The sequence below is a fragment of the Gordonia zhenghanii genome, from assembly GCF_021738965.1.
Classification (GTDB): Bacteria; Actinomycetota; Actinomycetes; order Mycobacteriales; family Mycobacteriaceae; genus Gordonia; species Gordonia zhenghanii.
In genome coordinates this window covers 1-55,916 of sequence record NZ_JAKKOQ010000017.1, presented here as the reverse complement: position 1 = coordinate 55,916, position 55,916 = coordinate 1, and the positions used below count along the sequence as shown (strand labels likewise).

Annotated in this window: 57 protein-coding genes and 1 pseudogene (1 of these 58 running past the window's edge); 29 read left to right on the top strand and 29 right to left on the bottom strand. The window is 67.3% G+C overall.

Going from position 1 to position 55,916, the window contains the following annotated elements:
* From L5G32_RS17160 to folE, 3 genes are all read right to left on the bottom strand, one after another.
* Positions 1-273: the 5' portion of a hypothetical protein gene (locus L5G32_RS17160; RefSeq protein ID WP_237012301.1), read on the bottom strand. Its footprint begins 132 nt before the window's first position; only the first 273 of its 405 coding nucleotides appear in the window; it begins with the start codon at positions 271-273; its stop codon lies off the left edge, out of view.
* 108 nt (positions 274-381) lie between these two features.
* A complete protein-coding gene (locus tag L5G32_RS17155; RefSeq protein WP_237012300.1) occupies positions 382-897 on the bottom strand; it encodes a DUF2231 domain-containing protein in 516 nt (171 codons plus the stop codon).
* Positions 898-962: 65 nt separating this feature from the next.
* Positions 963-1,586: a GTP cyclohydrolase I FolE gene (folE, locus tag L5G32_RS17150; RefSeq protein WP_237012299.1), complete on the bottom strand. Its 624-nt coding sequence runs from the start codon at positions 1,584-1,586 to the stop codon at positions 963-965.
* An 84-nt stretch (positions 1,587-1,670) separates the two neighbouring features.
* On the opposite strand from folE, the gene L5G32_RS17145 reads away from it, so the two are divergent.
* A complete protein-coding gene (locus tag L5G32_RS17145; RefSeq protein ID WP_237012298.1) occupies positions 1,671-2,360 on the top strand; it encodes a helix-turn-helix transcriptional regulator in 690 nt (229 codons plus the stop codon).
* 119 nt (positions 2,361-2,479) lie between these two features.
* Here L5G32_RS17145 and argG read toward each other — a convergent pair whose 3' ends face one another.
* The gene (gene argG / locus L5G32_RS17140; protein ID WP_237012297.1) at positions 2,480-3,895 is read right to left on the bottom strand and encodes an argininosuccinate synthase; all 1,416 of its coding nucleotides are present in this window, start codon (positions 3,893-3,895) and stop codon (positions 2,480-2,482) included.
* Positions 3,896-4,012: 117 nt separating this feature from the next.
* On the opposite strand from argG, the gene L5G32_RS17135 reads away from it, so the two are divergent.
* Positions 4,013-4,879 carry a type IV toxin-antitoxin system AbiEi family antitoxin domain-containing protein gene (locus L5G32_RS17135; protein WP_237012296.1) on the top strand — a complete coding sequence of 289 codons (867 nt, stop codon included), beginning with the start codon at positions 4,013-4,015 and terminating at the stop codon, positions 4,877-4,879.
* A 58-nt stretch (positions 4,880-4,937) separates the two neighbouring features.
* On the opposite strand, the gene L5G32_RS17130 is transcribed toward L5G32_RS17135, so the two are convergent.
* Positions 4,938-6,239 carry a TrpB-like pyridoxal phosphate-dependent enzyme gene (locus L5G32_RS17130; protein WP_237012295.1) on the bottom strand — a complete coding sequence of 434 codons (1,302 nt, stop codon included), beginning with the start codon at positions 6,237-6,239 and terminating at the stop codon, positions 4,938-4,940.
* A gap of 78 nt (positions 6,240-6,317) precedes the next feature.
* On the opposite strand from L5G32_RS17130, the gene L5G32_RS17125 reads away from it, so the two are divergent.
* A complete protein-coding gene (locus L5G32_RS17125; protein WP_237012294.1) occupies positions 6,318-7,250 on the top strand; it encodes a quinone oxidoreductase family protein in 933 nt (310 codons plus the stop codon).
* Positions 7,251-7,262: 12 nt separating this feature from the next.
* Here the strand turns inward: L5G32_RS17125 and L5G32_RS17120 are convergent, their stop codons facing one another.
* Both L5G32_RS17120 and L5G32_RS17115 read right to left on the bottom strand, forming a co-directional pair.
* On the bottom strand, positions 7,263-8,138 hold the full coding sequence (locus L5G32_RS17120; protein ID WP_237012293.1) for a diacylglycerol/lipid kinase family protein: 876 nt from the start codon (positions 8,136-8,138) through the stop codon (positions 7,263-7,265).
* Between the two features lie 29 nt (positions 8,139-8,167).
* Positions 8,168-9,769, bottom strand: a complete 1,602-nt coding sequence (locus tag L5G32_RS17115; RefSeq protein ID WP_237012292.1) for an FAD-binding oxidoreductase — start codon at positions 9,767-9,769, stop codon at positions 8,168-8,170.
* Between the two features lie 43 nt (positions 9,770-9,812).
* On the opposite strand from L5G32_RS17115, the gene L5G32_RS17110 reads away from it, so the two are divergent.
* Together L5G32_RS17110 and L5G32_RS17105 are read left to right on the top strand one after the other, a co-directional pair.
* Complete coding sequence (locus L5G32_RS17110; RefSeq protein ID WP_237012291.1) at positions 9,813-10,427, top strand: TetR/AcrR family transcriptional regulator; 615 nt, start codon at positions 9,813-9,815, stop codon at positions 10,425-10,427.
* Entirely contained in the window at positions 10,424-12,013 is a 1,590-nt protein-coding gene (locus L5G32_RS17105) for a glycerol-3-phosphate dehydrogenase/oxidase (protein ID WP_237012290.1), read from the top strand. The genes L5G32_RS17110 and L5G32_RS17105 overlap by 4 nt, the downstream gene beginning before the upstream one ends.
* A gap of 8 nt (positions 12,014-12,021) precedes the next feature.
* Here the strand turns inward: L5G32_RS17105 and dinB are convergent, their stop codons facing one another.
* Positions 12,022-13,224, bottom strand: a complete 1,203-nt coding sequence (dinB, locus tag L5G32_RS17100) for a DNA polymerase IV (protein WP_237012289.1) — start codon at positions 13,222-13,224, stop codon at positions 12,022-12,024.
* Positions 13,225-13,375: 151 nt separating this feature from the next.
* Here dinB and L5G32_RS17095 point away from each other — a divergent pair, with 151 nt between their 5' ends.
* The 5 genes from L5G32_RS17095 to L5G32_RS17075 are packed head-to-tail and all read left to right on the top strand — an operon-like array spanning position 13,376 to position 17,181.
* Entirely contained in the window at positions 13,376-13,654 is a 279-nt protein-coding gene (locus L5G32_RS17095) for a hypothetical protein (RefSeq protein WP_237012288.1), read from the top strand.
* Positions 13,651-14,589, top strand: a complete 939-nt coding sequence (locus tag L5G32_RS17090) for an ABC transporter ATP-binding protein (protein ID WP_237012287.1) — start codon at positions 13,651-13,653, stop codon at positions 14,587-14,589. The genes L5G32_RS17095 and L5G32_RS17090 overlap by 4 nt, the downstream gene beginning before the upstream one ends.
* Positions 14,586-15,398: an ABC transporter permease gene (locus tag L5G32_RS17085; RefSeq protein WP_237012286.1), complete on the top strand. Its 813-nt coding sequence runs from the start codon at positions 14,586-14,588 to the stop codon at positions 15,396-15,398. The genes L5G32_RS17090 and L5G32_RS17085 overlap by 4 nt, the downstream gene beginning before the upstream one ends.
* On the top strand, positions 15,395-16,564 hold the full coding sequence (locus L5G32_RS17080) for a sensor histidine kinase (protein ID WP_237012285.1): 1,170 nt from the start codon (positions 15,395-15,397) through the stop codon (positions 16,562-16,564). The genes L5G32_RS17085 and L5G32_RS17080 overlap by 4 nt, the downstream gene beginning before the upstream one ends.
* The gene (locus L5G32_RS17075; RefSeq protein ID WP_237012284.1) at positions 16,561-17,181 is read left to right on the top strand and encodes a response regulator transcription factor; all 621 of its coding nucleotides are present in this window, start codon (positions 16,561-16,563) and stop codon (positions 17,179-17,181) included. Before L5G32_RS17080 ends, L5G32_RS17075 begins: the two co-directional genes overlap by 4 nt.
* Position 17,182: 1 nt before the next feature.
* Here the strand turns inward: L5G32_RS17075 and L5G32_RS17070 are convergent, their stop codons facing one another.
* Positions 17,183-17,812: a class I SAM-dependent methyltransferase gene (locus L5G32_RS17070; RefSeq protein ID WP_237012283.1), complete on the bottom strand. Its 630-nt coding sequence runs from the start codon at positions 17,810-17,812 to the stop codon at positions 17,183-17,185.
* Positions 17,813-17,908: 96 nt separating this feature from the next.
* On the opposite strand from L5G32_RS17070, the gene L5G32_RS17065 reads away from it, so the two are divergent.
* On the top strand, positions 17,909-18,703 hold the full coding sequence (locus tag L5G32_RS17065) for an LLM class F420-dependent oxidoreductase (RefSeq protein WP_237012282.1): 795 nt from the start codon (positions 17,909-17,911) through the stop codon (positions 18,701-18,703).
* A gap of 21 nt (positions 18,704-18,724) precedes the next feature.
* Here L5G32_RS17065 and L5G32_RS17060 read toward each other — a convergent pair whose 3' ends face one another.
* Positions 18,725-19,192 carry a hypothetical protein gene (locus tag L5G32_RS17060; RefSeq protein WP_237012281.1) on the bottom strand — a complete coding sequence of 156 codons (468 nt, stop codon included), beginning with the start codon at positions 19,190-19,192 and terminating at the stop codon, positions 18,725-18,727.
* On the bottom strand, positions 19,189-19,824 hold the full coding sequence (locus tag L5G32_RS17055) for an RNA polymerase sigma factor (protein ID WP_237012280.1): 636 nt from the start codon (positions 19,822-19,824) through the stop codon (positions 19,189-19,191). The genes L5G32_RS17060 and L5G32_RS17055 overlap by 4 nt, the downstream gene beginning before the upstream one ends.
* A gap of 117 nt (positions 19,825-19,941) precedes the next feature.
* Here L5G32_RS17055 and L5G32_RS17050 point away from each other — a divergent pair, with 117 nt between their 5' ends.
* From L5G32_RS17050 to L5G32_RS17025, 6 genes are read left to right on the top strand one after another with little or no spacing between them, the layout of a single operon-like run.
* A complete protein-coding gene (locus L5G32_RS17050) occupies positions 19,942-20,472 on the top strand; it encodes an Asp23/Gls24 family envelope stress response protein (protein ID WP_237012279.1) in 531 nt (176 codons plus the stop codon).
* Positions 20,472-20,789, top strand: coding sequence for a hypothetical protein (locus L5G32_RS17045; RefSeq protein ID WP_237012278.1), 318 nt, complete (start codon positions 20,472-20,474; stop codon positions 20,787-20,789). Before L5G32_RS17050 ends, L5G32_RS17045 begins: the two co-directional genes overlap by 1 nt.
* The gene (locus tag L5G32_RS17040) at positions 20,789-20,968 is read left to right on the top strand and encodes a DUF2273 domain-containing protein (RefSeq protein ID WP_237012277.1); all 180 of its coding nucleotides are present in this window, start codon (positions 20,789-20,791) and stop codon (positions 20,966-20,968) included. Before L5G32_RS17045 ends, L5G32_RS17040 begins: the two co-directional genes overlap by 1 nt.
* Positions 20,961-21,470, top strand: a complete 510-nt coding sequence (locus L5G32_RS17035) for an Asp23/Gls24 family envelope stress response protein (RefSeq protein WP_237012276.1) — start codon at positions 20,961-20,963, stop codon at positions 21,468-21,470. The genes L5G32_RS17040 and L5G32_RS17035 overlap by 8 nt, the downstream gene beginning before the upstream one ends.
* A gap of 4 nt (positions 21,471-21,474) precedes the next feature.
* On the top strand, positions 21,475-22,056 hold the full coding sequence (locus L5G32_RS17030) for an Asp23/Gls24 family envelope stress response protein (RefSeq protein ID WP_237012275.1): 582 nt from the start codon (positions 21,475-21,477) through the stop codon (positions 22,054-22,056).
* Positions 22,053-22,610: an Asp23/Gls24 family envelope stress response protein gene (locus tag L5G32_RS17025; RefSeq protein ID WP_237012274.1), complete on the top strand. Its 558-nt coding sequence runs from the start codon at positions 22,053-22,055 to the stop codon at positions 22,608-22,610. Before L5G32_RS17030 ends, L5G32_RS17025 begins: the two co-directional genes overlap by 4 nt.
* A 30-nt stretch (positions 22,611-22,640) precedes the next feature.
* Here the strand turns inward: L5G32_RS17025 and L5G32_RS17020 are convergent, their stop codons facing one another.
* The gene (locus L5G32_RS17020; protein WP_237012273.1) at positions 22,641-24,053 is read right to left on the bottom strand and encodes a phytoene desaturase family protein; all 1,413 of its coding nucleotides are present in this window, start codon (positions 24,051-24,053) and stop codon (positions 22,641-22,643) included.
* A gap of 58 nt (positions 24,054-24,111) precedes the next feature.
* On the opposite strand from L5G32_RS17020, the gene L5G32_RS17015 reads away from it, so the two are divergent.
* The 4 genes from L5G32_RS17015 to L5G32_RS17000 all read left to right on the top strand — a co-directional run bounded on the left by L5G32_RS17015 (position 24,112) and on the right by L5G32_RS17000 (position 28,320).
* Positions 24,112-25,782 (top strand): TPM domain-containing protein, encoded by a 1,671-nt coding sequence (locus tag L5G32_RS17015; protein ID WP_237012272.1) that lies wholly within the window; start codon positions 24,112-24,114, stop codon positions 25,780-25,782.
* Positions 25,783-25,874: 92 nt separating this feature from the next.
* Positions 25,875-26,327 (top strand): MarR family winged helix-turn-helix transcriptional regulator, encoded by a 453-nt coding sequence (locus L5G32_RS17010; RefSeq protein WP_237012271.1) that lies wholly within the window; start codon positions 25,875-25,877, stop codon positions 26,325-26,327.
* Complete coding sequence (locus L5G32_RS17005) at positions 26,327-27,595, top strand: MFS transporter (RefSeq protein ID WP_237012270.1); 1,269 nt, start codon at positions 26,327-26,329, stop codon at positions 27,593-27,595. Before L5G32_RS17010 ends, L5G32_RS17005 begins: the two co-directional genes overlap by 1 nt.
* Positions 27,596-27,642: 47 nt before the next feature.
* A complete protein-coding gene (locus L5G32_RS17000) occupies positions 27,643-28,320 on the top strand; it encodes an SDR family oxidoreductase (RefSeq protein ID WP_237012269.1) in 678 nt (225 codons plus the stop codon).
* 70 nt (positions 28,321-28,390) lie between these two features.
* Here the strand turns inward: L5G32_RS17000 and L5G32_RS16995 are convergent, their stop codons facing one another.
* Genes L5G32_RS16995 through L5G32_RS16985 form a run of 3 tightly spaced genes read right to left on the bottom strand, consistent with a single transcriptional unit; the run spans position 28,391 to position 34,460 of the window.
* Positions 28,391-32,698 (bottom strand): non-ribosomal peptide synthetase, encoded by a 4,308-nt coding sequence (locus L5G32_RS16995; RefSeq protein ID WP_237012268.1) that lies wholly within the window; start codon positions 32,696-32,698, stop codon positions 28,391-28,393.
* Entirely contained in the window at positions 32,695-33,417 is a 723-nt protein-coding gene (locus tag L5G32_RS16990) for a HemK2/MTQ2 family protein methyltransferase (protein WP_237012267.1), read from the bottom strand. The genes L5G32_RS16995 and L5G32_RS16990 overlap by 4 nt, the downstream gene beginning before the upstream one ends.
* Entirely contained in the window at positions 33,414-34,460 is a 1,047-nt protein-coding gene (locus L5G32_RS16985; RefSeq protein WP_237012266.1) for an iron-containing redox enzyme family protein, read from the bottom strand. Before L5G32_RS16985 ends, L5G32_RS16990 begins: the two co-directional genes overlap by 4 nt.
* A gap of 34 nt (positions 34,461-34,494) precedes the next feature.
* Here L5G32_RS16985 and L5G32_RS16980 point away from each other — a divergent pair, with 34 nt between their 5' ends.
* Entirely contained in the window at positions 34,495-34,719 is a 225-nt protein-coding gene (locus L5G32_RS16980) for a CDGSH iron-sulfur domain-containing protein (RefSeq protein WP_237012265.1), read from the top strand.
* 7 nt (positions 34,720-34,726) lie between these two features.
* Complete coding sequence (locus L5G32_RS16975; RefSeq protein ID WP_237012264.1) at positions 34,727-35,899, top strand: MFS transporter; 1,173 nt, start codon at positions 34,727-34,729, stop codon at positions 35,897-35,899.
* 22 nt (positions 35,900-35,921) lie between these two features.
* Here L5G32_RS16975 and L5G32_RS16970 read toward each other — a convergent pair whose 3' ends face one another.
* The gene (locus L5G32_RS16970) at positions 35,922-36,314 is read right to left on the bottom strand and encodes a nuclear transport factor 2 family protein (RefSeq protein WP_237012263.1); all 393 of its coding nucleotides are present in this window, start codon (positions 36,312-36,314) and stop codon (positions 35,922-35,924) included.
* Positions 36,315-36,394: 80 nt separating this feature from the next.
* Positions 36,395-37,582 carry an acyl-CoA dehydrogenase family protein gene (locus L5G32_RS16965; protein WP_237012262.1) on the bottom strand — a complete coding sequence of 396 codons (1,188 nt, stop codon included), beginning with the start codon at positions 37,580-37,582 and terminating at the stop codon, positions 36,395-36,397.
* 74 nt (positions 37,583-37,656) lie between these two features.
* On the opposite strand from L5G32_RS16965, the gene L5G32_RS16960 reads away from it, so the two are divergent.
* Together L5G32_RS16960 and L5G32_RS16955 are read left to right on the top strand one after the other, a co-directional pair.
* Positions 37,657-39,774: an FUSC family protein gene (locus L5G32_RS16960; RefSeq protein WP_237012261.1), complete on the top strand. Its 2,118-nt coding sequence runs from the start codon at positions 37,657-37,659 to the stop codon at positions 39,772-39,774.
* Positions 39,775-39,795: 21 nt separating this feature from the next.
* Complete coding sequence (locus L5G32_RS16955; protein WP_237012260.1) at positions 39,796-40,857, top strand: DUF2804 family protein; 1,062 nt, start codon at positions 39,796-39,798, stop codon at positions 40,855-40,857.
* Positions 40,858-40,969: 112 nt separating this feature from the next.
* On the opposite strand, the gene L5G32_RS16950 is transcribed toward L5G32_RS16955, so the two are convergent.
* Positions 40,970-43,888: a leucine--tRNA ligase gene (locus tag L5G32_RS16950; RefSeq protein ID WP_237012259.1), complete on the bottom strand. Its 2,919-nt coding sequence runs from the start codon at positions 43,886-43,888 to the stop codon at positions 40,970-40,972.
* 175 nt (positions 43,889-44,063) lie between these two features.
* Here L5G32_RS16950 and L5G32_RS16945 point away from each other — a divergent pair, with 175 nt between their 5' ends.
* Positions 44,064-45,419 carry an LLM class flavin-dependent oxidoreductase gene (locus tag L5G32_RS16945; protein ID WP_237012258.1) on the top strand — a complete coding sequence of 452 codons (1,356 nt, stop codon included), beginning with the start codon at positions 44,064-44,066 and terminating at the stop codon, positions 45,417-45,419.
* Between the two features lie 363 nt (positions 45,420-45,782).
* Here L5G32_RS16945 and L5G32_RS16940 read toward each other — a convergent pair whose 3' ends face one another.
* The 6 genes from L5G32_RS16940 to L5G32_RS16915 all read right to left on the bottom strand — a co-directional run bounded on the left by L5G32_RS16940 (position 45,783) and on the right by L5G32_RS16915 (position 49,632).
* Positions 45,783-46,073 carry a DUF222 domain-containing protein gene (locus L5G32_RS16940; RefSeq protein WP_237012257.1) on the bottom strand — a complete coding sequence of 97 codons (291 nt, stop codon included), beginning with the start codon at positions 46,071-46,073 and terminating at the stop codon, positions 45,783-45,785.
* Positions 46,015-46,245, bottom strand: a complete 231-nt coding sequence (locus tag L5G32_RS16935) for a hypothetical protein (RefSeq protein WP_237012256.1) — start codon at positions 46,243-46,245, stop codon at positions 46,015-46,017. Before L5G32_RS16935 ends, L5G32_RS16940 begins: the two co-directional genes overlap by 59 nt.
* A gap of 10 nt (positions 46,246-46,255) precedes the next feature.
* Positions 46,256-47,095: an ABC transporter permease gene (locus L5G32_RS16930; protein ID WP_237012255.1), complete on the bottom strand. Its 840-nt coding sequence runs from the start codon at positions 47,093-47,095 to the stop codon at positions 46,256-46,258.
* Between the two features lies 1 nt (position 47,096).
* On the bottom strand, positions 47,097-47,921 hold the full coding sequence (locus tag L5G32_RS16925; protein ID WP_237012254.1) for an ABC transporter ATP-binding protein: 825 nt from the start codon (positions 47,919-47,921) through the stop codon (positions 47,097-47,099).
* The gene (locus L5G32_RS16920; protein WP_237012253.1) at positions 47,918-48,976 is read right to left on the bottom strand and encodes an ABC transporter substrate-binding protein; all 1,059 of its coding nucleotides are present in this window, start codon (positions 48,974-48,976) and stop codon (positions 47,918-47,920) included. Before L5G32_RS16920 ends, L5G32_RS16925 begins: the two co-directional genes overlap by 4 nt.
* 299 nt (positions 48,977-49,275) lie before the next feature.
* On the bottom strand, positions 49,276-49,632 hold the full coding sequence (locus L5G32_RS16915; protein WP_372491715.1) for a PLD nuclease N-terminal domain-containing protein: 357 nt from the start codon (positions 49,630-49,632) through the stop codon (positions 49,276-49,278).
* Between the two features lie 203 nt (positions 49,633-49,835).
* Between L5G32_RS16915 and L5G32_RS16910 the strand changes: the two genes are divergently transcribed.
* Both L5G32_RS16910 and L5G32_RS16905 read left to right on the top strand, forming a co-directional pair.
* Positions 49,836-50,372: an SdpI family protein gene (locus tag L5G32_RS16910; RefSeq protein WP_237012251.1), complete on the top strand. Its 537-nt coding sequence runs from the start codon at positions 49,836-49,838 to the stop codon at positions 50,370-50,372.
* A 3-nt stretch (positions 50,373-50,375) separates the two neighbouring features.
* Positions 50,376-51,371, top strand: a complete 996-nt coding sequence (locus L5G32_RS16905) for a bile acid:sodium symporter family protein (RefSeq protein ID WP_237012250.1) — start codon at positions 50,376-50,378, stop codon at positions 51,369-51,371.
* On the opposite strand, the gene L5G32_RS16900 is transcribed toward L5G32_RS16905, so the two are convergent.
* Entirely contained in the window at positions 51,347-51,976 is a 630-nt protein-coding gene (locus L5G32_RS16900) for a DedA family protein (RefSeq protein WP_237012249.1), read from the bottom strand. The two genes, L5G32_RS16905 and L5G32_RS16900, sit on opposite strands and share 25 nt — an antisense overlap.
* 22 nt (positions 51,977-51,998) lie before the next feature.
* On the bottom strand, positions 51,999-52,592 hold the full coding sequence (locus L5G32_RS16895; RefSeq protein ID WP_372491714.1) for a YqgE/AlgH family protein: 594 nt from the start codon (positions 52,590-52,592) through the stop codon (positions 51,999-52,001).
* Positions 52,593-52,710: 118 nt separating this feature from the next.
* Between L5G32_RS16895 and L5G32_RS16890 the strand changes: the two genes are divergently transcribed.
* On the top strand, positions 52,711-54,009 hold the full coding sequence (locus L5G32_RS16890) for an MFS transporter (RefSeq protein WP_237012247.1): 1,299 nt from the start codon (positions 52,711-52,713) through the stop codon (positions 54,007-54,009).
* 11 nt (positions 54,010-54,020) lie between these two features.
* Here the strand turns inward: L5G32_RS16890 and L5G32_RS16885 are convergent, their stop codons facing one another.
* The 3 genes and pseudogenes from L5G32_RS16885 to L5G32_RS16875 all read right to left on the bottom strand — a co-directional run.
* Positions 54,021-54,443 carry a hypothetical protein gene (locus L5G32_RS16885; RefSeq protein WP_237012246.1) on the bottom strand — a complete coding sequence of 141 codons (423 nt, stop codon included), beginning with the start codon at positions 54,441-54,443 and terminating at the stop codon, positions 54,021-54,023.
* Between the two features lie 69 nt (positions 54,444-54,512).
* Entirely contained in the window at positions 54,513-55,604 is a 1,092-nt protein-coding gene (locus L5G32_RS16880; protein ID WP_237012245.1) for an aminotransferase class V-fold PLP-dependent enzyme, read from the bottom strand.
* Between the two features lie 106 nt (positions 55,605-55,710).
* Positions 55,711-55,916 (bottom strand): annotated as a pseudogene (locus L5G32_RS16875) (IS110 family transposase); the annotation flags it as partial.

Below are 55,916 nucleotides of genomic sequence, written 5' to 3'. Positions count from 1 at the left end.
GGGAAGCCACCGTGCGAACATCGCGAAACCGGCGAGGGCGATCACGACGAGCAGCGCGAACGCTATCCACGCGAGGACATCGACCTCGACCGCCACGTAGACGATCCACAGCACGAGCCCGGCCGCGGCAAGCAGGAAGTGCGCAAACACGATGGGTGGGGACAGCCGACTGGTGGTGCCCGCCGTCGTACCACCTCCGGCAATCCATTTGCCGAGCAGGACGAATCCGCCGAGGGCGGTAATGATCCAGCAGACGAGTGCGACGATGGCCATGGTGGTATCTCCTCATTGGTACGGGGTTGGCTCAGTACAGGGTTGGCTCAGTACAGGGCTGACTGAGTACAGGGTTGATGCGAACCGGCGAGACGAACAGAGGATCTGTCAGTCGTGACGATCGAAACCGTCCGCTTGAGTCGCCTCGTCGACGACTCGCACGCCGTACCGATACGCGAGCTTGCCGCCGAGCGCCCCGGCGACCGTCAGCACGATGAGGCTGATCGCGGTGAGCGAGATCTGTCCGGTGTCGACGGCGCCGTCGACACCGGAGGCTGCACGCCACCAGAAGTTTCCGGCAAAAGCGAGCGTGACCACGAGCATCAGCGACATATGGGTCAACGCCGTGCGCTGAGCCGCAGTGCCGACGGGGATCGACAGCAGATCGAGGAAGCCGACGGTGGCTGCCGCCAACGCTCCGAGAACCCCCACCGCGATCAGCCACATGCCGCCACGAGCGAGCGACGCCGGATCGTCGACGACGTGCGAGCCGACGTCGAAGACGAAGGAGGTAACCCATGCGCCGATCGGCACCGTCACCAGCATCGGATGGAACGGGTGCCCGTACGGGCCCGCAAGCATCGCGCTGACCGGCTGTTTCGCCTGACTCATATCGGGTGGCATGGTGACTCCTCGGTGTGAAGGGGAATGGTGAGTGACGAATCCTCCGGAGACGACGGTCGGAGTAGTCAGCCGGGCCGATTACCGCTGCGCGTCAGCTCGAGGAACTCTCCCCGGGCCGGACCACTGTCCCGCAGCAGGCCGCGCAACGCGGACGTGGTGGTCCAGGTCCCCGGCGCTCGCACACCACGGATCGACATGCACATGTGCTCCGCTTCGACGAGCACTCCCACGCCCCGCGGACGCAGGCTCTCCTCCAGCCAGTCCGCGACCTGCATCGTCAGTCGCTCCTGCACCTGCAAGTCACGCGCGAACAGTTCAACCACGCGAGCGAGCTTTGACAGTCCGAGAATCCGCTGGCCCGGCAGATAACCGACATGCGCGACACCGCGGAACGGCAGCAAGTGATGTTCGCAGAGCGAGCTGAAATGGATGTCACGTACCAGAACCAACTCGTCGTATCCGGATTCGTTTGGGAACGTCGTCAGATCGAACTCGCGGGGCGTGAGCATCTCCTCGAAGGCTCCCGCGACCCGCCGCGGAGTCTCGCTCAGATGCGACCGGGCCGGATCACGGCCGAGTGCCTCCAGGAGTAGGTGAATCGCTTGTTCGGCCGCATCGACATCGATGGCCGGGCGTCGTGCGTCAGCGCGAACATCCGCTGCGGTTGACGGCGCCGTTGTTGTGGTCATCTCCGCGCCTCTCTAAAACTCATGCCCATGGTCATTGATTATAGAATCAATATAACCACATCGGTTGGTTTTACAATGAGAGGTATGAACCCACTCCCCGATCCGGAGCCACAGCGCAACGATGTCGCGGCGGTGTCCGCCCTCGACGAGCCCAATCGGAGACGGCTGTACGACTACGTGTCGAGTCACAGCGGGGCCGCCACACGCGACGAGGCGAGCGATGCGCTCCAGATTCCTCGCCAGACTGCGGCGTTCCACCTGGACAAACTCGTCGAGGTCGGGCTACTCGACGTCGAGTTCGAACGACGAACCGGCCGGACCGGTCCCGGCGCAGGACGTCCTGCGAAGCTGTACCAGCGCGCTGAGCGCGATATCCACGTCAATCTGCCCGAGCGTTCCTACGAATTGGCAGGTCGGCTGCTCGCCCAGGCTATCGACGAAACCGAGTCGACCGGAGAGTCGCCTCGCGCCGTACTCGCGCGCCTCGCCACACAGCTCGGCCACCAACTCGGTGCGCAGACGGGTGGGTCCGACGACCAGTTACAACACACACTCGAACGATGGGGATACGAGCCTCGCGTCGAAGCGGACGACATCGCCCTCGTCAACTGCCCGTTCCACCAGCTCGCTCGCACCCACACCCAATTGGTGTGCGGCATGAATCTCCACCTCGTGAAAGGCCTCGTCACTGCCACAGAGTGCCCGCAGCGTCGAGCACGACTCGACCCCCGCGAGGGCTACTGCTGCGTGCGGATCGGCACCACCACCGACTGACACTCGAGATCCTGATCCACAAGGCTGCCGATACGCAATGCAAAGTAGCGCACCGCCCGGAGGCGATGCGCTACTTTGCGACGAGTCGATCATCGTCTGACTCAAGTGACCATGCGGACCTAGTCGACGCCGGAGTCGATCGCCGCACGGTCGAGCGACTCGGACGCCGGATCTTCGGGCTGGCCGCCTGCGATCGCCTGCGCGCCGCCGACCGACAGCTCGCCGACCAGGTCAGCGGTGGCTCCACCGACGATTCCGAGCTCTGCGTACTGCTCGAGGCGGGCACGCGAGTCGGCGATGTCGAGGTTGCGCATGGTCAGCTGGCCGATACGGTCGGCCGGACCGAACGCCGCGTCGCCGACACGTTCCATCGACAGCTTGTCCGGGTGGTACGAGAGAGCGGGGCCCTCGGTTTTGAGGAAGTGGTAGTCGTCGCCGCGACGGAGTCGGATGGTGACCTCGCCGGTGATCGCCGAACCGACCCAGCGAACCAACGACTCGCGCAGCATCAGTGCCTGCGAGTCCATCCAGCGACCCTCATACATGAGGCGGCCCAGGCGACGACCCTCGTTGTGGTAGTTGGCGACGGTGTCCTCGTTGTGGATCGCGTTCACCAGCCGCTCGTAGCCGATGTGCAGCAACGCCATGCCGGGGGCTTCGTAGATGCCGCGCGACTTGGCCTCGATGATGCGGTTCTCGATCTGGTCCGATACGCCGAGGCCGTGGCGGCCGCCGATCTCATTGGCCTTGAGGACCAGCGCGACGGCGTCGTCGAACACCTCGCCGTTGATTGCTACCGGTCGGCCCTGCTCGTAGCGGACCGAGACGTCTTCGGTCGCGACCTCGACGTCGTCGCGCCATGCGGCGACGCCCATGATCGGCTCTACGACGTCGAGACCGTGGTCGAGGTGCTCGAGCGTCTTCGCCTCGTGCGTGGCGCCCCAGATGTTGGCGTCGGTCGAGTACGCCTTCTCCTGCGAGTCGCGGTACGGGAGGTCGCGCTCGGTGAGCCACTGGCTCATCTCGTCGCGGCCACCGAGCTCTTCGACGAAGTCGGTGTCGAGCCACGGCTTGTAGATGCGCAGCTGCGGGTTGGCCATGAGGCCGTAGCGGTAGAACCGCTCGATGTCGTTGCCCTTGTAGGTGGAGCCGTCGCCCCAGATGTCGACACCGTCCTCCTTCATGGCGCGAACCAGCAGCATGCCGGTGACGACGCGGCCGAGCGGAGTGGTGTTGAAATAGGTCTTGCCCGACGAGCGGATGTGGAACGCGCCGCACTGGAGGGCGACCAGGCCCTCCTCGACGAGCGCCGACCGGCAGTCGACGAGACGCGAGATCTCGGCGCCGTACTGACCTGCGCGACCGGGCACGGACGCGATGTCCGGCTCGTCGGCCTGACCGAGGTCAGCGGTGTACGTGCAGGGAATCGCGCCCTTCTCACGCATCCAGGCAACGGCGACGGTCGTATCCAGGCCACCCGAGAACGCGATACCAACGCGCTCCCCAATGGGCAGAGAGCTCAGCACTTTCGACATACGTCCAGCTTAAACAGTGATTCGGCCCACCGGCGAATCCCCACCGACTTTCGCGCCCCAGGACGCCGCTTCGGAGTGTCACGGAACCGGCTGGGCTCTCGCTGCGTCTGACCTGACATGGAGGATTCGGGGATCTACACGCGAAGCCAGTTGCGTGCGCTCGGCTATTCCGATGCCGACATACGTCGCGCGGTCCGGGCAGGCGACCTGCACCGGCTTCGACACGGCTGGATCTCCTCCCGCCTGCACGACCCGACAGTAGCCATGGCCGTGCGCGACGGCGGAGTGCTGGCGTGCGTGTCGGCGCTGACCTTCCATGGGCTGTGGGTACCGCCCGGCCACGACGACCTCCACCTTCGCCGCGGCCCGAACATGACCGGCAGACATCCCGCGTGCGCTCCGCTGCAAGGCCCGGTCCGCGGCACGGACAACGCCGTCGACTCCGTTCCGGTCGCCCTCAAGTACGCGGCGCGGTGCCTCCGCCCAGATGAGTGGATCGCCGTCTGCGACTCTTACCTGAACCGAAGCGGAACGGCGACCGAGGATCTCGCAGTCCAGATGGGCAGGATCGGACCGACCGTCCGAGATCTCCTGTACCGCACGGACGCAAGGTCGCAGTCGGGAACCGAGAGCATCCCGCGGGTACGTTTGCGGGGCCTCGGCTACGAGGTGGTCGTCCAACCGCACATCGCGGGCGTGCAGTGGTCGGACCTGCGCATCGGAATGCTCATCCTCGAATGCGACTCAGTGCTCCACCACTCCAGTCGGGAGGATTACCAGCGCGACCACGACCGCGACCGACGAGCGCTCGTCGACGGGTGGATGACGATGCGACTCACTTACGGCGACATCCTGTACGGCTGGGATGAGGTCCTCGAAGACGTCCGAGCGATCACTCGGGCCCGCCGCCACCGCGCCCGAAGTGTCAGGGACCGGGACATGGTGCAGAAATCAGTACGCTCATCGACCTCCGAGGACTATTAGTCCACCAAGTCCGATGAGCGTACTGCTTTCAGGCGCACCCGTTCAGAAGCCCTGCCGTTCAGAAGCCCCCGTCGAGGAAGCTCGCGTACGACGGCAGATCGAGTTGGCCGTGGCCGGACAACCCGATGACGACCACTTCTTGTTTGTCGCTGTTCGCGACGTGGGCGGCGCACGCGGCGATCGCGTGTGTCGACTCCGGCGCGGGCACGATGCCCTGGGTACGCGCGAACTGCACGCCCGCGTTGAACGCATCGTGCTGTTCAATCGCGATGCCCTCCACCAGTCCGAGTTCGACGGTGTGGCTCAGCGCCGGTGCCATGCCGTGGTACCGCAGGCCGCCCGCGTGGATCGGGTCCGGGACGAAGTCCATGCCGAGCGTGTGCATCTTGAGCAACGGAGTGAGGCCTGCGACGTCGCCGTGGTCGTAGCGGTACTCGCCCTGCGTGATCGACGGGCAGGCGGAGGGCTCCGCCGCGACGATGCGCGGGCTGCTGCGCCCGTCGAGCCTCTCCCGGATGAACGGGAACGACAGTCCGGCGAGGTTCGATCCGCCTCCGGCACAACCGAAGACGACGTCGGCGCCGCCCGGTTCGACGGCGTACAACTGGTCGACCGCCTCCTGACCGATGACACTCTGGTGCAGCACGACGTGGTTGAGGACGCTGCCGAGCGCGTATCGGGTGTCGTCGTTCTTCGCTGCGACCTCGACTGCCTCCGACACCGCCATGCCGAGGCTTCCTGTGGTGTTCGGATCCTTCGCGAGCATCGCGCGACCGGCTTCGGTCAGATCAGACGGGCTCGGATGCAGGGTGCCGCCGTAGGTGCGGATCAGGAAGCCGCGGTACGGCTTCGAGTCGTACGAGGCCCGCACCTGCCAGACCTCGACGTCGATCCCGAACTGCGCGCCCGCAAAGGCGAGGGCGCTGCCCCACTGTCCGGCTCCGGTCTCGGTCGTCAGCTTCTTCACACCGTCGACGCTGTTGTAATAGGCCTGTGCGACAGCCGAATTCGTCTTGTGGCTGCCGACCGGGCTGACGCCCTCGTACTTGACGTAGATGCGGGCTTTGGTGTTCAGCGCCTCCTCGAGCCGGCGGGCCCGGATCAGCGGCGACGGCCGCCACATCTTGTAGATCTCGCGGACCGGTTCCGGGATCTCGATGTAAGGCTCGGTCGACACCTCCTGGGCGATGAGGCCCGAGGGGAACAGAGCGGCGAGGTCGTCCGGGCCTACCGGCTCCTTGGTGCCCGGATGCAGGTGCGGCGGAATCGGATCGTCCAGCTCAGCGGCCAAGTTGTACCAGTGGGTCGGAACGTCCACCGTCACCAGATCGGGATTCGACGCATCAACATTGCTTGTCATGCAGGTCACATTAATGGCCGTGCGTGCTCCGCGGAATCATCGGTCCGGACGTAGCACTGCGTGACCTACTCTCGGGACATGCGCAACCAGCGGTGGCAGGCGATCGGCACGAGTGGCCTCAGCGATTTTCGGCTCGTCGACTACGACGCCCCAGTTCCCGGGCCGGATCAGATCCGAGTCACAGTCACGGCGGCAGGCGTCAACCCGGCCGACCTCAAGCACGTGGCGCGAGCGACGTCGTTTCCGCTGCCGATCGGCTACGAGATCGCAGGCGTCGTCGATGCCGTCGGACCAGGCGCGATCGGCGGTTCGGGGCCACTCGCAGTCGGTGACCGCGTAGTGGCGTTCCGCATCCACGGCGGGTATGCGACGACGGCGACTATTCCCGCCGACACGGCGTTCGTGCTCCCCGATTCGGTCGACGACGTGACCGCGGCCGGCTTGCTGTTGGCAGGAACGACCGCCGCCGACATGCTGAATCGGACGCGGGTCGCCGCCGGCGACACGATCGTCGTGCACGGCGCGTCCGGGGCGGTCGGCGTCACCCTGCTGCAGTTGGCGGCCCGCGACGAGGTGCGCGTGGTGGGGACGTCCAGCCCCGAGCGATTGGGCGCGGTGACTCGGTTCGGTGCGACCGCCGTGCCCTACGGCGACGGTCTCCTGGACCGGCTCCGCGACGTGGCGACCGATCCCGTTGCGGCGCTAGACCTGACCGGAACCGACGAGGCGATCGACGCGTCGGTCGCCCTCGTCGAGGACAGGACCCGCATCATCACCGCAGCGAACAAGGCTGCGGCCTCCGAGCACGGTCTCGTCGCCGTCGCCGGTCTGGACCCAGAGAGCGCGGCGTACCGCGATGCGATGCGCGGCCCGCTGCTCGGCCTCGTCGCCGCGGGCGAGCTGACCGTCCCCGTAGCGGGCACGTTTCCGGTGGCCGACGCCGTCGACGCTCTCGGTCTGGTCGCGAGCGGGCGAGCGGGCGGCAAGGTGGTGCTGACCGTCGGCCCGTGACGCGTCCAGCCGTCAGGGGACGAGGATGGGCAGCGCCCCGGGGCGGATCTTCACGGTGACCGGCGGGTCGCACAGATAGTCACCGTCGGCGTGGACCGGCACGGCTCGTCCGAACGCCGCCTCGACGCTCGATGTCGCGGTCAGGATCTCCACTTCGCTCCGACTGACGTGCGCACCGGTCTTCGCCTGTTTCATCAGGCTCGCCAACCGATATTTGGACCGGTTGCCGTGCAACAGCATGATCTGGAGGTCGCCGCTGTCGACCGAGGCGGACGGAACCACCCGGAGGCCGTGTCCGTAATCGCCCGAGTTCGCGATCACCACCATGTGGGCCTGTACGTTCCGTCGTTCGCCGTCGACGGTGAGGGTCACGTCGACCGGCTTCCACCGAAGCGCGGCGAGCACAGGCGCCACCCGGTAAGCGATCGGGCCCATCCACCGGAGGCCGTTGATCAGTTCCGTGGCCACCGAATCGAGACCCGCGTACACGTTCCCGACCGCGATCGACGTTCCGCCGTCGGGGCGAGCGACGTCGAGGACGTCGATGTGCCGGGTCGTTCCGCCCGCGATGACGGCGGCGATCCCCACCGGATCGTGCGGAATCCCCAGGTGCCTGGTGAGGTCGTTTCCTCGGCCCGCAGGAGCGATGCCCAGCGACGCGCCTGGAACGCTCAGCACGCCTTCGGCGACGTCGCGAACGTGCCCGTCTCCGCCCACCGCGACCGTCACCGATCCCCTGCGCGCGGAGTCGGCGCCCGCTCGCGTCGCGTGCTCGGACGACTCCGATTCGACGACCTGCACCTCCGCGTAGCCGAGGCGCGCGAGTTCTTCGGTAACCGCAGACCACTGCCGCTTCGCGGCTCCACCTCCGGAGACGGGGTTCACCACCGCCGTAATCGACGTCCGGGGTCCTGACTTCACGGCAGCAGCACGCCCGGGTTGAGGACGCCGTTCGGGTCCAGGGCGTCCTTCACGGCGCGTAGCGCTCGTACCTGGACGTCGCCGATCTCCTGCAGGTACGTCGACTGGTGGTCGGTCCCGACTGCGTGATGGTGCGTGATCGACGCACCGGCGGCGCGAATCGCCGCGTTCGCCGCCGATTTCGCCGCGGCCCACTGCTTCTGCGGATCATCGAGTGCATTCGCAATGACCGTGAAGTAGAGGGAAGCCCCGGTGGGGTACACGTGCGAGATGTGGCACATGACGACGGCTGGCGTGCCCTGGTCGCCGAGCGCCCCGGTGATCGCCGCGGTGACTGCGACCTTCAGCGCATCGAGGTTCGACCAGAACGTCACCGTCTCCAAGGTCTCCACCAGCGCGCCCGCATCGAGCAGCGGATCCCGCATGTACGGGCCGCGGAAGCGACCGGTCCGCCAGTGCTCGCCTGCCTCGGTGCCCAGCGGTGTGCCATCGAGCTCGGCGAGGCGCGCACTCACGTACGTGTCGCGGCAGTCGACGTCGGCCTCGTCGCCTTCGAATCCGACGATCATGAGGCAACCGCCCGCCGGGGTGGACGCGGACGCACTGCCTGCGGCAGACGGGTTCGCCAGGTTGAGACCCGTCTCCGCCTCGTCGGACAGTCGGAGCACGGTCGGTTTCACCGCGGACTGCGCGAGGGCACGCATGGCGGCCGAACCCGATGCGAAGTCGGAGAAGTGCCAGCCGTAGAACCGTCGCACCGTCGGTACCGGGTGCACGTGCACGCGAACCGTCGTGACGACGCCGAATGCGCCTTCGCTGCCCAGGAACAACTGACGAAGGTCCGGGCCGGCAGCCGACTTGGGCGCCGTGCCGATCTCGGCGATGCCGGTCGGCGTGGCCACCGTCAGTCCGACCACCATGTCATCGAAGCGCCCGTAGCCGATCGACGACTGTCCGGCCGACCTGGTGACCGCGCAGCCGCCGATCGTCGCGCCCTCGTACGACTGCGGAAAGTGACCGAGCTCGAACCCGTGCTCCCCCAGCAGGCGCTCGGCGTCGGGCAACCGGGTACCGGCCGCGAACGTGGCGATCTGTGAGATCTCATCGAGCTCGAGCAGTCCGGTCAACTGGCGTAGATCGAGGCTGATGACCGGTCGTGAACGGTCCGGCGCCAGGCCTCCCGTGACTGCCGTGCCGCCCGCGAACGGACTCAACCCGATGCGACGGTCGTCGCACACGGCGAGCACTGCGGCTACTTGGTCTGTATCGAGCGGTTCGACGACAGCGTCCGGGGCGTCGCCGCCGTCGCCCGCACGGAACTTGAGAAGATCCGGAGTCGAGTAGCCGCGCAGTCGTTTGGTGCGCGCAGCATCGGAAGAGTCGACCCGTGCGCCAGTCGCGGTGAGCGCTCCGTGCGCATCCGAGTCGAGCCTGGTCTGCGGGATCGCCACCTCGACGGGCGTCGGAGCGGGCTCATCGATACCGAGCATCGTCAGCGCCTTGAGCACCGAGTCGGACAGTTCCATCTGGTCATTCGGGTTCCCCCACCGGCCGGGGGTGAAGTCGACGACGTCGACGGTGGTCTCGCGCTGGGTCATGGACGACCTTCCGTTGGGTTTTGCTGATACAGTCTTACATATTATGTCGCAGCAACTCAACGGGTCTGAATCGCCAGTACGACGTCAGGCGTCGAACGCCATCAGCGAAGACACGATTCTCGACGCCGCGACCCGGCTGATGTCCACCATCGGCATCCGCCGAACCACCATGGCCGACGTCGCACGCAGCGCGGACGTATCGCGCGCCACCCTCTACCGTCGCTACCCGAACGTGGAGTCGTTGGCCGCACAGATCACCACGCGCGAGTTCACCCGCATCGCGGCACAGGCTCCGGTAACCGATGAACCCGCGACGCGGCGGACGATGATCATCACGCTGGTGCACCTGGTGCGCGAAGCACGCGCGCATCCTCTGCTGCAACGGATCGTCGAACTCGACCCCGAGTTCCTGATGCCGTACCTGCTGCACCGCACTGGCCGGACGTCCCGCAGTCAGCTCGAGATGATCGAGACGATGATCGGCCGCGGCCAGTCCAGCGGGCAGATCCGTGACGGCGATCCGCACCGCATCGCGACCACCGTTCTCCAGATGGCCTGGTCGTTCGCACTGACCGGTCCGGTGTTCGCCGATCCCGACAACGACCACGAACTCGACGACGAACTCTCCGATCTCCTGGAAAGGTACCTCCGCCCATGACCGTGCACCCCTCCGAGATCCTGGCCTCGCACCCCGCGATCGCCCCCGCGTCGCTGTTGTCGCCCGCCAGGCGTGCCGACGAGCTGACTCGACTCACCGCGGCTCCCAGTGCAGATCTCGTGGTGATCGGCGGCGGCGTCACCGGCGCGGGAGTGGCACTCGACGCCGTGTCACGAGGGCTGTCCACGGTGTTGATCGAGAGCCGGGACCTCGCATTCGGCACCAGCCGATGGTCGTCCAAGCTCGTGCACGGAGGGCTCCGGTATCTGGCGTCCGCAGCCGTCGGGATCGCTTACGAGAGCGCCGTGGAGCGCAACGCGCTGATCCGGAACATCGCGCCGCACCTGGTGCGCCCGTTACCGCAGGTGGTTCCCCTCCTCGAGGACGTGTCGCTGTTCGACGCCGCCATCACGCGTGCCGGTTTCCTGGCCGGTGACGCACTGCGAATCGCTGCGCGCACACCGTCGGCCACGCTCGCCCGGTCCAGCCGGATCCCAGCCGCCGAGGTCGCCGCCCTGGCCCCGACGGTCCGACGAGACGGTCTCCGCGGCGGCCTCCTCAACTGGGACGGTCAGCTCAACGACGACGCGCGCCTGGTCACCGGCCTCGCCCGTACCGCGGCGTCGCTCGGCGCCACCATTCTGACCCACGCTCGCGCCGACCAGGTGACCGGAACATCGGTCGCCGTCACCGACGAACTGACCGGCCACACCTTCGAGATCAGGTCTTCGGCCGTCATCAACGCCACCGGCGTCTGGTCGGCACAGGTGGACTCGTCGATTGCGCTTCGTCCCAGCCGGGGAACCCACCTGGTGATGAGCCAGGACAGCTTCCGCGGTCTGCGCGCAGGCCTCACCGTCGCCGTTCCCGGACACTTCGGTCGTTACGTGTTCGCCCTTCCCCAACCGGACGGTCGCGTCTACGTCGGGCTCACCGACGAGGAGACCTCCGGTGAGATCCCCGATGTACCCCAGGCCGAAGAGTCGGAGATCGACTTCCTGCTGGACACCGTGAATCTCGCGCTCGGCACTCCCCTGACCCGCGACGACATCCTGGCGACATTCTCCGGTCTGCGGCCACTCCTCGACTCCGGTGCGGGCGAGACCTCGGATGTGTCCCGCAAGCACGCCGTCCTCACACGCGCCGACGGCCTGGTCACCGTGGTCGGCGGCAAGCTCACCACCTACCGTCGCATGGCGCAGGACGCGGTCGACGCCGCCGTGGCGACCTCCGGTCTCCAGGCCGGGCCGTGCCGGACCCGAACCCTGGGTCTGGTCGGTGCACCCGCATCCAACGACCCGGCGTCCGAACTTGCGAAAGTATCGGCGCCGCAACGCTTGGTCGCCAAGTACGGAACCGAGGCGCCTGCTGTTCTCGCACTCGGCGACGCGGACGCCGGCCTTGCCGCGCCGGTCGCCGACGGCACGTCCATCACCGGAGCCGAGCTGACGTTCGGCGTCGTCGCGGAAGGCGCCGTCACCGTCGACGACGTTCTCGAACGACGCACTCGACTGTCCTTGACACCCCTCGTCGCCGAAGCCGCCCACGCCGCAGCCAACCGCGCTCTCACGTTCGGCGAGGCGTGACGGCTGAATCAGTCGGGCAGCATCGGCGCGTCCGGTCCGTGATCCCGGTGCAGTAACGCGCCGCGGGTGAGGGCGTCGCGACCGAATTTTCCCCGTAGAGCGTCGACTGCGAGGTCGAGGTCGGCAGAGTGGTCGGGAGCATCGAACGGGATCGCGAGCTGCACCGGCCCGTGATCCTCGAGGTTGGTCAACGACAGTCCGATCAGCGTGCATCCGCGGTCGCGGACGAGCGGCATCGCCTCGTCGAGGAGTCCGCGCGCCACCGCGAGCACCACGGCGGTCGAGTCGGTCGGCTCCCGTAGCGACCTCGACCGCGTGACCTGATCGAAGTCGTGGAAGCGCAGGCGGAGGACGACGGTCCGGGTCATTCGGTCCGCTCCACGCAACCGCGCACCGAGCCGGTCGACGATGGCCAGCAGGGTCGCCTCGATGTCGGACTCCGACTTGATCCGCCTGCCGAGTGCACGTTGTGCGCCGATCGAACCGCGACGTCGACGAGTCTCGACACGACGCGGATCACGCGCCATCGACAGCGCGTACAGGTGGCGGCCGCTGCCATGCCCGAGGAGCGAGCACATCCCTCGCTCGCCGAACTGCGCGATCTGGCCGACCGTGCTGATCCCGGCGTCACGCAGCCGCGCCTCGGTCTTCTCGCCGACACCCCACAGCCGGCGGACCGGCAGCGGATGAAGGAAGGCGAGTTCTCCGCCTGCCGGTACCTCGAGGAGCCCGTCGGGTTTGCCGACCGCACTGGCGACCTTGGCGAGGAACTTGCTGCGCGCGACACCGACGGTGATCGGCAACCCGACGTCGATCCGTACCCGTTCGCGGAGTCGGGCGGCGATCTCCACCGGTGTCCCGCTGATCTTTCGCATCCCGCCGACATCCAGGAACGCCTCGTCCACCGAGATGCCTTCGACGAGCGGCGTCACATCGCCGAAGACATCGAACACGGCGCGCGATGCCTCCAGGTACGCGTCGAACCGCGGCGGCACGGTGATCGCCGTCGGACACAGTGCGCGAGCCTCGTGTCCGGGCATCGGCGACCGGACGCCGACCGCCTTGGCCTCGTAGCTGGCCGCGAGCACCACACCGGATCCGACGAGCACCGGTCGGCCGCGCAGAGCGGGATGGTCGCGCTGCTCCACCGAGGCATAAAACGAATCGAGGTCAGCGTGCAGGATCGACGCGTCCGCCCGCTCAATCCTCATGCGCAGATCATGGCACCGCCCTACGACAGTTCCGCCCCGGTTCTCCGAACACCACCTCATGACATCTGTCATCACCGACCCGTGCGAAACCCACACGGACCGATGACGTGACGCACTACTGGCGCGCGCCTCCTCCGACGACGCTGGAGTCATGAACACGACAGCGAACGCTCCCAGTCCCAACCGCCACGCTCCCGGGTTCCGCGAAGCCTCCATGAACGACCTGTTCATCGACTGCTGCCGCCTCGGGCCCGCCCCGACGCGATCACGTGAACTCTTCGTCATCGCGACGACCGCGGTCCTTCTCGCGATCATCTTCGCCGTCGTCCAGGCATCGTGGATCTTCATCACAACGGCCTCGGCGATCGTCGCCGTCTACCTGGCGGGTCGCTGGGTGTTCGGCGAGCGCAACCGGTGGAACGTCCGATGAGCGCCGCCGTCTCCGCCCGCGACCTGCACCGCTGGTACGGGCACGGCGACGACGCGTACCACGCAGTTCGCGGGGTCGACCTCGACATCGCGCACGGCGAGGTGTTCGCGCTGCTCGGAACCAACGGCGCGGGCAAGACGTCGACCCTCGACCTCCTCGAAGGCCTGGCCGCACCCGACGGCGGGACCGTCGAAGTGTTCGGGCTCGACCCGATGCGGGACCGCAGGCAGGTCCGGCCCGACCTGGGGATCATGCTGCAGTCCGGCGGGCTCCCCGCCGAGCTGACCGTCACCGAGACTCTCGAGATGTGGCGCGGCACGTGCACGCATCCGACGACCGCCGACGACGTGCTGACCAAAGTCCATCTCACCGATCGCGCCGACGTCCGCGTCGGCTCCCTGTCCGGCGGCGAGAAGCGACGCGTCGACCTCGCGTGCGCGCTGCTCGGACAGCCCCGACTGCTGTTCTTGGACGAGCCGACCACCGGCCTCGACCCCGAGAACCGGCGCGCCACCTGGCAGTTGCTCGACGACCTGAAGTCCGCAGGCGTCACCATGGTCCTGACCACGCACTACCTCGACGAGGCCGAAGCGCTCGCCGACCGGATCGCGATCATGCACGCCGGAGCCGTCGCTCGATCCGGAACGCTCCGCGACATCGTCGACGGTCACCCGTCGACCATCGCCTTCGACCGCTCGGCTCTCGACCATCGGGGCGCGCCACTGCCCCCGCTCGCGGACCTGCGCATCGACGGCGAACGCGTCTCGCTGACCACCCACCGTCTCCAAGACGACCTGCTCGCGCTCCTGGCCTGGGCCGACCGCGAACAGATCACCCTCCCCGGGCTCACCGCCCGCGCCGCGTCACTCGAATCGGTGTTCCTCGACCTCGCGGGCGAACCGGCGGACAACGACAAGATCGGAGTCACCGCATGACCACCGCAGCACCCACATTCCGTCGCAGTCCCCTGGCGTCGCTCGCACGCGCCGAGTTCCTGCAGTTCCGTCGCAACAAGACGCTCGTCGTCACCGGCGTGATCTTCCCGGTCCTCCTGCCGGTCGCGACCTACCTCCTCGTCCGCAACGGCAACGACGGTCAGGTCGACCGGGACGCGGTCGCCGCAACCTTCGACATGTTCGCGCTGTTCGCCCTCATGTTCGTGCAGTACTACACGGTGCTCTCGATGGTCACGACCCGCCGCAGCGAAGGCGTGCTGAAACGGCTCCGCACCGGGGAAGCCGCCGACTGGCAGATCCTCGCGGCGCCCAACGTGCCCGGCGTCGCCGTCACCACGATGTCGTCGCTCCTCGTCTGCGCCATCGTGTACGCGACCGGCGCACCGGGACCGGTCAACGTGCTCGCGATGGCGATCGGACTCGTCGGCGGAGCCATCGTGTTCGGCCTCCTCGCCCTCGCCACCAGCGGATTCACCAAGAACGCCGAAGCCGCGCAGATCACGTCGCTCCCCGTGATGGCGCTCGCCATGGTCGGGATGGGGAACATCCGCTCCACGCTCCCCGACCGGGCCGCCGACCTGCTCGGCTGGACGCCGTACGCGGCGGTCTCCGACCTCATGCACCTGGGCACGGCAGGCAAGACCGCCACTGCGGGCGCCGACGCTCCCGTCGCCGATTTCGCCGGTACCTTCGCCGAAGCCGGCCGCCCAGTTGCGACACTGGTCATATGGACCGCAATCGCGATCGCCCTCGTCTACAAAGGATTCCGCTGGGACGACCGCGGATGAAAAACGCTCGAGCTCCGCTCGACCGGCACAAATCCCCCCTCGCTCCGCTCGACCGGTGGCAGCGCCTGTCCGAACCCGCGAAGTATCGCGTCTACACCAGGTGGACATTGGAGGGCACCGCGATCATCGTGGGGCTCACCGCGATGGTCAGCGGGCACAAATACCCCAGCGTCGTCGTCGCGACCGCGCTCGCCACCCTGTCCGCGGTCCTCGCCTTCGAATCGCGGCCGGAACTGACGACGCGAACTGGTTCGGCTGCCAACCGCAGACTCGCGATCGCGGGCGCCGTCGGATTCGCGGCCGCCTGGGGCGGCGGGCTGTACGTTGCGGCCTCCCTCGACGCCGAGACAGGCCTCGGTGTCGGCTGGGTGGTCGTCGGCTTCGCCTCGTTGTCGACGTTCGCGTTCTCGCGGTGGCGTTGGCTCCTCGCGGTCGCAGCCGTCGCCGCGACAATCGCAGCGTTCGGCGCACCAGGCGGCTATGCGGCGGTGAGCGTCACCCTGTTGGCAGTAACCGTCGCCTGCGTGGCCATCACCCGCCTGTCGCTGTGGGCGCTGCACGTCGTCGACGGCCTGGACAAGGCGCGCGAGACGCAGGCACAGCTTCACGTGGCCGAGGAACGCCTCCGCTTCTCTCGCGATCTGCACGACGTGGTGGGACGCGGATTCTCCACGATCGCGGTCAAGAGCGAACTCGCGTCCCGACTGTCTCACGCCGGCGCTGCAGACCGAGCCGCCGACGAGATGGATCAAGTGAAGGCCCTTGCCGTCGCCTCGCTCGAAGAGATGCGCTCGCTGGTCCGCGGCTACCGCGGGATCGATCTGACCGGCGAGATCGCAGGCGCCCAAGCGCTTCTCGACGCCGCCGGATGCCGACTGACGGTCCACGGCGACAGCGGCACCGTCCCCGAAGAACTCCACGAGACCGCGGCGTGGGTCGTGCGCGAAGGCACCACCAACATTGTGCGTCACTCGTCCGCGAGGACCGCCACCCTCACACTGGGGCCGTCGGGTATGAGCCTGACCAACGACGGCGTGACCTCAGCCGAAGGCGAGCACTCCGGTCTCCGCGGCCTCACCGAACGACTCGACAAGGTCCGCGGACGCCTGACCACCGACGCCGACGGCGATCGATTCACTCTTGAGATCCGTTGGGAGACGGCATGATTCCAGTCCTTATGGCCGACGACGAGACCCTGATCCGGTCGGCGATGGCCACCATGCTCGGCCTCGAGGACGATCTGGAAGTCATCGCCCACGTCGGGACCGGTGAAGAACTCGTCGACCTGTGGCGCGCCCGCGCCGACGACGGGCTGCCGACCGCCGTCGCCGTCCTCGATCTGCAACTGCCCGGCATCGACGGTATCGAGACGGCACAGCAGATCCTGAAGCTCACCCCCGGCGCCGGCTGCCTGATCGTCACCAGCCACGGCCGACCCGGATACCTCAAACGTGCGCTGTCGATCGGGGTGCGCGGATTCCTCCCCAAGACGGCGTCCGCTACGACCCTCGCCACCGTGATCCGCTCGGTCCACGACGGCGGACGCTATGTCGACCCGGAACTCGCCGCCGAAGCGATCAGCACCGGCGACTCAGTGCTGACCCCGCGCGAAGCCGACGTCCTCGAGTTCGCGATCGACGGCGCGTCCATCGACGAGATCGCCACCCGCGCCCACCTCTCGGCGGGCACCACCCGCAACTATCTGTCGTCGGCGATGGCCAAGCTCGCCGTCGCCAACCGCTACGAGGCCGCCGTCAAAGCACGAGAGCTGGGCTGGATCTGATTCACCGGATTCGACGGGCCCGCAACACATCGTCGTCGACGTGCGCGCCGTCCCCGGCCGCCACCCCGCGCGGGCGGACCTCGTTCACCACGATCTCCCAATCGTCACCGAGTCGAGCGGCGATGTCGGACGGGAAGAAGTAGTCCGACGGATCGAAGCCGTGCTCCTTCATACCCTGTGCCGCATGGACGACCAGCAGGAACTGTCCGCCGGGCTCGACCGCGCCGAGCAGCGCGTCGAGGAGTCGTTCCTGCGAGCGAGCGATGTGAAAGTAGACGGCCGACACGAGACCGAACGGCGCGTTCGGAATCGGATCGGTCGTCACGTCGAGTCGATGCCAGCCGATCGAACCGTCCGGGTCGGCGGCACGGGCCCGGTCCATCGCGACCTGAGAGATGTCGACGGCGGTGACCTTCCATCCCTTGCCCGCGAGCCACCGCGCGTCGGCGCCTTCGCCGCTGCCGACGTCCAACGCCGTGCCCGGCTCGAGCGACTCGACCTCAGTGACGAGAGCGGGATTGACGTTCGTCGTCCACAGTCGGTCGGACGTCGAGTACTTCTCGTCCCACTCCTGCGCAGTCTCCGGGTGGCGACCGGCGGCTGCCGGTCCGTGCGTGTGTTCTGTCGTCATAGTGACCACAGTGCCAGCGTCATGCTGATTTGTCATTGCATGTTGCTGTATTGGCAAAAATGGAGGGTGCTGGCGCGGGGGTACAGAATGGACGGCATGACTTCACGCGTTCGTATCGGTGTCCAGATCCAGCCGCAGCACTCGCCCGACTACTCGCTCATCAGAGACGCGGTCCGTCGCGCCGAGGACATCGGAGTCGACATCGCCTTCAACTGGGACCACTTCTATCCGCTGTACGGCGATCCCGACGGCGCGCACTTCGAATGCTGGACGATGCTCGGCGCCTGGGCCGAACAGACCGAACGGATCGAGCTCGGACCACTGGTGACCTGCAACAGCTACCGGAATCCGGAGCTGCTGGCCGATATGGCCCGCACCGTCGATCACATCTCCGGCGGCCGCGTCGTCCTCGGCATCGGGAGCGGCTGGTTCGAACGCGACTACACCGAGTACGGCTACGAGTTCGGGACCAAGGGGTCGCGCCTGGACGCACTCGGTGAGGCACTCCCCCGGATCGAGTCCCGGATGGGCCGGCTCAATCCGCAGCCGACACGCAAGATCCCGGTCCTGATCGGCGGCGGCGGCGAACGGAAGACGCTGCGCCACGTCGCAACCCACGCCGACATCTGGCATTCGTTCGTCGACGTCGAGACGTACCGGCACAAGTCGGCCATCCTCGCCGAGCACTGCGCCGCCGTCGGCCGCGACCCGGCGAGCATCGAACGTTCCGCCGAACTGAAGAGTCGCGATGACGTCGACGGTCTGCTCCGGTTCGCCGACGACATCACGGCCGAAGGCGTGACACTCCTGACGTACGCGGTCAACGGACCCGACTACGACCTGTCGACCGTGGAGCGCCTCGTCGCCTGGCGCGACGCGCGCGAGGGCTGACCGCGTCCCAACCCCAGGGGGTCAGTCCAGCCACTCGCGCGTGTACAGGTCCTGCCAGCGCACCGAGATGTTGGTGCGCGCGGCAGCGCTCGCGTGCACTCCGATCGTCGACGTCAAAACATCCTCGACCACGTCCCTGACCTGGTCAGACTGCGCGATCAGACTATCTGTGTACCGCGCGATCAGGCCGATACGGACGCCGTCGACCTCGTCCTCGGGACCGTCGATGGACGCGAACACGACGAGTCGACCCAATGCGCGCCGGATCCGAACCGCGATCAGTTCCTTGACGATTCGATCGCTGACCGACACGCCGCGCTCGTCGGCGGCGAGCATCCGCGCCGGCCGCCGGATGCGACTGAGCCCGGACGAGATCGACGTGATCAGTCGTTCCACATCGCTGTCGGGCTCGCGGTCGTCGCGGATCGCGTCGACCAGCCACGCGTCGGTGGGGTCGTCGGTCGACTCGTCGTAACGTACGTCGTTCATGGTCGACCTCCTTTCCCGGTCGCGGCCGGTCCGTCGTCGTGCCTCGCGCCTGGTTGCCACGGGGCGAGTCGCGTGACCAGGAATTTCCTCGCTCGCTGTAGATGCCCCCGTACCGACCCGGTACTGATGCGCAAGACCTCCGAGATCTCGACGAGGGTCAGCCCTTCGACTTCTTTGAGCCACCACGCGGCCCTCGAAGTGTGCGGCAAGTTTCCCAGTTCTGCACGCAATGCGTCCATCAAAGCCGAATGTTCGGCGGTGTCGGCAGGCAACGGCCCCTGGGCGACGAGTTCCTCGAACCGCTCCCCGTCGGTCGGGAGATCCCGCCGTCGACGGTAGTAGTCGACCGTCTTCCGATGCGCGACCGCGAACATCCAGGTCCGGAACGAGCTTCGAAAGGCGAAGTCGGGAAGCCCCTTCCACGCATCGAGGAGCGTCTCCTGGGCCAGGTCTTCGGCTGTCTGAGGCTCGTTGACCATGCGCCGCATATAGCGCAACAAGACCGGCGACATGCGCCTGACCAGCACCTCGAACGCTTCGGCATCACCCACTGCCGCGGCGCCTGCGAGCTCGTCATCGGACAGGTCATCTAGGTCGAGGCTGTCGTTGTGACCGACATCACGTACATTCATGCGTGCAACTTCTTTGTGTCGATGCGACTGACTTTACACACGGGTCGCGTGATTCGGCTTCGGCCGGACGAGGGGTCGCGATCGGTGTGCAAACGAGAATATGACGAAGGAGCTCGTGTGTCTGACAACGCCACCACCACAGCAACGCAGGAGAAGAAGCCGACTGCAGAGAAGACGGTCTCTGGGGAGAAGACTGTCGCTCCATCGACGCGCGAAGCTGAGCATGCGGCAGGCCGCGAGGTCGTGCGACGCGACACTGCGGCCGACCGCGGCCGCACCTCGATCGCCGACATCGTCGTCGCGAAGATCGCGGGCATCGCTGCTCGCGAGATCGACGGCGTCTACGACGTCGGCGGGACCACCGAGCGCATGGTCGGCAAGGTCCGCGAGGTGATTCCGGGAACGACCGTGAGTGCCACACAGGGCATCAACGTCGAGGTCGGTGAGCGTCAGGCAGCCGTCGACGTGTCGATCGTGGCCGACTACGGCGTCGCGATCCACCAGCTCGCCGCCGCCATCCGTCGCAACGTGATCACCGCGATCGAGCAGATGACCGGCCTGGAGGTCACCGAGGTCAACGTGACCGTGCACGACGTGAGCTTCGGGGAGGAAGAGGAGAAGACAGAAAGTGCGCGGAGGGTCGAGTGATGACTGCCGATAGTGGTCCTGCTGACGCGGTCGAGGTCGGGTCAGTGGCCGAGCAGATCGCAGACGCGGTCCTTGCGCTGCCCGGGGTCATCGACCTGCACAGCGGGCTGTTCGGCGAGGTCGCGACATACATGCCCGGACAACGCGTGTCGGGCATCGCGCTCCGCGACGAGGACGGGGAGGTCCACATCGTCGCCGATCTGACGTACGACTTGCAGGAAGTGGCTGCGGCAGTCCGCGACACCGCGGAGTCGATCACCGGGCTGGAGTTCTCGGTGGTCGTCGAAGACATCGCACAGACGAGGAAGGCTGGCTGATGAACAAAGCCGTCATCGGATTGTTTGCCGGACTGCTCCTTGCGTTGGCGGCTCTCGTCGGCGGGTTCTGGGGACTGGTGCTCGCACTCGTCTTCGGCCTGATCGGTGTGATCGTCGGTTTGCAGCTCGAAGGCACCCTCGACCTCGGCGCAGTGGTTCGGAGCCGCGGCCGTGGTTGATGAGACTCTCGCCGAGGACCGCGTCGTGGAGGGCGACGCGGCCTCGGCGAGTATCCGCCCGGCGGGCACTCTCGTCATCGCCGACCGAGTGATCCAGAGGATCGCCGAACGCGCAGCCCTCAACGTCGACGGCGTCGTCCGTCAGCAGGGCACCGTCGGTTCGGTCCTCGGATCGTCGGCGACGGACTTGCTGGGGATCAGTTCGGATCTCCCGCAAGCCACTGTCGATGCTGCAGGGACTGCTCGTCGCCTGTCGATGACCGTCGCCCTGGTGTGGCCGAGTGCAGTGACTCGCGTCTGCCAGCAGATCCGCGAGTCCGTCGCCGACGAGCTCGAGGCGTTCGTCGGCGATCGTCCGCTCAGAGTGGATGTCACTGTCCGCCAATTCGTTCCGCGCGACGAGGTGAAACGCAGAAAGCAGGGTTACATCGACCTGCCGAGCGTCACCGAATCGCCCGAGCGCGCCACAGCATCGGAGGACGTCCATGACCTCGAGAACTGACAGCTTGAGCACTGAAACCGGCAACCGCCCGGCCGGTACCTCCGACACCGCGAGCCGCAAGGTGTTCGCACCGTCCGGACGGCCGGGTGCAGCAATCCTCGGCGCCGTCATCGGCATCGCGCTCCTCGTGTTGTGCGGGGTCGCGGTTCGCGATCTCGTCCTGGAGGCCGGTTGGATCGACGGCGACCCGTGGCTTGGGCACGCAGCCCACTGGTCCAGCGAGACGGCGTGGACCAGTTGGATGTGGGCTGCGGCGATCGCCTGCATCGTGATCGGCCTCGCGTTGCTCGTGGCGTCGATGAAACCGCGCCGCGCCACCCACCTCCGGCTCACCGACCACGACGTCCTGTGGACGCGCCGCGTCGACGTCGCCCGTCGGTGCAGTGCTGCCGCCCAGGCCGTCGCGGGCGTCGATCACGCCACGACTGTCGTCACCCGTCGCAAAGCGAAGTGCACGGTGATCGCCCGCGACTCGGTCGACCGAGACCGTGTCCACACGGTGGTCGACGAGGTCATCGGCGATGTCGAATCGCCTAACCGAGCCGTCGTCCGCTTCTCCACCCGAAACGCCGGTGATCGTCGATGAACCGTCTACCCGCCGCAGTGCACCGGTCCACGACCGCGGTGATCGGACTCGTTCTACTGGTCATCGGGCTCGCTGCCCTCGCGTGGAATCTCGACGTGCAACCGTTCGTCGACTGGATGAACAACATCGACACGGATGCCGTCGGGCGCTTCGCCGACAGCGGATGGTGGACGCTCGTCCTCGCCGGAATCGTGCTGATCACGCTGTTGTGGGCCATTCCGCTCATCGTCTCGTCGCTCCGCCCGGGAAAGATCGACGACGTCGAGCTCGACGGATCCGGTGAGACGGGAACGATGACCGTCGCGCCGAAGCTGATCGCAGCGGCGGCCGCCGACGAACTGTCCGGCGACACGACGTTCACTTCGGTGTCCGCGCGAGCTCTGAACGATCGAGCGCGCAGCATCATTCGCCTCGAGGTGACGGCCCGTCCAGACCACCCGTATCCGGAGATCGCGGACAAGGTCGGCGTCGTGACCGACCAGATCCGCGAGGCGATCGGCGACTCGGACGTCCACGTCCAGGCCTTTGTCCACTTGGAACCCCGAAAACGCTGAGTACAGCAGCGCTGTTTCAGCAGCGCTGACTCAGCCGCGCGCCAGCACAGCGCGAGCCGCTCGGTAGCCGGACATTCCGTGCACACCGCCGCCCGGGGCCGTCGCCGACGAGCACAGGTAGACGCCGGGGACCCCGGTGATCTGGGGTGTCGGTGACAGCACCGGGCGCGCCACGAGCTGCGACAGACTGGCCGCACCGCAGTTGATGTCGCCGCCGACGTAGTTGGCGTTGTGGCGTTGCAGATCGGTCGCCGTAGTGACTCGGACGCCCGTGATCGTGTCGCGGAAACCCGGTGCGACCCTTTCGATCTCGGACACGATCCGATCAGACACATCGACGCCGCAGTCGGCCGGGACATGGCAGTACGCCCACGCGAGATGAGTGCCGGACGGCGCTCGCGACGGATCGATCCTGGTCGGCTCGCCGCCGAGCACCCATGGCCGCTCCGGTAGCACTCCTGCGGCGACGTCGGCCTCGGTACGCCTGATCTGGGCGATGTCGTCGGCCAGATGGAAGGTGGCGGTCCGGGCCATCAAGTCTGACCGATCGGCCCACGGGATGGGGTCGGTGAGCACGAAGTCGACCTTGCACGTTCCGCCGCCGTAGGCGAATCGGCGCAGAGCGCGGGTGTATCGGCGACCCAGCCGGTCGGCGAACAGCCGAGCGACCAGGTCGGGTGATGTGTCGAACAACAGGTCGCACCCGGTCGGAAGCTGACCGAGATCGGTCACCCCGCACCCGGTCTCGATCCGGCCGCCTGCAGCACGGACCACCGAGGCGAGCGCGTCGACGATAGCGTGGGAACCGCCCTGCGCCACCGGCCACCCGGTGGTCGCCAGCGTTCCGAGCAACAAGCCGGCAGCCGAAGATCCAGGAGCCGTCAGCGGCCGCTCGGCGTGCGCGGCGATCCCGGCGAACACGGTCGCGGCGCGCGCAGTAGTGAACGCCCGCACCAGTAGCTCTGTCGGCAGTGCGGCCGCCGCAGCGAATCCCGCCGTCCGCATCAGTCTACGACGCGGCACCGTCGGCATCGCCAGAATCTGTTCGACGAGGGCTCTCGGATCGTTCGCCTCGACCAGGGTCCGCCATCTTTTCGCATCCGCGCCGAGTTCTGTTGCCGTGCACTCTGGTTCGCGATGAATGCCAGTTGTTCCGGACGCCGCGACATGCGCGAGCGAGACGTCGGGGACCAGCCAGTTCAGCCCGTGGTCGGTCAACCGCAGATCCGTGAACGCCGGTGAGGCATATCCGGTCGGGTGAACGGCGGAGCAGACGTCGGTCCGAATGCCCGGCCCGAACCATTCGTCGGTGCGCGCGCCTCCCCCGATCGTGTCGGCGGCCTCCAGGACGAGCACTCGTCGACCGGCGCACGCCAGCACGGCGGCCGCGGTGAGTCCGTTCGGCCCGGAACCGACGATCACTGCATCGAACTCGTCACGCACTCTTCACTCCTCTCCCAGCCTGCCCGCTTACGTCGTACCCAGACGATAGATTGGTTCCATGTCGTCTGCTTCTGTCCGACGGGTCCTGGCTCTCGCGCCTGCTCTCGCCGCTCTGCTGCTCGCCTCGACGCTGCTGTGCGCACCGGCACACGCGGAGGCGCCGTTCCGCCTCCCCACACAGGTGGTCGATCCGGCGGGCGCCCTCGACGGCACGCAGAGCGCCCGTGTGTGGCAGGCGGTCTACGACGTGGACGGTGCGCACGACATCCAGTACTGGGTGGTGTACGTCAAGAACTTCGGCGGCCTCGCGCCCGAGGACTGGGTGGCCAAGACCGTCCGGCAGAGCGACTTCGGTGCACACGACGTCGTCCTCGCGATCGCCACCGAGCCGCGCGACTACGTTCTGCAGGCGCCAGTCGAGGTGGAAGGCCTCACCGCGGAGGAGACCGACCGGATCATCTCCGACGACCTCGCACCCGCCGTGGACCAGGGCCGATTCGCTGATGCCGCCGTCGTCGTCGGAGAGGACATCGCAGACGTCGGCGGCGAACCGGAGTCGTCCCGGGCCTGGTGGATCGCGCTGGCCGTCGTCGTACTCGTGCTGCTGGCGGTCGGGGCAGCTCTGCTGCTGCTCCTGCGCAGGCGTCGGGCGGCCGCCGAGCACGCGGACGCGTTCACCGCCGACCAACTCGGCCAGAAGCCCGTCGGGGAGCTCGATCCGTGGTCCCGCGAAGTGCTGACGACCACCGACCGGGCTATCCGGAACAGCGGCGACGAAGCAGTTCGTGCGCGCGACGAGCGCGGGACCGCTGCCGATCCCTTCATCTCGGCCGTCGCCGACGCGCGCGCGGCCATCGCGGCGTCGTACATGCTGCGCCAACGACTCGACGACGACCAGGTCTCCGACCCCGCCGACCAGCGCCGCATGCTGGTCGAGATCATCACGACCTGTTCCAATGCCGACGCGATGCTCGACGGGCGGAGTACCGCCCTCGACAGCCTGCGCGATCTCAGCGCCGACGGCGAGCGACGCCTGGACGCACTGTCCACCGCCGTGGTCGAGGCCACCGATCGGATACCGGAGATCGAGTCGGGCCTCGCCGAACTGGCGTCGACACCCCCCGAGGTCGACGGGAACCTCACGCTCGCGCGCCATCTGCTCGACTTCGCTCGCGAGTGCACCGACCAGGGTCGCGACGCAGCGGCCGCCGGGCAACGCGGTTCGGTCATCGGCGCGATTCGTTCCGCCGAGGGCGCGCTCGACCAGGCGACGAGGCTGCTCAACGCGGCCGAAGACGCCGACGACACGCCCCGATCGACCGGCCTGTCGGACGTGGTCGACCTGGTCCGGGCCGCCTCGACGTACGTGCAGACGCGTCGCGGCGTCGTCGGTTCGGTCGCGTTCACGCGGCTGTCCGAGGCACGCCGTCTGGCCGACGTCGCCGCCGATCTCGCCGACACCGACTCGGACGGATCTGCGGGCACAGCGGCCCGAGCAGCCGATCTCGCTAGTCAGGCCCTGGACGCCGCGGCCGCCGATGTCGCGGATTGGTGGGCCGATCAAGTCGGCGCGCCGAGCGATCTCGCCCCCGTGCTCGCAGGAGTACTCGTCGACAGCGTATTGATCGGATCGGTGCACGACGGCGGTTACAGCCACGACGGCCGCAGCCCCGCGTCATTCGGCGGTTCGTCGAGCGCGGGCCGCATCGGCGTGGGCGAACGCGTCTGACCTGCGCTCCTCTGTCGAGCGGGATCGAGTGTCTCGCAACTCATACGCGCTCCGCTTTTACTTAGGCTTACTAAGTATTAGAGTCACTAACTGTGCCTGAGACGAATTCTACTGAGACGAATCCTTCGGAACTGGCGAGCGAACTACGCCATACAGTGACCCGCCTGTACCTCGCGCTGCGGCGCAACAGCCCGGTCGCTGAACTCACCGCGGCCCAGTCATCAGCGCTGGTGACCCTCCTCGATCACGGGCCCATGCGGATGGGCGTCCTCGCCGACCGCGAAGGCGTCCGCGTGCCGACGGCGACGAACCTCGTCGACGTGCTGACGCGTGACGGACTCGTGACCCGCGCACCCGACCCGGACGATCGGCGCGCCGTCGTCATCGCACTCACCGACGAGGGACGCGGCATCGTCGACCGCGTGCGCTCTCGACGTGACGACGTGGTGACCGCCGCGCTCGACGAACTGTCCGACGAACAACGGGCCGTCCTCGCGGCTGCCGCTCCGGCCCTGCGGGACCTGCGCGCACGATTGGAGAAGTGATGGCAGAGCACGACCACTCACTCACCGAAGCTTTCAAAGACCAGCCTCGTACGGTGTGGGTGACAGCGTTCGCCGCGGTGATCGCGTTCATGGGCATCGGCCTGGTGGACCCGATCCTCAACTCGATCGCCGAAGCCCTGAACGCACCGCACGAGAAATTGACCCTCCTGTTCGGCGTCTACATGGGCGTCCAGGTGGTCGCGATGCTGGTGACCGGTTGGGCCGCATACCGATTCGGGCCGAAGCGGACGTTGAGCGCGGGGCTGGCCTGCATCGTGGTCGCGGCGGGCGTCTCGGCGTTCGCCGACAACATCGACCAGTTGATCGCCCTGCGCGTCATCTGGGGTCTCGGCAACGCGCTGTTCATCGCGACGGCGCTCGCATTCATCGTCGGGCAGGCCCGCGGCAACCAACACGGCGCGATCCTCCTGTACGAAGCGGCCCTCGGCGCTGGCCTGGCCGTCGGACCGCTTCTCGGTGCCGTCCTAGGCGAATGGAGCTGGCGCGCACCGTTCGCGGGCACCGCTGTCCTGATGCTGATCGGCGCGGTCCTCTGTGCGATGCTGTTGCCGCCCGACGGTCCCGCATCCGAGCGTCAGCCCGTCAATCTGCTGGACCCGATCAAGGCGCTGCGCAACAAGGCGCTCCTGATCAACTCGATCGGCTCCGCGTTCTATACCGGCGCACTGTTCACGGTCATCGCATGGGCTCCGCTCGCGATGGGGCTTCGTCCGATCTATGCAGGCATGATCTTCTTCGGCTGGGGCCTGTTGACCGCGCTGGCCGGTGTGTTCATCGCCCCCGGCGTCGCGCGCGCCATCGGCGACCGAGCCGGTGTCGTCTCCGCCATCAGCGGGTACGCGGTCGTCATGGCGCTCGCCGCAATCGGCGTCCTGACCGACCAAGTGTGGTTGATCAGCCTCGCCGTCGTCATCTCCGGTATCCCCTCCGGCATCCTGAACACCCTGTTCACCGGGGTCGCGATGTCGGCGACCGACTCCACCACTCCCCGATCTGTGGCATCTGCCGGGTACAGCTTCCTGCGCTGGATGGGCGCAGCCGTGTCCGCGATCCTCGTCGCCTACCTCGCCGAGTGGTTCGGCGGCGCAGCGCCGTTCTGGTTCGCCGCAGGCTACTGCGGCGTCGCCGTCCTCGCGATCGTCGGATCCAACCTCATCGGGTCCAGCCGGTCCGCGCCCGCGGGAGTCAACCAGAACCAGCACACTGTCGACGACGACGCCGCCCTGACCGGCGCCGAAGAGTTCTGAGCCGAGAATCTCCAGCCTTGGGCACTCTGCCCAGTACAGTCGGCGCCATGCCGACCGCACTGATCACCGGAGCCAGCCGTGGGGTGGGCGCGCAGATCGCTCGCGCGCTCACCTCGACCCACGATCTCCTCCTCGGCGGCCGCGGCAGCCCCGAACTCGACTCGCTGGCAACGGAATTGGATGGTGCGGCGACGTTCGACGTCGACCTGACCGATTACGATTCGGTCGAAGCCTCCGTCGAGGCGATCAGTTCCCTGGACCTGCTGGTGCACAGCGCCGGTGTCGCGAGCAGCCTGGAAAGCGTCGCCGACACCCCGGTCGACGAGTGGCGAGACCTCCTCGAGGTGAATCTGATCGCCGCCGCCGAACTGACCCGATTGCTCCTGCCCGCGCTCCGCGAGGCGGGCGGTCACGTCGTCTTCATCAACTCGGGTGCTGGGATGCGCGTCAATCCGGGGTGGACGCCGTACGCCGCGAGCAAGTTCGGGCTGCGCGCCCTCGCCGACGGACTGCGCGCCGAGGAACCGTCGATCCGTGTCACGTCGATCTTCCCCGGCCGCATCGACACCGACATGCAACGCGACATCGTCGCGCGTGAGGGCGACGACTACGACCCCACTCGGTTCCTCCGACCCGAGACGGTCGCCGCAGCGGTCGCGCATGCCGTCGCCACGCCGTCCGATGCGCATCCGACGGACATCGTGCTGCGACCGACGGGTCGCTGAGGCCTTCCCGCGACGGCCGGGCACTCCCGCTATTAGTCAGTCCAGTAGCGGGAACACCGATCCGTCCGACCTAAGCGTTGAGGCAGGCGGTTCCCAGAGCGGCGACCAGTTCGGCCGCGACGTCGCGGACCGTCTGCTCGTCGAACAGCGCGGTCGCATACAGGACTTCGACTGCGCCGTCGACTCCGGCGCGTGGTGGGATGACGGAGAAGTGCAGGTCGCAGTGGGCGACGTCGACCGGAATCGGTGTCAGGCGCAGACCGTTCCAGGCGATCGTCGGGTAGTCGTCCATGGTCAGCATCACCTGAAACAACGGATGCCGATCCGGCGGGAACGGGCCGAGCGCGTCGACGATGTCGGCGAATGCCGTCGTAGCGTGTGCGAACGCCTCGTTCTCGGCGCGGTGGACGCCGGCGATCGTCTCGCTGACGGTGGTCTCCACCCGACACGGCACGCACACTGTGTTGACGAACATGCCGACGACGTTGTCCCAGCGGGCGTCGTCGCGCCCCGACAGCAGCGCGCCGACCGGCACCGTGTCGGCCCCGGTCCGACGCCCGATGACCAGGGCCAACGCGGCGCGCACCACGGTGAGCACCGAGACCCGGGCGTCGCGGGCCGTCGTCTCGACGACCGCCCACTCCGGAGCGCCCAGCGGGATCGGCACTCGCGCGCCGTTGGCCTCCCACACGCGGGGTCGACGAGGCGCGAGGTCGGCCGAGCCTGCCGAACGCACATCGTGCACGACCTCGGCGGCGTGCGCGATGTCGGCGATGCGATTCTCCGCGGCGAGCGCACCCGCGGTCCGCGCGTACTCGCGGTAGTCGGCGTCCGGTGTCGCGCCGACACCGGTGAGCATTCCGGACAGCATGACGCGCAGGGAGACGCCGTCGGCGGCGAGGTGGTGCAGGCACGCAGCGATCACCGTCGACCCGTCCGGCTCCGTTCCGACTCCGACGCGCAGGGGATAGTGCTGAGCGAGGTCGATAGGGCGGAACAGGTATTCACGCAGGCTCGTCGGATCGACTCGGCCCAGTTCGTCGACCGTCCAGCAGTCGGGGTCCGAGACCGCGTCGACGGCGAAGGTCTCGTCGTCGGCGAACCGGCTGCGCAGCATGGGGTGCCGGTCGAGGGCTGCCGCGACGCCCCGGCGGACGTCGGCGACGCCGATCTGCGCGGCGATGGTCGTGGCGAACGAGATGAGGTGGTCGATCCGATCGCGGCGGGCGTACACGTTGCGTTGTCCGGGCGCCAACGGAATTGGTCCTGAGCGCGACCCGTTGATCGAGTCGCCGGTGATCGCTGGAGCGATCGTCGCGCTGCTCGTCCTTGTCCGGACGAGGTCGGCCAACTCGGCGGGCGTCGCGTTCGTGAAGACGTCGCGCACGCCGACCCGTACCCCGCGCGCGGCGGCGATTCTCGCGACCACCGCGGTCGCCGACAACGAGTCGCCGCCGAGGTCGAGGAAGTCGTCGTCGAGCCCGACCTCCGTGACCCCCAGTGCGTGCTCGAACGCATCGACCGCCACCCGCTCGAATTCGTCGGTCGGTGGCCGGTGCGCCCGCCGTGTCACCGTCGTCGGAGCGGGCAGTCGTGCGCGGTCGAGCTTGTTGTTGACGGTCAGCGGCAGACGGTCGAGAACGGTCACGCCGGTCGGGGTGAACGCAGTGCCCAGCCGGTCCCGGACACCGTCCCGCACCCGGCGAGCCGTGTCGCCTGTTCCAGTCGCAACGACGTAGGTGTGCAGTCGGCGCCCTCCCGGAGCGTCGTGTGCGATGGTGGCGCTGGCCGACGCGGCCCCGATCTCGAGGACCGCTCGATCGATCTCGGCGAGTTCGACCCGGACTCCGCGGATCTTCACTTGGCCGTCGACGCGGCCGACGAACCAGATCTGATCGTCGGCGCCGCGTCGCACCCGGTCGCCGGTGCGATACATCCGCTCGCCTGAACCGTCGAGGGCCCCGACGAACCTGGCCGCGGTGGTCGCGGCACTGCCGAGGATGCCGATGGCCAGACTCGGACCGCACACGTAGAGCTCGCCGCGGCCACCGCGCGGCACCGGCCGCAGGCGGCTGTCGAGGACGAGGAGTCGCACTCCGCTCATGGGTCGTCCCAGCGGGATTCGCCGGCCAACCTCGTCGGCGTCGATCGGATCGGTCAGCATCACGCTGCACGTCGTCTCGGACGGCCCGTACGCGCACCGAACGGTGGCCCGACGCGCCCACCGCCCGATCAACGGAGCCGGACACACGTCGCCCCCGACGATCACATGGGTGAGCTCGGGCACGGCCTCATCGGGCAGAGTGGCGAGCACCCCGGGCGTCACGAGCAGATGCGTCACGCCGTGCACCGCGAGGTAGTGCGCGAGGTCGGCGCCGCCGCGGATGTGCGGCGGTACGACGACCAGCGTCGCACCGGCGTGGGCCGCGGCGAGCATCTCGACGATCGCGGTGTCGAATCCTGGAGATGCGAGATGCGCGACGACGCTCGTCGTCGCGAGATCGTACGACGCATCGATCTCGACGATGAGATCCGCGACCCCGCGGTGCGGAACGCACACACCCTTCGGCACGCCCGTGCTTCCCGACGTGAACAGCAGGTATGCGGGGGAGTCGAGGCGAGCCGTCGGAAGACGAACGTCCGGCGCTCCGTCGGCGTGGGCCCGGTTCAGATCGATGTCGAAGTCCGCGCCGTGCCCCAGGATCACTGCGGGAGCCCCGGCGGCGAGCATCGCCTGCCGACGCGACTGCGGCAGCGACGGATCGATGGGGAGTACGCACATTCGCGCGGCCGCGACGGCCCACGCGGCGACGACGCTGCGAGACGACCGTTCGCAGACGACTGCGACCACGTCACCGGGCTGAGCGCGCGCAGTCAACTCGGCCGCGAGACCCATCGCGTCGGCCGCCACCTCCCGGTACGTGTGGGGGCCGCCGTCCTCGTCGACGACGGCGACCCGCGTCGAGTATCGATGCCGCAGATAGCCGTCGGCGAAGGTCTCCGATACGTCGACGGACGGAGCTTCACAGCGCCAGACGCCAGCGTTCGGCGCCAGGTGGTCCACGTCGTCGTCGCCTCGTGCTCCGCAGAGCGCGGCGACATCGTCGAGAACCCCGGCGAGAACCGCGTCGGCCGACGACTGGTCGTGCACGTCCGCGTTCACTTCGATCTCGACGCGCAACTGGTCCGCGTCGCCGGGGTAGACGTTGATGTTGAGGTCGGTTACCGGTCCAGTCGTGAGAACTCGCAGGTCACAATCGGTCCCGTCGCCGAGGGAGAGGTCGGGTACGGAAGGCACCAGGTTGAGGACGGGGCCGAGTCGGACGAGACCTGCGGGGTCCGATCCGCCGCCGGCCTCGGCGACCATGTCCTCATAGCGGTACTGCTGGTGACGCAGCGCTCCGGAGAGGGTGCGTGCGACGTCTCGCAGGTGCCCGTCGACCGGCAGACCTGGCCGGTGGTCGACGACGAGCGGGAGCAGGTTCGACATGGTTCCGGCGGCCGCCCGTACCGCCGCAGTGGTCCGGGTCGAGGTGACCAGGGTCAGCGGCACCGCCGTCCGATCGGCGATCCGCGACAGACACAGCGCCCCCGCCGCGACGAGGACCGCAACCGTCGGAACGGCAGCCCGATCGGCGGTCTCTCGCAGACGGCGAACGGTCCCGGGCGTCAGATCTGCTCCGGCGACGTGCGTCCTGATCGAGGCGTGCGCGGCGTGATCGGTGATCCGCAGTGGTTCGGGCGCCGTGGCCAGCACACTGCGCCAGTACTCGCGGTCGCGTGCGTGCCGGGGCGACTGCTCGTATCCGCGTTCGTGCTCGCGGATCACCGTGACCGGCCGCGGATCGCGCGGAATCGGGTCGCCGTCCGCCTGACCGGTGGCCTGCCGGTACCGGTGGGCGACGTGCCGCATCACGAGTTCGGCCGCGTATCCGTCGACGAGAACGTGGTGGGCACGTGTGTAGAACGTCCATCGCCGCGGCCCGAGCTCGATGAGCACGTACCGGATCAACGGACCGTCGAGCGGCAGGGGAGCCGCTGACATCTCGCGCATCGCTTCGGCGGCCGCAGCCTCCGGGTCCGCAGCCTCCGGATCCGCAGCCTCCGGGTCCGCAGTGTCACCGAGCGAGAGGCGTTCGACCATGACACCGGGATGACCGCCGATGCTCAGACGCGGCTCGCCGCCATCCGTGTACAGACGAGTCGTCGACACCCCGAACTCCTCGGAGACGTCGTGAACCACCGCGAGCAGGAGCTCGGGATCCACGGCGCCGCGAATCTCCAGACACTGCGCGACGGCTATCGGCGTGTCGTCTCCCAGCAAGTTCTGCGCCATCCAGATGGCATGTTGTGCACGGTTGAGCCCGATCGTGATCATCGGCTCCGGACCGCCCGCACCACGACCAGCCGCTCCTCGGACTGGTCGCCGTCGATGAGCCCGTTCGCTGCCAGCCACTGCGCACGTCGCAGCATCACCGGACCGAACTCCAGCTGCATCTCGTCGATCACGCAGGCGTCGAACCCGTTCCGCTGCAACCCGTCGAGGGTCGCCGACACTCCCGCGACCGCCGAGTACACCAGGATCAGAACCCCGCCCGGCGCCACCAGGCGTCGGGCGTGATCGATGAGCGGGTCGAGGACCGCGCGCCCGTCCGGCCCGGCGTTCCAGGCGTGCCCGTCGTCCGTCGCTTCGGCAGGCGCCGGGACATACGGCGGATTCGCGACGACGACGTCGGCCGGGGCGCGCGGCGTCCAGGTCCGAACATCGGCCAGAACCGTGTCGACGCGCAGCTGGTTCCGTACAGCATTGCGTCCGACCGCCGCGATCGCTGCCGGTCGGTCGTCGACGGCGGTCACCTCGGCTCCGGCGAGAGCAGCGTAGATCGATGCGATGCCGCTGCCTGCGCACAGTTCGATCACTGTGCGACGGTCGGCTCCCGAACCGGTCGCTTCGGCCACCGCATGCTTGCACAGGAGCGCCGAATCGACCGATGGCCGGTAGACGCCGTCGAGCGCCTCGATCGCCGGTCGCCCGACGGGGATCCCCGTGAGGATCGCGTCGGTGGCCCGCTCTCCTGCGGTCCATTCGGTGATCACTGCGGCTGTGCCCTCAACGACGACGCCCCGTCCTGCCAGTGGTCCCAGATGTATTCGGCGGCCAGTCGCTCCACCGCCGCGCACATGCGGGCGCCTCGCACCAGACCGATCCTCGCGTCCGGCGTCGTGCCGACTCCGCCTGCGACGCGCCGGACGACGAGTTGCTCGTGCACCGAGTCCGCCTCGACGTGTTCGTCGAAGAAGACTCTGCCCGCCGGACCGACCCCGAGTCGGCTGAGGCCGCGGCTGTAGTCCCGACTCGGGAGCGACGAGGTGGTCTCGACCACGCAGAGATGCCCGATCAACTCATTCACCCGCGAACGGTGAATTCCGAAATACGACAATGTATTCAACGCGGCGAGGGTCGGGGCGGGAACTCTGTCGATATATCTCGCATATCCGTCATCGAGCCCCAATTCGCGCATTAATCCGGCGAACAGTGTCGAATGCATACGCGTGAGGATTCCGCCGCCGTATTCGTCGGCCTGCACTTCGACGAGTGCGGCTTTCGCGTCACCGTGCAGTCGCGGTATCGCATGGGTGTGCAGGTCCGCCTCACGCAGTTGATTCAACGAGCGATGGATCATCACCTCACGGAACTCGTCGATCGTGCCGTTCACCGCCAGATATCTCGCCATCGGCGGACCGTCCGTCCCGGCTCCGATCGCGAACAGTTCGGCGATGACGTCGGCGGGATCGGACACCGGGCCGACGAGCTGGTCGAGGGCGGCGACCAGTCGGTGCTCCAGCAGCGCTCGGACTTCGAGAAAGCCGAGGTCCCAGCCCATTTCGTCCGCCACGCCCTCGACTCCGCGCAGGTGCAGTTCGTACAGGAGCGTCAACGCGAGTTGCGCATCGTCGTCGGCCAGCACGTCGGGGCGCTCGCGCGTGGCCTCGCCGCGCAGCTCCGACGACGATCCGTCCCCCGAGAGCAGTGCCTCCAGGAGTAGTTCACTGAGTCGGCCGCGTGGCGTCGGGACCGGCATTCTCGACGAAACGACCGCGACCCCGTCGGGGCGGGTGCGTACACTCGAATCATTCATCGATCGACTCAATTCATTGTCGGAAAAGGATGCGATGACATTTCGTGATCACGACCTCGACGACGCTGTCGAGAAGGTAACGGTATTTCCGTGTCCAGGCGGCCCCTTATTGGTCCGCGGGCCGATATCGGTCAGTAATCCTGATGGTAGCGCCTTCACGCCGACGCGGCAGACGGTCGCATTCTGCCGATGCGGCCGATCGACTATTTCCCCGATGTGCGACGGCTCCCACAAATTAGGCAGGTCGGGCACTGGGTGACGTACCGGTGACCGGTGCGGTTCGATCGACACGGCTGCTCGCCGTCGTCGTTCTGGCAGCGGTGCAGTTCACGATCATCCTCGACGAGACGGCCATCGCGCTGCTCGCTCCGTCGGTCGGCCGTGATCTCGATCTAGGCGACCAGGCTCGACATCTCCTGGTGACGCCGTTCGCGGCATCGTTCGTCGTGATGCTTCCGGTCGCGGTCCTCGCACTGCGACGTGTCGATCCGTCCAGAGCGCTTCCGTTGGTTGCGTGTGCGTTCGCTCTGAGCGCCGTGGCAGGCGCCCTGGCGCCGACGACGATCAGCTTGGTCGTCGCCCGCTCCGCCCAAGGCGCGACGGCCGCGGCCACAACTATCTGCGTGCTTGCGGCGCTGCATCTGGTCACGATGGGCCGCCCGTCCCGGACCCGTGACTTCGCCGTCTTCTCGACGGTGTCCGGCGCGGGTTCGATCACCGCACTACTGGTGGCGGGACCGTTGGCGGCCGTCTCGTGGCGCTGGTGTTTCTGGGCGGTGGCGATCGCCGTCCTCACCTGCATGCTCGCGTGGCGCGCCGTCTCGTCCGCCGTGCCCGGCCAAAGCCCGGACGCCGGTCACCGCATCGAACCCGATGACCACCGATCGCCGATCGCACGGCGCGACTGGCACGCGCATGCCACGGTGGTGGCGGCCAACGCGATTCTCGCGGCGTCAGTCATCACCGTGAGTTTCGCCCTGCAGCAGGACCACGGGTGGTCGCCGATCGCGGCGGGGCTGGGCTTCGGGCCGCTCAATGTGGCCGCCGCAGCGGGCGCGGTCCTCGTCGCCCGGCGTTCCGCGGGGCCCGAAGGTGCGCGCAACCTACTGATAGCCGGGTTCTTCGCGCTGGTTCTGGGCTGCTCAGTGCTCGCCGCGACGCCGGTCGACCCGGCGGTGCTCATCACGGCGACGGTCCCGATCGGTTTCGGGATCGGAGTCGCGTTTCCGCTGGCCAACGACCGCGCGCTGGCCGGCCCCGGCCACCGTGCGCTGCAGCGCGCCGCCGAACTCGGTGTGGCGCAACAGACGGGCCTCGCCGTGGGGGCCGTCGTGGCCGCGGCTCACTCCGGATTCGCCCTGGCGGCGTTGGCGTGCGTGGTCACCGTCGGTGTTCTGTCGGCCGGTGCGGTCGCGGCCGTAGGGCGTGCCCGCCGGTGAGGGAGGCTCGCCCTACGGTCGGTCAGATCTGTTCGAGGTCCGATGGATTCCAGACCGCGCGCATGGACGTGACCTTGCCGTTCTCGTCGAAGACCATGATGTCGACCGGGGTGATCGTGAACTTGGCGTCGTCGGTGCCGGTGACGAGCGTGAACTCGAAGACCGCGGTGTCGCCTGCGATCTTCGTCCAGGCCACGGTCGCCTCACGGTGCGGCATGCCGGTGATGATCCCGTAGAACTCGACGAGCTCGTCGCGCGTCGTGCGCAGCGGAGCACCGATCGGATCTTCGACGGTAGCGCCGTCGGCGTAGAGGTCGGCGATCTCCTCGGCGGTGCCCGAGTTGAGCGCGGTGATGTAGGCCGTCACGGCGGTGCTGATCTTCTCGGACAAATCGACCTGCTGGTCAGCAGTCATAACCACTCCCTGAATTGAAACGTGTTCTAGTTTCACGCTAGCAGGGATGCCGGGTCTGCGACAGTGGAAGCGAGATCAGCTCATCGCAGGTCGGCGCTGCTCTTGCCGAGCACGCGACGAGCGATGATCAGCTGCTGGATCTGCTGAGTTCCCTCGAAGATGTCGAGGATCTTGGAGTCGCGCGCCCACTTCTCCAGGAGCTGGGTCTCGGAGAAGCCCGCAGTCGCGCCGATCTCGACGGCCTTGTTCGTGACGTCGGTGACGGTGCGGCCGGCCTTGGCCTTCGACATCGACGCCTCAGTGGAGTTCGGCTGCTTGTTGTCGGCCATCCACGCGGCCCGCAAGGTCAGCATCCAGGACGCCTCCCAGTCGGACTCGAGGCGGATGAAGTCGGCGACGGCGGCGTGCTGGGCAGCGGCGGGACGGTCGTAGTCGATCTCGTGACCGGCCTCTTCGAGGATGCGACGGACTTCCTCGAGGGCCGCGCGGCCGAGTCCGACCGCCATCGCGGCGACGACGGGGCGGGTGTTGTCGAACGTCTGCATGACGCCGCCGAAACCCTTTTTGACGTTGATCTCCGGCGATCCAAGCAGGTTGTCGGCACGCACCCGGGCGTTCTCGAAGCGGACGACGGCGGTGTCGGACGACTTGATGCCGAGCTTGTGCTCCAGGCGTGCGACGGTGACGCCGTCGGTGGCCATCGGTACGACGAAGCTCTTGATCGCGGCGCGACCGACGCTCTTGTCGAGCGTCGCCCAGACCACGACGTGATCGGCGCGCGAGCCTGCGGTCACGAAGATCTTCTCGCCGTTGATGACGTAGTCGTCGCCGTCGAGCACTGCGGTGGTCGCGACCGCCGCGGAGTCGGAGCCGAAAGCGGGCTCGGTGATGGCCATGGCCGCCCACACGTCGGCGAAACGTTCGAGCTGCTCGTCGTTGGCGACGGCGGCGATCGCCGCATTGCCCAAGCCCTGATAGGGGATCGACAGCATCAGGCCGACATCGCCCCAGCTCAGCTCGCGTGCGTTGAGCACCGAGCGGAGGTTCGCGCCGTTGACGGTGCCGTGATCGGCGCCGTCGGAATCGGCGGTCTTGTCGCCGCCGCGCGCTTCCTTGGCGATCTTGCCGAGCTCATCGAGCTCAGTGGGGTACTCGTGCTCAGCCTTGTCGTACTTTCGCGAGACAGGGCGGAAGATGTGCTCGGCTGCGAGACGAGCGCGCTCGACCGTAGAGTTCAGCTTCTCCGGGAGCTCAAGATTGATGGCCATGCGACAACCTTACTACTGAGTAAGGTACTTGCCAACCGTCTGAACGAACCTCCGCATACGGCAGAATCGTCAGAATGCTGTCGCTTCCCGCGAATCCCCTGCGCACGTTCGCAGGGACCGACCCCGGACTGGTGCGGCTCTCGAACGCGATCGCCGTCGCGACCACTGTCCTGTTGAGTACCGAATCCGCCCTCGGCATCACCCGCCTCACCCACAGCTCGTCCCACCTGGTGCTGGTCGGAACGTTCCTCGCCATGATCAGTGGACTGAGCGTCAAGGATGCGACAGCTGCCAAGCGTCTGACGACGACAATTCTGCTGATGTTCCCGGCGGTCGCCGTTCTCAGCGCGATCACCCTTCTCCATCGCTGGCGGTTCTTCGAGATCGCCGTCCTGATCGCCGTCTGCACAGCGGCCACCTGGGTGCGTCGATTCGGCCCCCGGTGGACAGCACTGGGCATGATCGCGTTCATCACCGGATTCTTCGGACTGATCATCTCGCCGAACACCGACGAGCTGCGCACCCTGGTGCTCATCGTCGTCGCCGCGACTGCCTGCAACGTCGCCGTGAAGCTGGTCATGCTGCCGGCGTTCCCCCGACGCGAGCTGCGGCTCCTGCTCCGCGAGTTCCGAGCAGCGTGCAGCGCGGGTCTGGCCGCCGCGACATCCGGAAGCGAGATCGGCCTCCAGAGAGCGATCGATCGCATCGGCGACGTCGCGATCGCGATCACCGACTGGCAGGGCCGCTACGACACCGAACGGCGGGTCGGGATCACCCATGCCGAACTCGCTCGACTCGTCTTCGACGCGCGCACCGATGCGGTGCAGGTGTCCGTGCAGGTGGCCGCCGATCCGACGGCCACACATCTCGACGTCCTCGACGCATTCCGCAGGACGTTGCGGACCGACACCGCGCCAGACGATGCGCGACGAGTCGCCGAGAAGGCCCTGGAATCGCCGGACTCCGGTTTCGTCTCCGCCGTCGCCGCGCGAGCCGTCGTATCCCAGATCGAGTTGCAGAACGCCGTCGCGACCCGACGCAGACAATCGCCCACACACCGCCGCAGCCACGACACGTCGTCCACGCGCACGGCGACTCTCGACCAGCACAAGACCGCTCTCGCGCACCAGTCCAGTCCCGCGCCGCATCGGACGACGACCGCACCCACGCGCAGGCATTTCTGGGACACGTGGGAGCCGACGAGTCGGATGGCGGTCCAAGTCGCGATTGCGACGACACTGGCCACCGTCGTCGGCGAGGCGATCTCGGCGAGCCGCTGGTACTGGGCGGTGTTGACCGCCTTCCTCGTCTTCGTCGGGACGGCGACACGCGGAGCCGTCCTGACCCGAGCGTTGCGACGTGTGCTCGGAACAGCGCTCGGCGTCGTCGTCGGAGTGGCCGCCACCTGGGTCGCGGACGGACACCCGACGGTCCTCACGCTGTACTGCGTGGTGTCCGTCTTCTTCATGATCTACCTGGGATCGCTGAACTATGCGATCGTCGCGTTCTTCGTCACGACCCTCCTGGTCTCCATGTACGGGCTGCTCGGCGTGCTCGACCGCCAGGTGCTCGAATGGCGGGTCGAAGAGACGGCGGCTGGCGCGCTGGTCGGAGTCGCTGCGGCGTTCCTCGTCGTATCGACCAGCTCTCGACCGCAGCTGATCGCGGCGATCTCATCGTATTTCGACGCCCTCGACGGGCTCCTGCAGCGGACCGGGCAAGCGCTGACCGGTACCGGTGACACGGAATCGGTGGTGGCGGCGGCGAATGCTCTCGACGCCGAGCGAGACGCCCTGCAAACGTTCGTCTCGCTGATGTGGGTGTCCCTCGCCGACCACGAGATGGCACGACTCCGTCGGTCCGCTACGGCGGTGATCGACACGGTCGGCGTACAGGTCGAGCAACTCGCTGAACAGTCGGTCGTGTTGCAGCGCACATCCGACACCTTTGCCGGAGACGACGCCGCCGCCGTTTCACGCGACATCGACGTCATTCGGGCCCAGGCCGCGAGCGCACACGCCGGACTCGTCACCAAGCCTGTCGACCAACACGATCCGGCGGCCATCGTCGCGCTCGACTGTGTCGCCGGTGTCCCCGCCTCGGGCGACTCGTCTCATTTCCGGGCGCTGCTCGCGATGTCGGGGACCAGTGCCGCCGTGCAACACCTCGGCCGACTGCGAGCTCGCGCCTGAGATGTGGTCACAATGGGCACCATGAGCCCCGCCGTGTTCCCACCGTCGCCGACGTCCCCGCCGCCTGCCCTCGTCGCCGACGGCGAGTATCAGTTCGGTACGTACAACGGGCCGATCCCCACGGTCAATCCGCTCGACGCGGCAGGCGGCGGCCTGCTCGCCGCGCCGCGCCGCGCCGTCCGCGACTTGGGACTCAAAGAGTGGGAGGCCTTCCAACTCGGCGACGACGACCACTTCGTCCTCGGAGCCGTCTACAACGCGAAGTCGCTCGGCCTGCTCCAAGTACTCGTCGTCGACAAGCACGCGTCGACGATCCGCAGGTTCGAGACGAAACTTCCCGCGCCGATGCTCTCGGTGGCACACGGCCTGCACGGAACGACCTCGCACGGCGAGTTCTCGGGACTGGCGATCTCGATCGGCAACGAACTCGCCGACGGCGTCGTGACCGTGGACGCGACCCGGGAACAGCGTGATGACGACCCGTCGCTGGCCCTCCACGTGACCGGCGAATGCGGACCGAATGATGCGGCGCACCTGGTGGTCGTGCATCCGTTCGCCGAGAACGACGCCCTGTATTCGCACAAGGCGATGATGCCGATGCACGGCTCACTCATCCTCGGTGACGATCGCATCGGCTTCGACGACGACCGGGCCTTCCTCATCCTCGACGATCACCACGGCGACTATCCGCGACCCATGCGGTACGACTGGATCACCGGCGCGCACCGCAACCGCGACGGCGTCGTCGAAGGCTTCAATCTCACCGACAACCAGATCCAGAACCCCGCCGTCTACAACGAGAACGCGATCTGGATCGGCAACGAACTGCACCGACTTCCGCCCGTCACATTCACCCGCCCGGACGGCCCCTGGGGCCAGTGGCACGTGCGCGACGAGCACGGAGCCGTCGACGTCACCTTCACTCCGACCGTCCGCTCGACGATGCACGTCGGGCCCGGCAAGATCCTCGCCGAGTACTACGCACCGTACGGCTGGTTCGAAGGCGTGATCCACGCCGAGAACGCGACCCTGCCCGTGGACGGCCTGTTCGGCGTGGGGGAGCAGAAGCGCATCACCGTGTAGGCGGTGGGTGCGACTCGCTTCGCTCGCCGGGGGTCTCGACTCCGCTCGACCAGCAGAACTGTCTCACAGACTCAGCTCGACCAGCAGGACAGCTCGACCAGCGGCGGACGCGCTACGGGACGACGTTCACCATGCGGCCGGGGACGTAGATGACCTTGCGTGGCTCACCGTCGACGAGGCCGGCGATCTTCTCGTCGGCCAGCGCCGCCGCGACGACCCTCGCCTCGTCGGCGTCCGCCGCGACCGTGATACGGCTGCGAACCTTGCCCTTGACCTGCACGGGGATCTCGACCGAGTCGTCGACGAGGTACTGCTCGTCGACCTCGGGGAACGGTCCGTGCGCCAGCGATCCCTCGTGACCGAGCCTGCTCCACAGCTCCTCCGCGAGGTGCGGCGCGAGCGGTGCGAGCATCAGGACGACCGATTCGACGGCGCCGGCGGGCGCACCGTCCGGATAGGTCTTCGTCAGGTGATTCGTCAACTCGATGAGCTTGGCGACCGCGGTGTTGGTGCGCAGGTTCGCGAAGTCGTCACGCACGCCTGCCGCCGTCTTGTGGACGGCCTTCAGCGTGTCGACGCTCGGTTCGGCGTCCGTCACGCGGACCGCGCCCGACTCCTCGTCGATCACCAGGCGCCACACGCGCTGCAGGAATCGTTGCGCGCCGACGACGTCCTTCGTCGCCCACGGACGTGACTGGTCGAGCGGGCCCATCGACATCTCGTAGACGCGGAGGGTGTCGGCGCCGTAGTCGCGGCAGATGTCGTCGGGGGCGACGGAGTTCTTGAGCGACTTGCCCATCTTCCCGTACTCCTGCGAGACCTCCTCCTCGGCGGAGGAACCTTCTCGCTGGTAGAAGAATCTCCCGTCCCGTTCGACGACCTCGTCCGCAGGCACATAGACGCCGCGCGAGTCCGTGTAGGCGAACGCCTGGATCATGCCCTGGTTGAAGAGGCGGCGGTACGGTTCGACGCTGCTCACGTAGCCGAGGTCGAACAGGACCTTGTGCCAGAACCGCGAGTACAGCAGGTGCAGGACGGCGTGCTCCATGCCGCCGATGTACAGGTCGAGGCCGCCCGGATCGTTCGCGCCGTGCAGTGCCGGACGCGGACCCATCCAGTAGGCCTCGTTCTCCGGCGCGCACAACGTCTCGTCGTTGGTCGGGTCGATGTATCGCAGCTGGTACCAGGAGCTGCCAGCCCACTGCGGCATCACGTTGGTGTCGCGGGTGTACGTCTGGACGCCGTCGCCGAGGTCGAGTTCCACGGACACCCACTCCGTCGCCTTGGCGAGCGGGGGAGACGGCTCGCTCGACGCGTCGTCCGGATCGAACGCGACGGGCGCGTAGTCGGCGACGTCGGGCAGTTCCACCGGCAGCATCGAGTCGGGGAGAGCGTGCGGAGCGCCGTCGGCGTCGTACACGATCGGGAACGGCTCACCCCAGTAGCGTTGGCGGGCGAACAGCCAGTCACGCAGCTTGTACTGGATGGTGCCGGTACCGGTGCCGTCGGCTTCGAGGCGCTCGATCATCGCGGCCTTGGCGTCGGCGACGCTCATCCCGTTCAGGAAATCGGAGTTCACGAGCGGCCCGTCACCTGTGTAGGCGGCCACGGCGATCCCCTCGTCGGACCCGATCACCTCGAGCAGCGGCAGACCGAACGCCGTCGCGAACTCGTAGTCGCGGGAGTCGTGCGCGGGCACGGCCATGATGGCTCCGGTGCCGTAGCCGAGGAGGACGTAGTCGGCGATGAAGACCGGGATCTGCGCGCCGTTGACCGGGTTCGTCGCGTACGCGCCGGTGAACACACCGGTCTTCTCCTTGTTCTCCTGACGCTCCAGATCGCTCTTGGCGGCGATCGACGCGCGGTAGTCGGCCACGGCGGTTCTCGGATCGGCGGCCTTCGAGTCGGCAGCACCACCGATCCAGCGCGGATCGACGTCGGCGGGCCACGCGTCGGCGACGATCTCGTCGACCAAGTCGTGTTCGGGAGCGAGCACCATGTAGCTCGCGCCGAACAGGGTGTCCGGGCGGGTGGTGAACACCTCGATCGGCGCTCCCGCCGCGGTCGCGAACGTGACCTGCGCGCCCCGTGAACGACCGATCCAGTTGCGCTGCATAGTCTTGACCTTCTCCGGCCAGTCGAGCAGGTCGAGGTCGTCGATGAGGCGATCGGAGTACGCGGTGATCCGCATCATCCACTGCCGCAGGTTCTTCCGGAAGACCGGGAAGTTGCCGCGCTCGGAACGACCGTCGGCCGTCACCTCCTCGTTCGCGAGGACGGTTCCCAGACCGGGGCACCAGTTGACCAGCGAGTTGCTCAGGTAGACCAGGCGATAGCCGTCGAGCACGTCGTTCCGATCGGCGACCGACAGCTCGGACCAGCTGCGTCCGCCGTCGAGAGTGCGTGTGCCGGAGGCGAATTCGTCGACGAGATCGCTGATGCGACGCGCCTTGCCCTGATCGGCGTCGAACCACGAGTTGTAGATCTGCAGGAAGATCCACTGCGTCCAGCGATAGAACTCGACGTCGGTGGTCGCGACGCGGCGACGCTCGTCGTGACCGAGGCCGAGCCTGCGGATCTGCGCGAGGTAGCGCTCGATGTTCGCGTCGGTCGTGGTGCGCGGGTGGGTGCCGGTCTGGACGGCGTACTGCTCGGCGGGCAGGCCGAACGAGTCGAAGCCCATCGTGTGCAGGACGTTCTTGCCGCTCATCCGCTGGAAGCGTGCGAATACGTCGGTGCCGATGAAGCCGAGCGGGTGTCCGACGTGCAGTCCCGCGCCCGACGGGTACGGGAACATGTCCTGCACGAACAGCTTGTCGGCAGCGTCAGCCTGCGGGCCGTCGAAGGCACTGAAGTCCCCCGCGAGGGGGCCGACCGGGTTCGGTGCGTGGAAGGTCCCGTCCGCGGTCCACCGTTCCTGCCAGCGCGACTCGATCTCGCCGGCGGTGGCGGCGGTGTACCGATGTCCGGGAACGGACTCGGCAGGACCGTTCGACGAGCGAGCGGAGGGCGAAGAATCAGCGGAAGTCACGTAACCAGGGTAAACGGCGCGCAGTTCCCGGTCGAAGGGGAGGCTCGTGCGATCGGCCACCTGGGGGTTTCGCTCACCGTGTTTGTAACCGTGGTCAGGCGTGCTCTTCCGCGAAATCATGTCCTCACCCCCATGCGCCGAGCTGCACGCCCGGCGGAAGTGAAAGGACTTTCCGTTGACTCTCAAGCCGAAACGCACGTTGAAGTTGAATGCCTTCCTGCACGACACAGGCCATCACGAAGCATCGTGGCGCCACCCCGACTCGTCGGCCGAGCGCATCGGTGACGTCTCCTGGTATCAGGAGGTCGCGCGCACCGCGGAAGCCGCGAAGCTCGATGCCGTCTTCTTCGCCGACATTCCGGCGGCGACTACCGGCGGGCATCGCCCGAGCCATCAGTTCGAGCCGGTGACCCTGTTGTCGGCGATCGCGACGGCGACCGAGAAGATCGGGCTGATCGCCACCGCATCGACGTCGTTCTACGAGCCCTACAACCTCGCCCGACTCTTCTCGAGCCTCGACCACATCTCGAGCGGTCGCGCAGGCTGGAACATCGTCACGACCTTCAATACCGATGCCGCGCACAATTTCGGCCTGCACGAGGTGCCGTCCAACAGCGAGCGCTATGGGCGAGCGCAGGAGTTCGTCGACGTCGCGACACAGCTGTGGGACTCATGGGAGGACGACGCTCTCGTCGTCGACCGAACGTCGGGTGTCTTCGCCGATCCGTCACTCGTGCACTCGATCGATCATGCGGGCCGCAACCTGCGCGTCGCCGGGCCGCTGACCAGCTCACGGTCGCCGCAGGGTCGTCCGGTGTACATCCAAGCCGGGTCGTCGAACGATGGCCGCGCGTTCGCAGCACGTAACGCGGAGGCGATCTTCACCGCCCATCAGACACTGGCCGACGCCCAGGCCTTCTACAGCGACATCAAGTCGCAGGCCACGGCCCTCGGCCGCAACCCCGACCACGTACTGGTGCTTCCCGGCATCAGTCCGTTCATCGCCGACACCGAGGCCGAGGCCAAGGACCTGTACGAGTACTTCAACTCGCTGATCGTCCCCGAATACGGGCTGGCTCAGCTGGAGAAGATGGGCGGGGTGTCACTGCGCCACCTGGATCTCGACGAGCGGGTCCCGGCCGACGCGTTCGGATCTGCCGGGAGCGTTCTGGACAATCAACGGAGCCGTACACAGGTGATCGCGAACATCGTCGACCGCGAACAGCCGACCATCCGTGAACTGCTCCAACGCCTCGCAGGGGGACGCGGCCACAACGTCGTGCACGGCACTCCCGTCCAGATCGCCGACATAATCACCGACTGGTTCGAGAACGGTGCCGCCGACGGCTTCAACGTGATGCCGCCGCTGTACCCGCAGCTGCTGGAGGCGTTCACCGAGAAGGTCGTTCCGATCCTCGTCGAGCGTGGCCTGTTCCGCAGCGAGTACGAGGGCTCGACACTCCGCGACCACTACGGGCTGCCCCGCCCGGAGAGCGTGTTCGCAGAGGAGTCGGCCGCCCAGATCTCCTGACTCAGGCACGATTGGTCGGCGCGACGTCTCGTAGGCGTCGCGTCGGCCGGTGGCCAAGCATCAGAAGGGGCGGCGGTTCGTCCTGCTCAGGACGCTCACGGACGCGGCGGGGTCGGGCCCGGTCGCGGCCGGCCTTGTCGCGGAGACAATCCGTCCCGGTCGACCCGGCTCGACCCTGCTGGAGAGCGGGGAACACATCGACCCCGGCGAATCCGGTGCCGATGATGACTCGGCCGGTGGGGGGATACCGGAGTGGACGAGGTCCGCGACGCGCGGGGACGGCCTGTAGGTGAGCCCGTCGGGACTCCCGGCCGTCGTGTAGACGTGCGACCGCCGGGCTCAGCCAGGAGCCCGCGGGCGGTGTTAGCGTCCGTCGATGACGCCGTGACGGTCGATGTAGGCGGGCGCGTCGTCGGCGCCGACGAGCGTGGACAGGTTGACCCCCACATGGAACCAGCTGGACGCAACCGGTGCGAGCACCAACGCCTGCGGCCGTGGCGCCGCGCCGCACACATCGCATGCGCATTCGAGGTTCTTCCCTTGTGCGAGGGCCACCATCGCGTCGGCGCGCAGCTGCGCCTTGGTCCGCGGATCATCAGCCCGCTGCGGCGCGAGCAGCGACCTCGGTGAAGCTCCCCGCGGCCGCCTCCTCACGGTGCACAGCCATCGCAACGAGGTCTTCCTCGCCGCAGGCTTCCGCGAGGTGCGACGCGGTGGTGAGGATCGAGTAGTCGGTCGCGGCACGTACGCCGCCGTAATGGACCAAGAGCGTCGCGAGATGGTCGATGTCGCCGACGGCGTCCAGACCTCGGGACGCGTCGGACAATTCTCAATCTTCAGGCGCGCCAGCGGGAGAACCGGCGTTCGATGGCGACCAGTCCGTAGTTGACGATCAGGCCGACTGCGGAGGTAGTGATGATCGCCGCGTACATCTGCGGGATCAGAAAGTTCATCTGGGAGTAGTTGATGAGGTAGCCGAGTCCTTCGGTCGCACCGATCATCTCGGCGGCGATGAGAACCAGGATCGCCGCAGCACCAGAGATGCGGATACCGGTGAAGATGGTCGGCAGCGCGGCCGGAATGATCACCTTTCGGAATGTCGTGACCGGCGACAGGTCGAGCACACGCGCCGAGCGCAGCAGTTGCACGTCCACGGTCGCGACACCGCTGATCGTGTTGAGCAGGATCGGGAAGAAACACGCGAAGAGGACGATCGCGATCTTGGAAGTCTCGCCGATTCCGAGGATCAGCACGAAGACCGGGAGGATCGCCAGGGCTGCCGTGTTGCGGAAGATCTCCAGCACCGGGGTGAGCAGGTCGCGGACCGGCGGATACGACGCGATGGCTGCGCCGATGGGGATCGCCGTGACTACGGCGAGGCCGAACCCGGCAGCCGAGCGGATCAGGCTGGCCTCGAGGTCGGCGGCGAGCCTGCCGGACGAGGCCAGGTCCCACCATGATTCGAGCACCGTCGACAGGGGCGGAACGAAATTCGGGTCCATCAACCCAATGCGAGGCGCGAACTCCCAGACGAGAGCGAGCAGAACGACGCCGACGAATCCGCGGGTCAAGCGGGCCGAGCGGGCGCGGAAGCGCGACACGTGGCGGACGCCCGCAGCGGCCTCCTGCCGCGTGGTGGGACGCGGTTCGGTGCGTTCAGTGAGCAGATCGGACATGTCAGTGTGCCTCCGCCAACTGGGCGCGGCTGCTGCCGCTGCGGGTGTGGTTCTCGCGTAGGAAGGACCAGATCTCGTGCCGATACCGTGCGAACTGCGGGTCCGAGCGGACGTCGCCGTCGAAGTTCCGGTCCAGTTCGATGTTCACGACGTGGTCGACGCGGCCGGGTCGTCCACTCATCACGGCGACACGCTGTCCGAGGAAGACGGCCTCCTCGATGTCGTGGGTGATGAACACAATCGTGGTGCCGGTGCTCCGCCAGATCTGAAGGAGCTCATCCTGCAGATGTTCGCGGGTCTGTGCGTCGAGCGCTCCGAACGGTTCGTCCATGAGCAGAACGCCGGGCTTATACGACAGACTTCGGGCGATGGCGACTCGCTGTTTCATCCCGCCGGAGAGCTCGTGCGGGTAGCGGCTGGCGAATTCGGTGAGTCCGACGAGTTCGAGGAACTCGCGCGCTCGATCCTTCCGCTCGGATCGAGAGAGGCCGCCCGCGGCCTCCAGCGCGAACTCGATGTTGCCCTGGGCGGTCCGCCACGGCAGCAGTGCGTACTGCTGAAACACGACCCCGCGATCGAGACCCGGCTTGGTGATTTCACGACCGTCCGCGCGCACTATGCCGGACGTGGGTTTGGTCAGCCCACTGATCAGGTCCAACACCGTCGACTTTCCGCACCCACTGGGTCCTACGAGGGTGACGAACTCTCCCGCCTCGACTGTCAGTTGCAGGCCGTCGAGTGCGACGAATTCGCGCAATTGGCGATCCTCGTCACCGCGGACCTGGAAGACCTGTCCTACATTGACCAGTTCGATCTTGCTACTCATTCGGATTTCCTGTCAGCGAAGGGATTGAACTTGTTGGTGTACAGCTCGCTCGGGTTGACGGCGTCGGCGTCGACTTCGCCGGACGCTTGGAGCCAGTCCAGCCAAATCGAGAAGTCCTGGTCACGCAGCACGCCCCCGGCGGTTGCGATTCCGTTGCCGTTCCACGATGTGTAGGACTTCCTCTCGTCGCTTCGGTCGTGTTCGTCGAGATACTTGCCATAGAGATCGAGAACCTCGGTCGTCGAATGCCTCTGGGCGTAGTCGATCGCCTTGGTGATTCCGCCGACAAGAGCTCTGGTGGTCTTGGGGCTGTGCTCGATGAATCCGTTTCGCAACACATAGCTGCCGCCGTTGTAGGGTCCGACGAGGTCGACGTCGTCCGCGAGGACGCGGAGCCCGCCATGCTTCATCGCCGTCTCCTTGGCGGCGAAAGCCGTGTACGACGCGTCGACCTGCCCTTGGCGCAGCGCCGATTCGGCGTTGATCCCGGGCAACGGAACCAACGTGACGTCGTCGATCTCATCGTCGGAGAGACCTTCCTGCTTCAGGTAGGTGTCCAGGATCGCCTCCGCGTTGGCGCCCAACGTGTTGACGGCGACCTTCTTCCCGATCAGGTCCTGGCCCTTCGTGATCTTGTGGTCGTCGAGAGTCACGATGGAGCTGCTCACGTCGCCGGACGATCCATACGCGGCGGCCACCGCCGTCACCTCGACCCCCGCCGAGACCACCTTGGCGATCGCGCCGTTGAAGGGTCCGCTCGCGATATCGCTCTGATGAGTGGCCAAAGCCTGCAGGCTTGCTGGCCCGCCGCCGCTTTCACCGATCCAGTCGAGGGTCAGCCCGGGCAGATACCCGAGGGCATCGGCGACCTCGAGATAGTTGATCAGTCCTGCGCTGCTCTGATAGCGGATGGTGGTCGGCTCTGCCTCCTCCTCGGTTCCGCCGATACCGCATCCCGCCGCGGCCGCAGTGACAACGATGAGTGCGGCCACCGCGACGGGGGCCGAACGCTTTCGGTGACGTCGGGGTCTCCGACGGGAAGCAATGGATCTCATGGGCTGACCTTCATCATGGCGCGAGTGAATGCAGCACGAGCACACCCAGCGATGACTCAGTGCGAGGCGCTGGACGAGATCGGCGAATTGACACAAACCTATGGCGAGACGGTCACTCAGCCAATGGTTGAAATCGCGGGTATCTAAACTCCGGCCGCGTAGCGAACCGGCGAGGCGTGCGTAAAAGCTGCTCCTCCTGAGCACGGCTCGCGCTACAGGCGGGGCAGGGACGGCGATCCGACTCGACTAGCACGGCGTCAACCGCCAGATCGAACGGAGTCGGATTCGTACCGTCGGCTTCACTCGTTTCCGGGCTCGTCGTTTCTCGCCGGCCCGTTGTTCTCCTCCGCACGACTACGCTGCTCCTGCGCGCGTTCGCGGACCTTGCGGCGGAACTCGGCGTCTTCGCGGGCTGCGATCGCGGCCCTGTACTCAGGACCGCTGTACTCGGGTCGCTCGTACTCGGGGAACCCGGTCGTGCGGGCTGGTGGCGACGCGGCGACGCCTTCGGGACGGCCGACGAGGAGCCAGATGATCGAACCGACGAGGGGCAGCAGGATCACGATGAGCACCCACGCGATCTTCGGGAGATGCCGCACCCGATACTCCTCGGCGACGATCACATCGATCAGAGCCGCCACCCAAACCACGAACACGATGAAACCGAAATATGGCACGAATTGCCCCCGAATCGTTGAAATCCCCAGACCGCTTAACGCCTGGACCACGTAAAGCGACGGAACGATCGTAACGTGGTCCGGTGCCCGATCCGACGGCCAACGGCTCGCCGCCGCGACCCCCGTCACCTCGCACGCGCACGATTCCCCACCGGTCGCCGCTCCGTCGTACAGTGAAACCCGTGCATATCCTGTCCGTCGTCTCCGCCGTTCTAGCCCTCGTGCTCGCCGTTTTCTGGGTGGGCGTAGGGGTATGCGGGCTGACTGGTCGTCTGGAGCGCAACCGCTGGGTCGGCGTCCGCTCGGACGAGACGATGCGGTCGGCCGACGCGTTCGCGCTCGGCAACAAGGTCGCGGCGCCCGGCTTCCTCGCAGCGGCGCTCGTCCTGCTGATCGGCGGAGTCCTCGCCTTCGGCGGCGATCTCGGTTTCCTGTTCGGATTCGGTGCGATCGTCATCGGTTTCGCGATCGCCGCCGTCGCCGCAGGCGTCGGCGTCCGCGTCGCATCGACGGTGCCCGAACCCGAAGAGGAGTCGGGCGGCTGCTCGGCAGACTGCTGTTCGGGCGGCGACGCCGACGACCAGGCTCACGACTCGTGCGACACCGACGATCCGGCTGCCGATTGCGGAGCGTCCAGCTGCGGGTCGTGCGCTCTGCAGGGCATGTGCACCACCGAGCACGCGGCCGACGCAGACCAGCCGGTCGACGCCGCCCGCTGACGTATGCGCACACTCCTCGCGAAGTCACCCATCGACGGATTCATCGCGTCGATCTTCCTCGCCGTCGTCGTCGCCGCAATCTTCCCTGCGGGCGGCGTATTCGCGGACGTCATGGACTGGGTCGTCACCGCGCTGATCGCGCTGCTGTTCTTCCTGTACGGCACCCGGCTCTCGCCCCGCGAAGCGCTCGACGGCCTCACGCACTGGCGACTGCACACGACGATCCTCGCGTTCACGTTCCTGCTGTTCCCACTCATCGGTCTGGCGCTGCACCCGCTGCTGTCGCCGTTGATCGGCTCCGACCTCGCTGACGGTTTCCTCTACATGACGCTCGTTCCGTCGACGGTGCAGTCGTCGATCGCATTCACGTCGATCGCCCGCGGCAACGTGCCGGGCGCCATCGTCAGCGCGTCGGCGTCGAACCTGTTCGGCGTCGTGCTGACCCCGGCGCTCGTCGTCCTGCTCATGAGCTCGGACGCAGGCGTGCACATCAACGGCGAGTCGATCCTCGAGATCGTCGCGAAGATCCTGGTGCCGTTCATCATCGGGCAACTCGCGCGTCCCCTCGTCGGCCCGTTCCTCAAGCGGTACGCCGAACCGACCAAGTACGTCGACCGCGGATCCATCGTCATGGTCGTCTACGTCGCGTTCAGCGAAGGCGTCCAGTCCGGGCTCTGGAGCAAGGTCGACGCGCTCGACGTCGTCCTGGTCATCGTCGTGTCGACTCTTCTCGTCGCACTGATGCTCACCATCACCTGGTTCGTCCCGAAGCGGCTCGGCTTCAACCGCGAGGACATGATCGCCGCCCAGTTCTGCGGCACCAAGAAGTCACTGGCGACGGGGCTCCCGCTCGCGAGCGTCATGTTCACCGGCTCGGTCGTCGGTTTCATGGTGCTTCCGCTGATGATCTTCCACCAGATCCAACTCATCATCTGTGCGTGGCTCGCGAACCGCTACCACCGGCAGGACGAGGCTCAGGACGACGCAGTGGCTGTGTGACGGCCTGACTGCCACCGCCGGAAGATCAAGAACGCCACCGACAGGCAGCCGACGCAGACCGCGACGATCAACGCCATGTCGGCGCCCAACGTCTCACCGACCGCGAACGAGACGAGCAGGATCGTCGCCGACCAGGAGACGCCGCCGATCGTGCTGGCCAGGGCGAACCTGCGGAACGGCATCTTGCGCGCGCCTGCGACGAGCGGGATAACGCTGCGCACCCATCCGATCCAGCGGGCCGCAGCCACCACGACGATCGCATCACTCGGGTTCGGCGTCTTGGCGCGGGACCGGATCATGCGACGCGCGATCCTGCGTCCCAACCGGGTGGCTCCCAGCCGCGGGCCGAAGCTGCGACCCACCCAGTATCCGGTCCAGTCACCCGCCATCGCGGCCAGACCGCAGCCGACGACGAGGATCCCGATGTGGGCGGACCCGACCGACGCGAGGACACCGGCGGCCACCAGGATGGCTTCACTCGGTGCGACGAGACCGACGAACACCACCGAGGTCTCCAGGAACAGCACGCCGATGGCGATCAGATAGACGGCCCACGACGGAACCGCGTCAATCAGCGAGATCAGCTGATCGGAGATCACATGCATGTGTCGACCAACCGTAGACCGATCAATTGTCTTCCGGCCGCAGTGGATACGTCGACATCAGGGGCAACGGCCACGGCTGACGCGCCAACACGCGCTGCCACACGTCCACCGACGGCTCCGCCAACAGATCCGTCGGCAGTCCCGGCGCGACGATCCAACTGCTGTCCGCGAGTTCCTCATCGAGCTGACCGGGCTCCCAACCCGCGTACCCGGCGAAGATCCGGACACCGGTCAGCACTTGTGCCATCTCGTCCGGGTCGGCGTCGAGATCCACCATCGCGACCGGGCCGGTCACCTGGTGGAGCTTCGGCTGCTCGGCGACGACCACGCCGTTCTTCGCCACGCCCAGACACAGCGCTGACGAGGTGCCGACCGGACCGCCCACGAACACGGCTCGCGGACTCGCCGCCAGATCGGCCCACCGGGGGAGGATGTTGTAGACGGCCGCGTCGCTCATGCGATTCAAGACGACGCCGAGCGTGCCCTGGTCATCGTGCTCGATGACGTAGATGACCGTTCGCACGAATGTCGGACCCGACAGAGCCGTCGACGCGATCAGAAGCGACCCGGGAGTCACTTCGGGTCGGTCGTCGGAGAACTCACCGTCGGACACCACCCCATCATGACATCACAGGCGGTCGGTCGCCCCCCGCACGGCGTCATCGGGTCGCGCCGCGAATGTGAGGTCCGTCGTCGCGACCGATTACCGGCGAGTTCGCCGGTAGGCTTGTGCGGTGAAGCTCTGGACGCAGGTCAAGACACCGGATCTGCTCCGGTATCTCGGGGTCAAGGTCCTCAGCCAGATCAGCGACGGCGCGTTTCAAGCCGCTCTCGCGTTCTCGATCCTCTTCAATCCCGACCGGCACACCGACCCGATCGCCGTCGCGGCCGGATTCGCCGTGCTACTCCTGCCGTACTCGCTCCTCGGACCGTTCGCGGGCGCGCTCCTCGACCACTGGGACCGCCGTCGAGTCCTGGTCTGGATCAACGCGTTCCGAGCCGTCGCGATCGTCCTCGTCGCGATAGCGATGAGTTCGGGCGTACCCGACACCGTCGTCCTGCTCGCCGCGCTGCTGGCGACCGGCTGCAGTCGATTCGTCGCGTCCGGTCTGTCCGCTGGACTTCCACACGTCGCGTCCTCCGACGTGATCATCGAGGTCAACGCCGTGTTCACGACGCTCGGTGCCGGGATGCTCGCCGTGGGCGCAGGACTGTCCACCCTGTTGCGCGCGATATTCGGCTCTGACAACGGCGGGTCGGGGGCCACGCTCCTCGCAGGCGCAGTGTTCGCGATCGCCTCAGGACTGCTGGCGGCGGCGTTCGCGCCCAAACGCCTCGGGCCTGACCGACCGGACGGTTCCGGGCACTCGGCGCTCTACTCGGTAGGACGCGGCCTGGCGCACGGAGTCCGAGCCGTGATCGACCATCCGAGCGTCGGTGTGGTCCTCGGGGCCATTGGAGTCCATCGACTGGTGTTCGGCATGAACACGCTCATGCTGTTGATCGTGGTCCGCAACGTCGACCTGGGCGCACCACTCGGCACCGATGTGCAGGCCATGGCGGAGATCGGCGTCGCCGTGGCAGCCGGTGCACTTCTGGCGGCCGTCGTCACTCCGTGGTCGGTCCACCACTTCGGTCGACGACGAACGATCGCGGTGGCTCTCGTCGGCGGTGCGCTCGCCGAAGCGCTCGTCGGAACGCTCACTTCGTACACGGTCCTCGTCGGTGCGGCCGTGCTCGGACTCGTCGGCCAGATCGTGAAACTGTGTGGCGACGTCGCCATGCAGTGCGACGTCCCCGACTCGTACCGCGGCCAGGTCTTCGCCGTCCAGGACGCGCTCTTCAACACGGCGTTCGTCGTCGCCATGTTCATCGCCGCAGTCTCGATCCCCGCCGACGGCTTCTCCGTCCCTCTGATCGTCGCAGGCACCGTGGTGTACCTACTGGGTGCGCTTCTCGTCTGGCGGGCAAGCCCTGCTGTCGTCGAAGGCCCGGATCGGGCGACCGTCCTGCGAGAGGAAGCCGAAGTCTGAGTGGCGGCTCGTCAGTCCCGCGCAGGTCGATGGGCGTCGGCGTAGCCGTCGCCGTCCATGTCGATCAGGACGGTGTCGGCCGCGCCGTCTCCGTCGGTGTCGAGGACTGATTCGCCCGGCGCTGTCGGCGCAGGCGGCGCAGGTGACGGTCCAGGCCCCGACGGTCGGTCCGCGCCACGCTCCCACAGCCCGGATCCGCCGTCGGCGAAGAAGGTCTCGGGCACCCCGTCGTCATCGAGGTCGAGGGCCGACAGGTCGGCGACTCCGTCGGCGTCCGTATCGACCATCGCGTCGTCGGCGAGACCGTCACCGTCGAAGTCGAGCGCTACCGCCTCGAAGACGCCGTCGGCGTCCAGGTCGAGATCCGCGACCGAACGCCATGCGGACGTGACGCCGTCGCCCGCGCCGAAGACGTACTCGATGACCCCGTCCATACTCAGTTAGACGCAGCACAGGCCTGTCGCGTTCCATGAGCCGCGGCGTGTCGTCGGGACCGACCCAGATCAGTACCCCATCGTGCGGATCGCCGACGCCAACGCGTCGAGCTGCTCCGACCGCACGTCCAGATGCGGGCTGACGCGCAGAAGCGGCTGGTCGCCCGCGAGGGGAGCTCGCCACGAGTCGGCCACCGTCACGAGAATCCCCGACTCCAACAGTCTGTCGCGTGCGGCTTCGAGATCGACGACGCCCCAGCCGGGCGGCGGAGCCAGCGTGACGAGCGCCGACGGCTCACCGTTCGGCTCGACGACCTCCCAGCTGCCGACACCCCGCAGACGTTCGCGGGTCGTCTCGCCGATGGCCGCGAGTTCACGGAACACCTTCTGCTGACCGAACTCCAACAACTCGGCGACCGCTGTGCCGAGACCGAGCTGGCCTGCGATGAACGAATCCGACGAATCCACCTCGGCACTCGCCAACGAATCCGCGCGGACCGCGATGAAGCCGACACCGCGCGGACCCGCCAACCACTTACGCGACGTCCCGTAGACGATGTCCGCGCCGGTCACGGTCGGAACATGACCGACCGACTGCGCCATGTCGACGACGACGGGCACCCCGACGGAGTGCGCGACCTCCACGATCTCGGCGACCGGCTGCACCACACCACTCGCCGAACCGATGTGACAGACGTGGATGAAGTCCGGCTGCTCGAACTGCAGCATGTTCTCCAGCGAGTCGACGTCCACGTGTCCGTACACATCGACGTCCGGCAGCACGCGCACCGAGAAGTCACGGCGCTCGAACTCCGCGAGGTTCGGCCCGAACTCGTTCTTCGCCACCCAGACCGTCGGCGACATCGGCAGCACCCACGTGTTCAACAGGGCACGCAGCGACGTGCGCGCACTGTCGCGGAACGACAGCTCCTCCGGCGTGTGACCGATCAGCGACGCCAGTGCGCGACGACCAGCGGCCAACGCGTCCGCCTCATCCGCGGCGGCCACGTACGAACCCCATTCTGATTCTCGCTCAAGGTGTTTCGTGATCGTAGCGATCACGGCGCGCGAGGAACGGCCAGCGGCGGCGGCGTCCAGATGAGCGAGTGACGGCTCGGCACGCGCCGCGTGCCACTGATTCCCGAGTTCACTGCAGTACATAGGACGAATCTACCTTGCCGACCCCGTAGTGGATCGATCGATCGGATTGGGGAGGTCTCGATTCTTCGTCTCGACCAGCGGTGGGAGGGGACGGTCCTATAGTTCGTCAAGCCCGGAGTAGGTCGGTTTTGAGTGCGCTGAAGGATTCTCTGACGAGGGCGCGTTTGAGGCAGCGGAGTATGTCGGGGGTGGACAGTCCTTGAGCGCGTCGGCGTTCGGCGTATTCGCGGGTGCGTGGGTCTGAGCGTAGGCGGCCCACGGCGACGAGGTGCAGGGCTTTGTTCGCTTGCCGGTCTCCGCCGCGGTTGAGTC

Bases quoted from the DNA above. Each gene is read 5' to 3' on its own strand.
- L5G32_RS17015 (WP_237012272.1), top strand. From the start codon at position 24,112: ATGTCGTCTGCTTCTGTCCGACGGGTCCTGGCTCTCGCGCCTGCTCTC.
- L5G32_RS17055 (WP_237012280.1), bottom strand. From the start codon at position 19,824: ATGAATGTACGTGATGTCGGTCACAACGACAGCCTCGACCTAGATGAC.
- L5G32_RS16965 (WP_237012262.1), bottom strand. From the start codon at position 37,582: ATGGCCATCAATCTTGAGCTCCCGGAGAAGCTGAACTCTACGGTCGAG.
- L5G32_RS17155 (WP_237012300.1), bottom strand. From the start codon at position 897: ATGCCACCCGATATGAGTCAGGCGAAACAGCCGGTCAGCGCGATGCTT.
- dinB (WP_237012289.1), bottom strand. From the start codon at position 13,224: ATGAGGATTGAGCGGGCGGACGCGTCGATCCTGCACGCTGACCTCGAT.
- L5G32_RS16920 (WP_237012253.1), bottom strand. From the start codon at position 48,976: ATGAGATCCATTGCTTCCCGTCGGAGACCCCGACGTCACCGAAAGCGT.
- L5G32_RS16995 (WP_237012268.1), bottom strand. From the start codon at position 32,698: ATGATCACGATCGGGCTCAACCGTGCACAACATGCCATCTGGATGGCG.
- L5G32_RS16970 (WP_237012263.1), bottom strand. From the start codon at position 36,314: ATGACTGCTGACCAGCAGGTCGATTTGTCCGAGAAGATCAGCACCGCC.
- L5G32_RS16925 (WP_237012254.1), bottom strand. From the start codon at position 47,921: ATGAGTAGCAAGATCGAACTGGTCAATGTAGGACAGGTCTTCCAGGTC.
- L5G32_RS16930 (WP_237012255.1), bottom strand. From the start codon at position 47,095: ATGTCCGATCTGCTCACTGAACGCACCGAACCGCGTCCCACCACGCGG.
- L5G32_RS17135 (WP_237012296.1), top strand. From the start codon at position 4,013: ATGGAGGATTCGGGGATCTACACGCGAAGCCAGTTGCGTGCGCTCGGC.
- L5G32_RS17005 (WP_237012270.1), top strand. From the start codon at position 26,327: ATGGCAGAGCACGACCACTCACTCACCGAAGCTTTCAAAGACCAGCCT.
- L5G32_RS17085 (WP_237012286.1), top strand. From the start codon at position 14,586: ATGACCACCGCAGCACCCACATTCCGTCGCAGTCCCCTGGCGTCGCTC.
- L5G32_RS17060 (WP_237012281.1), bottom strand. From the start codon at position 19,192: ATGAACGACGTACGTTACGACGAGTCGACCGACGACCCCACCGACGCG.
- L5G32_RS17065 (WP_237012282.1), top strand. From the start codon at position 17,909: ATGACTTCACGCGTTCGTATCGGTGTCCAGATCCAGCCGCAGCACTCG.
- L5G32_RS17130 (WP_237012295.1), bottom strand. From the start codon at position 6,239: ATGACAAGCAATGTTGATGCGTCGAATCCCGATCTGGTGACGGTGGAC.
- L5G32_RS17125 (WP_237012294.1), top strand. From the start codon at position 6,318: ATGCGCAACCAGCGGTGGCAGGCGATCGGCACGAGTGGCCTCAGCGAT.
- L5G32_RS16955 (WP_237012260.1), top strand. From the start codon at position 39,796: ATGAGCCCCGCCGTGTTCCCACCGTCGCCGACGTCCCCGCCGCCTGCC.
- L5G32_RS16885 (WP_237012246.1), bottom strand. From the start codon at position 54,443: ATGGACGGGGTCATCGAGTACGTCTTCGGCGCGGGCGACGGCGTCACG.
- L5G32_RS17090 (WP_237012287.1), top strand. From the start codon at position 13,651: ATGAGCGCCGCCGTCTCCGCCCGCGACCTGCACCGCTGGTACGGGCAC.
- L5G32_RS16880 (WP_237012245.1), bottom strand. From the start codon at position 55,604: ATGTACTGCAGTGAACTCGGGAATCAGTGGCACGCGGCGCGTGCCGAG.
- L5G32_RS17110 (WP_237012291.1), top strand. From the start codon at position 9,813: ATGTCGCAGCAACTCAACGGGTCTGAATCGCCAGTACGACGTCAGGCG.
- L5G32_RS17000 (WP_237012269.1), top strand. From the start codon at position 27,643: ATGCCGACCGCACTGATCACCGGAGCCAGCCGTGGGGTGGGCGCGCAG.
- L5G32_RS17040 (WP_237012277.1), top strand. From the start codon at position 20,789: ATGAACAAAGCCGTCATCGGATTGTTTGCCGGACTGCTCCTTGCGTTG.
- L5G32_RS17070 (WP_237012283.1), bottom strand. From the start codon at position 17,812: ATGACGACAGAACACACGCACGGACCGGCAGCCGCCGGTCGCCACCCG.
- L5G32_RS16980 (WP_237012265.1), top strand. From the start codon at position 34,495: ATGACATTTCGTGATCACGACCTCGACGACGCTGTCGAGAAGGTAACG.
- argG (WP_237012297.1), bottom strand. From the start codon at position 3,895: ATGTCGAAAGTGCTGAGCTCTCTGCCCATTGGGGAGCGCGTTGGTATC.
- folE (WP_237012299.1), bottom strand. From the start codon at position 1,586: ATGACCACAACAACGGCGCCGTCAACCGCAGCGGATGTTCGCGCTGAC.
- L5G32_RS17025 (WP_237012274.1), top strand. From the start codon at position 22,053: ATGAACCGTCTACCCGCCGCAGTGCACCGGTCCACGACCGCGGTGATC.
- L5G32_RS16985 (WP_237012266.1), bottom strand. From the start codon at position 34,460: ATGAATGATTCGAGTGTACGCACCCGCCCCGACGGGGTCGCGGTCGTT.
- L5G32_RS17115 (WP_237012292.1), bottom strand. From the start codon at position 9,769: ATGACCCAGCGCGAGACCACCGTCGACGTCGTCGACTTCACCCCCGGC.
- L5G32_RS17075 (WP_237012284.1), top strand. From the start codon at position 16,561: ATGATTCCAGTCCTTATGGCCGACGACGAGACCCTGATCCGGTCGGCG.
- L5G32_RS16960 (WP_237012261.1), top strand. From the start codon at position 37,657: ATGCTGTCGCTTCCCGCGAATCCCCTGCGCACGTTCGCAGGGACCGAC.
- L5G32_RS17045 (WP_237012278.1), top strand. From the start codon at position 20,472: ATGACTGCCGATAGTGGTCCTGCTGACGCGGTCGAGGTCGGGTCAGTG.
- L5G32_RS17080 (WP_237012285.1), top strand. From the start codon at position 15,395: ATGAAAAACGCTCGAGCTCCGCTCGACCGGCACAAATCCCCCCTCGCT.
- L5G32_RS17145 (WP_237012298.1), top strand. From the start codon at position 1,671: ATGAACCCACTCCCCGATCCGGAGCCACAGCGCAACGATGTCGCGGCG.
- L5G32_RS17095 (WP_237012288.1), top strand. From the start codon at position 13,376: ATGAACACGACAGCGAACGCTCCCAGTCCCAACCGCCACGCTCCCGGG.
- L5G32_RS16900 (WP_237012249.1), bottom strand. From the start codon at position 51,976: ATGCATGTGATCTCCGATCAGCTGATCTCGCTGATTGACGCGGTTCCG.
- L5G32_RS16905 (WP_237012250.1), top strand. From the start codon at position 50,376: ATGCGCACACTCCTCGCGAAGTCACCCATCGACGGATTCATCGCGTCG.
- L5G32_RS17105 (WP_237012290.1), top strand. From the start codon at position 10,424: ATGACCGTGCACCCCTCCGAGATCCTGGCCTCGCACCCCGCGATCGCC.